This window comes from Streptomyces sp. NPDC002156 (assembly GCF_053593675.1).
The window spans coordinates 1-50,702 of sequence record NZ_JBSFDA010000070.1; the positions used below are offsets into that span (position 1 = coordinate 1).

The 50,702-nt window shown below is 71.3% G+C and carries 47 protein-coding genes and 1 rRNA gene; 34 read left to right on the plus strand and 14 right to left on the minus strand.

What is annotated here, in order from left to right; all coding sequences use genetic code 11:
* From rrf to ACWCRB_RS26210, 4 genes are all read left to right on the plus strand, one after another.
* Positions 1 to 105, plus strand: a 5S ribosomal RNA gene (gene rrf, locus ACWCRB_RS26195); the annotation flags it as partial.
* Between the two features lie 171 nt (positions 106 to 276).
* On the plus strand, positions 277 to 906 hold the full coding sequence (locus ACWCRB_RS26200) for a hypothetical protein (RefSeq protein WP_450998362.1): 630 nt from the start codon (positions 277 to 279) through the stop codon (positions 904 to 906).
* Positions 907 to 939: 33 nt separating this feature from the next.
* The gene (locus ACWCRB_RS26205) at positions 940 to 1,746 is read left to right on the plus strand and encodes a hypothetical protein (RefSeq protein WP_450998363.1); all 807 of its coding nucleotides are present in this window, start codon (positions 940 to 942) and stop codon (positions 1,744 to 1,746) included.
* Positions 1,746 to 2,576: a hypothetical protein gene (locus tag ACWCRB_RS26210; protein WP_450998364.1), complete on the plus strand. Its 831-nt coding sequence runs from the start codon at positions 1,746 to 1,748 to the stop codon at positions 2,574 to 2,576. The genes ACWCRB_RS26205 and ACWCRB_RS26210 overlap by 1 nt, the downstream gene beginning before the upstream one ends.
* 62 nt (positions 2,577 to 2,638) lie before the next feature.
* On the opposite strand, the gene ACWCRB_RS26215 is transcribed toward ACWCRB_RS26210, so the two are convergent.
* Positions 2,639 to 3,943: a DUF1015 domain-containing protein gene (locus ACWCRB_RS26215; RefSeq protein ID WP_450998365.1), complete on the minus strand. Its 1,305-nt coding sequence runs from the start codon at positions 3,941 to 3,943 to the stop codon at positions 2,639 to 2,641.
* A 73-nt stretch (positions 3,944 to 4,016) separates the two neighbouring features.
* Between ACWCRB_RS26215 and ACWCRB_RS26220 the strand changes: the two genes are divergently transcribed.
* The 4 genes from ACWCRB_RS26220 (at position 4,017) to ACWCRB_RS26235 (ending at position 8,260) form a co-directional block, all read left to right on the plus strand.
* Positions 4,017 to 5,045 carry an HAD hydrolase-like protein gene (locus tag ACWCRB_RS26220; protein WP_450998366.1) on the plus strand — a complete coding sequence of 343 codons (1,029 nt, stop codon included), beginning with the start codon at positions 4,017 to 4,019 and terminating at the stop codon, positions 5,043 to 5,045.
* A 244-nt stretch (positions 5,046 to 5,289) separates the two neighbouring features.
* Complete coding sequence (locus ACWCRB_RS26225; protein WP_450998367.1) at positions 5,290 to 6,333, plus strand: FecCD family ABC transporter permease; 1,044 nt, start codon at positions 5,290 to 5,292, stop codon at positions 6,331 to 6,333.
* Complete coding sequence (locus ACWCRB_RS26230) at positions 6,330 to 7,406, plus strand: FecCD family ABC transporter permease (protein ID WP_450998368.1); 1,077 nt, start codon at positions 6,330 to 6,332, stop codon at positions 7,404 to 7,406. Before ACWCRB_RS26225 ends, ACWCRB_RS26230 begins: the two co-directional genes overlap by 4 nt.
* Positions 7,403 to 8,260: an ABC transporter ATP-binding protein gene (locus tag ACWCRB_RS26235; RefSeq protein WP_450998369.1), complete on the plus strand. Its 858-nt coding sequence runs from the start codon at positions 7,403 to 7,405 to the stop codon at positions 8,258 to 8,260. The genes ACWCRB_RS26230 and ACWCRB_RS26235 overlap by 4 nt, the downstream gene beginning before the upstream one ends.
* Here the strand turns inward: ACWCRB_RS26235 and ACWCRB_RS26240 are convergent.
* Positions 8,244 to 8,591, minus strand: a complete 348-nt coding sequence (locus ACWCRB_RS26240) for an alkyl sulfatase C-terminal domain-containing protein (protein ID WP_369032950.1) — start codon at positions 8,589 to 8,591, stop codon at positions 8,244 to 8,246. The genes ACWCRB_RS26235 and ACWCRB_RS26240 overlap by 17 nt on opposite strands.
* A 42-nt stretch (positions 8,592 to 8,633) precedes the next feature.
* On the opposite strand from ACWCRB_RS26240, the gene ACWCRB_RS26245 reads away from it, so the two are divergent.
* The 5 genes from ACWCRB_RS26245 (at position 8,634) to ACWCRB_RS26265 (ending at position 13,987) form a co-directional block, all read left to right on the plus strand.
* A complete protein-coding gene (locus tag ACWCRB_RS26245; RefSeq protein ID WP_450998370.1) occupies positions 8,634 to 8,951 on the plus strand; it encodes a hypothetical protein in 318 nt (105 codons plus the stop codon).
* Between the two features lie 7 nt (positions 8,952 to 8,958).
* Positions 8,959 to 9,774 carry a TlyA family RNA methyltransferase gene (locus ACWCRB_RS26250; protein ID WP_450998371.1) on the plus strand — a complete coding sequence of 272 codons (816 nt, stop codon included), beginning with the start codon at positions 8,959 to 8,961 and terminating at the stop codon, positions 9,772 to 9,774.
* Complete coding sequence (locus ACWCRB_RS26255; RefSeq protein ID WP_450998372.1) at positions 9,771 to 10,676, plus strand: NAD kinase; 906 nt, start codon at positions 9,771 to 9,773, stop codon at positions 10,674 to 10,676. Before ACWCRB_RS26250 ends, ACWCRB_RS26255 begins: the two co-directional genes overlap by 4 nt.
* Before the next feature lie 188 nt (positions 10,677 to 10,864).
* Complete coding sequence (gene recN, locus ACWCRB_RS26260; protein ID WP_450998373.1) at positions 10,865 to 12,607, plus strand: DNA repair protein RecN; 1,743 nt, start codon at positions 10,865 to 10,867, stop codon at positions 12,605 to 12,607.
* Positions 12,608 to 12,856: 249 nt separating this feature from the next.
* A complete protein-coding gene (locus tag ACWCRB_RS26265) occupies positions 12,857 to 13,987 on the plus strand; it encodes a glycosyltransferase family 4 protein (protein WP_450998374.1) in 1,131 nt (376 codons plus the stop codon).
* Between the two features lie 13 nt (positions 13,988 to 14,000).
* On the opposite strand, the gene ACWCRB_RS26270 is transcribed toward ACWCRB_RS26265, so the two are convergent.
* From ACWCRB_RS26270 to ACWCRB_RS26280, 3 genes are all read right to left on the minus strand, one after another.
* The gene (locus tag ACWCRB_RS26270; RefSeq protein WP_450998375.1) at positions 14,001 to 15,644 is read right to left on the minus strand and encodes a PucR family transcriptional regulator; all 1,644 of its coding nucleotides are present in this window, start codon (positions 15,642 to 15,644) and stop codon (positions 14,001 to 14,003) included.
* 66 nt (positions 15,645 to 15,710) lie between these two features.
* Positions 15,711 to 17,093, minus strand: coding sequence for an FAD-binding oxidoreductase (locus ACWCRB_RS26275; protein ID WP_450998376.1), 1,383 nt, complete (start codon positions 17,091 to 17,093; stop codon positions 15,711 to 15,713).
* A gap of 146 nt (positions 17,094 to 17,239) precedes the next feature.
* A complete protein-coding gene (locus ACWCRB_RS26280; RefSeq protein ID WP_450998402.1) occupies positions 17,240 to 19,042 on the minus strand; it encodes a glycoside hydrolase family 15 protein in 1,803 nt (600 codons plus the stop codon).
* Positions 19,043 to 19,577: 535 nt separating this feature from the next.
* On the opposite strand from ACWCRB_RS26280, the gene ACWCRB_RS26285 reads away from it, so the two are divergent.
* From ACWCRB_RS26285 to ACWCRB_RS26335, 11 genes are all read left to right on the plus strand, one after another.
* Entirely contained in the window at positions 19,578 to 21,245 is a 1,668-nt protein-coding gene (locus tag ACWCRB_RS26285; protein WP_450998403.1) for a CTP synthase, read from the plus strand.
* A 92-nt stretch (positions 21,246 to 21,337) separates the two neighbouring features.
* Complete coding sequence (locus ACWCRB_RS26290; RefSeq protein WP_450998377.1) at positions 21,338 to 21,967, plus strand: NUDIX domain-containing protein; 630 nt, start codon at positions 21,338 to 21,340, stop codon at positions 21,965 to 21,967.
* A gap of 171 nt (positions 21,968 to 22,138) precedes the next feature.
* Positions 22,139 to 24,235 carry a tetratricopeptide repeat protein gene (locus ACWCRB_RS26295; RefSeq protein ID WP_450998378.1) on the plus strand — a complete coding sequence of 699 codons (2,097 nt, stop codon included), beginning with the start codon at positions 22,139 to 22,141 and terminating at the stop codon, positions 24,233 to 24,235.
* Positions 24,236 to 24,380: 145 nt separating this feature from the next.
* Positions 24,381 to 25,496, plus strand: a complete 1,116-nt coding sequence (gene ald, locus ACWCRB_RS26300; RefSeq protein ID WP_450998404.1) for an alanine dehydrogenase — start codon at positions 24,381 to 24,383, stop codon at positions 25,494 to 25,496.
* A 447-nt stretch (positions 25,497 to 25,943) separates the two neighbouring features.
* Entirely contained in the window at positions 25,944 to 27,080 is a 1,137-nt protein-coding gene (locus ACWCRB_RS26305; RefSeq protein WP_389357801.1) for a ParA family protein, read from the plus strand.
* A complete protein-coding gene (locus ACWCRB_RS26310; protein ID WP_450998379.1) occupies positions 27,065 to 27,661 on the plus strand; it encodes a hypothetical protein in 597 nt (198 codons plus the stop codon). Before ACWCRB_RS26305 ends, ACWCRB_RS26310 begins: the two co-directional genes overlap by 16 nt.
* A 17-nt stretch (positions 27,662 to 27,678) precedes the next feature.
* Complete coding sequence (locus ACWCRB_RS26315) at positions 27,679 to 28,746, plus strand: segregation and condensation protein A (RefSeq protein WP_450998380.1); 1,068 nt, start codon at positions 27,679 to 27,681, stop codon at positions 28,744 to 28,746.
* Positions 28,743 to 29,399, plus strand: a complete 657-nt coding sequence (scpB, locus tag ACWCRB_RS26320; RefSeq protein WP_450998381.1) for an SMC-Scp complex subunit ScpB — start codon at positions 28,743 to 28,745, stop codon at positions 29,397 to 29,399. The genes ACWCRB_RS26315 and scpB overlap by 4 nt, the downstream gene beginning before the upstream one ends.
* Positions 29,399 to 30,604, plus strand: coding sequence for a pseudouridine synthase (locus ACWCRB_RS26325; RefSeq protein ID WP_450998382.1), 1,206 nt, complete (start codon positions 29,399 to 29,401; stop codon positions 30,602 to 30,604). Before scpB ends, ACWCRB_RS26325 begins: the two co-directional genes overlap by 1 nt.
* A gap of 322 nt (positions 30,605 to 30,926) precedes the next feature.
* Positions 30,927 to 31,769: an NUDIX hydrolase gene (locus tag ACWCRB_RS26330; protein ID WP_450998383.1), complete on the plus strand. Its 843-nt coding sequence runs from the start codon at positions 30,927 to 30,929 to the stop codon at positions 31,767 to 31,769.
* On the plus strand, positions 31,766 to 32,788 hold the full coding sequence (locus ACWCRB_RS26335) for an ADP-ribosylglycohydrolase family protein (protein WP_450998384.1): 1,023 nt from the start codon (positions 31,766 to 31,768) through the stop codon (positions 32,786 to 32,788). The genes ACWCRB_RS26330 and ACWCRB_RS26335 overlap by 4 nt, the downstream gene beginning before the upstream one ends.
* A gap of 55 nt (positions 32,789 to 32,843) precedes the next feature.
* Here ACWCRB_RS26335 and ACWCRB_RS26340 read toward each other — a convergent pair whose 3' ends face one another.
* From ACWCRB_RS26340 to ACWCRB_RS26355, 4 genes are read right to left on the minus strand one after another with little or no spacing between them, the layout of a single operon-like run.
* Positions 32,844 to 33,569 carry a nucleotidyltransferase domain-containing protein gene (locus ACWCRB_RS26340; RefSeq protein WP_450998385.1) on the minus strand — a complete coding sequence of 242 codons (726 nt, stop codon included), beginning with the start codon at positions 33,567 to 33,569 and terminating at the stop codon, positions 32,844 to 32,846.
* Between the two features lie 22 nt (positions 33,570 to 33,591).
* Positions 33,592 to 34,002, minus strand: a complete 411-nt coding sequence (locus ACWCRB_RS26345; RefSeq protein ID WP_450998386.1) for a Rieske (2Fe-2S) protein — start codon at positions 34,000 to 34,002, stop codon at positions 33,592 to 33,594.
* Positions 33,999 to 34,583 carry a DUF6529 family protein gene (locus tag ACWCRB_RS26350; protein WP_450998387.1) on the minus strand — a complete coding sequence of 195 codons (585 nt, stop codon included), beginning with the start codon at positions 34,581 to 34,583 and terminating at the stop codon, positions 33,999 to 34,001. Before ACWCRB_RS26350 ends, ACWCRB_RS26345 begins: the two co-directional genes overlap by 4 nt.
* A gap of 49 nt (positions 34,584 to 34,632) precedes the next feature.
* Complete coding sequence (locus ACWCRB_RS26355) at positions 34,633 to 35,310, minus strand: hypothetical protein (RefSeq protein ID WP_450998388.1); 678 nt, start codon at positions 35,308 to 35,310, stop codon at positions 34,633 to 34,635.
* A gap of 236 nt (positions 35,311 to 35,546) precedes the next feature.
* Here ACWCRB_RS26355 and aroH point away from each other — a divergent pair, with 236 nt between their 5' ends.
* The 5 genes from aroH to der all read left to right on the plus strand — a co-directional run bounded on the left by aroH (position 35,547) and on the right by der (position 40,173).
* On the plus strand, positions 35,547 to 35,909 hold the full coding sequence (gene aroH / locus ACWCRB_RS26360) for a chorismate mutase (RefSeq protein WP_369032928.1): 363 nt from the start codon (positions 35,547 to 35,549) through the stop codon (positions 35,907 to 35,909).
* Positions 35,906 to 36,991, plus strand: a complete 1,086-nt coding sequence (locus tag ACWCRB_RS26365) for a prephenate dehydrogenase (protein ID WP_450998389.1) — start codon at positions 35,906 to 35,908, stop codon at positions 36,989 to 36,991. Before aroH ends, ACWCRB_RS26365 begins: the two co-directional genes overlap by 4 nt.
* A gap of 247 nt (positions 36,992 to 37,238) precedes the next feature.
* Positions 37,239 to 37,916 (plus strand): (d)CMP kinase, encoded by a 678-nt coding sequence (gene cmk, locus ACWCRB_RS26370; protein ID WP_450998390.1) that lies wholly within the window; start codon positions 37,239 to 37,241, stop codon positions 37,914 to 37,916.
* A gap of 65 nt (positions 37,917 to 37,981) precedes the next feature.
* Entirely contained in the window at positions 37,982 to 38,599 is a 618-nt protein-coding gene (locus ACWCRB_RS26375; RefSeq protein ID WP_450998405.1) for a lysophospholipid acyltransferase family protein, read from the plus strand.
* 101 nt (positions 38,600 to 38,700) lie between these two features.
* Positions 38,701 to 40,173, plus strand: coding sequence for a ribosome biogenesis GTPase Der (gene der, locus ACWCRB_RS26380; RefSeq protein WP_450998391.1), 1,473 nt, complete (start codon positions 38,701 to 38,703; stop codon positions 40,171 to 40,173).
* 69 nt (positions 40,174 to 40,242) lie between these two features.
* Here der and ACWCRB_RS26385 read toward each other — a convergent pair whose 3' ends face one another.
* Together ACWCRB_RS26385 and ACWCRB_RS26390 are read right to left on the minus strand one after the other, a co-directional pair.
* Positions 40,243 to 40,662: a hypothetical protein gene (locus tag ACWCRB_RS26385; protein WP_450998392.1), complete on the minus strand. Its 420-nt coding sequence runs from the start codon at positions 40,660 to 40,662 to the stop codon at positions 40,243 to 40,245.
* Between the two features lie 154 nt (positions 40,663 to 40,816).
* Positions 40,817 to 41,590: a hypothetical protein gene (locus ACWCRB_RS26390; protein ID WP_450998393.1), complete on the minus strand. Its 774-nt coding sequence runs from the start codon at positions 41,588 to 41,590 to the stop codon at positions 40,817 to 40,819.
* A gap of 540 nt (positions 41,591 to 42,130) precedes the next feature.
* On the opposite strand from ACWCRB_RS26390, the gene ACWCRB_RS26395 reads away from it, so the two are divergent.
* Complete coding sequence (locus ACWCRB_RS26395; RefSeq protein WP_450998394.1) at positions 42,131 to 42,817, plus strand: LysM peptidoglycan-binding domain-containing protein; 687 nt, start codon at positions 42,131 to 42,133, stop codon at positions 42,815 to 42,817.
* 61 nt (positions 42,818 to 42,878) lie between these two features.
* Here ACWCRB_RS26395 and ACWCRB_RS26400 read toward each other — a convergent pair whose 3' ends face one another.
* From ACWCRB_RS26400 to ACWCRB_RS26410, 3 genes are read right to left on the minus strand one after another with little or no spacing between them, the layout of a single operon-like run.
* Complete coding sequence (locus tag ACWCRB_RS26400) at positions 42,879 to 43,529, minus strand: ABC transporter ATP-binding protein (RefSeq protein WP_450998395.1); 651 nt, start codon at positions 43,527 to 43,529, stop codon at positions 42,879 to 42,881.
* Positions 43,526 to 46,579 (minus strand): ABC transporter permease subunit, encoded by a 3,054-nt coding sequence (locus tag ACWCRB_RS26405; protein ID WP_450998396.1) that lies wholly within the window; start codon positions 46,577 to 46,579, stop codon positions 43,526 to 43,528. The genes ACWCRB_RS26400 and ACWCRB_RS26405 overlap by 4 nt, the downstream gene beginning before the upstream one ends.
* Positions 46,580 to 46,582: 3 nt before the next feature.
* Positions 46,583 to 47,062, minus strand: coding sequence for a hypothetical protein (locus ACWCRB_RS26410; RefSeq protein ID WP_450998397.1), 480 nt, complete (start codon positions 47,060 to 47,062; stop codon positions 46,583 to 46,585).
* Positions 47,063 to 47,196: 134 nt separating this feature from the next.
* On the opposite strand from ACWCRB_RS26410, the gene ACWCRB_RS26415 reads away from it, so the two are divergent.
* From ACWCRB_RS26415 to ACWCRB_RS26430, 4 genes are all read left to right on the plus strand, one after another.
* Positions 47,197 to 47,766 (plus strand): hypothetical protein, encoded by a 570-nt coding sequence (locus tag ACWCRB_RS26415; protein WP_450998398.1) that lies wholly within the window; start codon positions 47,197 to 47,199, stop codon positions 47,764 to 47,766.
* On the plus strand, positions 47,741 to 49,030 hold the full coding sequence (locus ACWCRB_RS26420; protein WP_450998399.1) for an ABC transporter substrate-binding protein: 1,290 nt from the start codon (positions 47,741 to 47,743) through the stop codon (positions 49,028 to 49,030). Before ACWCRB_RS26415 ends, ACWCRB_RS26420 begins: the two co-directional genes overlap by 26 nt.
* A gap of 14 nt (positions 49,031 to 49,044) precedes the next feature.
* Positions 49,045 to 50,043 (plus strand): helix-turn-helix transcriptional regulator, encoded by a 999-nt coding sequence (locus tag ACWCRB_RS26425; protein ID WP_450998400.1) that lies wholly within the window; start codon positions 49,045 to 49,047, stop codon positions 50,041 to 50,043.
* Positions 50,044 to 50,407: 364 nt separating this feature from the next.
* The gene (locus ACWCRB_RS26430; RefSeq protein WP_450998401.1) at positions 50,408 to 50,620 is read left to right on the plus strand and encodes an I78 family peptidase inhibitor; all 213 of its coding nucleotides are present in this window, start codon (positions 50,408 to 50,410) and stop codon (positions 50,618 to 50,620) included.
* The last annotated feature ends 82 nt before the right edge of the window (positions 50,621 to 50,702 follow it).

A 50,702-nucleotide genomic window follows, 5' to 3' on the forward strand; every position in this document is an offset into this window, starting at 1 on the left:
AGCGTGAGGGAAACGCCCGGTTACATTCCGAACCCGGAAGCTAAGCCTTACAGCGCCGATGGTACTGCAGGGGGGACCCTGTGGGAGAGTAGGACGCCGCCGAACAATATTTGGAGGACCCCTGGTCCCAGCGTTCACGCTGGGACCAGGGGTCCTTTTTGTTTTAAAATAGCTTGCGGTACCGAAGACAGGAGTCACCCATCATGTCCACCAACTCTCCCGACGAGCGCCCGGAGCGCGACCAGCGCCGCCGGGACAGTGGTGACCGCGGCGACCGTGGCGGGTTCCGAAGTGGTCCGCGCCGCGACGGTGATCGCCGTGACAACGACCGTGGTGGTTCCGACCGTGGTGGCCGACCGACGGGTGGTGGTTACGGTCGCCGTGACGACCGGCCGGCAGCTCCCCGTCGTGACGACCGGGGCGACCGGCCCGCTGGCGGTGGCGGTGGTGGCGGTGGCGGATTCCGCCGGGATGACAACCGCGGTGGTGAGCGCGGTGGTTTCGTCCGCCGTGACGACCGACGTGATGACCGTCGCGACGGCGATCGTGGGGCTCGTCCCGCTTTCCGGCGTGACGAGCGTTCGGACCGGCCGGACCGCTCGGACCGTCCGGCGGGACCCCGTCATGACGACCGAGGCGACCGTGGTGGTTTCCGTCGCGATGACAACCGCGGTGGTGGCGGTGACCGCGGTGGCTTCGTTCGGCGGGATGACCGCCGTGACGACCGTCGTGATGACGATCGTGGTGGGTTCCGTGGTCGGAGTGATGACCGTGGGGATCGTGGCGGGTTTGTCCGTCGGGACGATCGTCGTGATGACCGTGGTGGTCGTCCCGCCGGTGGTGGCACTGGCGGTGGGTTCCGTGGGCGCGACGACAACCGCGGCGAGCGTAGTGGCCGTCCCGTAGGCGGCGGTTATCGCGGGCGGGACGACGACCGAGGTGGACGTCCTGCCGGTGGTGGCACTGGCGGTGGCTTCCGTGGGCGTGACGACCGCAGGGACGACCGGCGTGACGACCGCAGGGACGACCGGCGCGATGACCGTCGGGACGGTGACCGTCCCGCTTTCCGTCGTGATGACGATCGCGGTGGGTTCCGTGGCCGGAGCGATGACCGTGGGGATCGTGGCGGGTTCGTCCGTCGGGACGATCGTCGTGATGACCGTGGCGGACGTCCCGCCGCCGGCGGCGGTGGGTTCCGTCGCGACGACAACCGTGGTGACCGCGACAACCGTGGCGACCGTGGGGGCCGCCCCGCAGGTGGCGGTTTCCGTCGTGACGACGATCGCGGTGGGCGTCCTGCCGGTGGTGGCGGTGGGTTCCGTGGACGTGATGACAGCCGTGGTGACCGTCCCGCCTTCCGGCGTGATGAAGACCGCCGCGAAGGCGACCGTCCCGCCTTCCGGCGTGACGACAGCCGTGGTCGGGACGACAGCCGTGGTGACCGTCCTGCTTTCCGGCGTGACGACGATCGCGGTGGGTTCCGTGGCCGGAGCGACGACCGCGGTGGCCGTCCTGCCGGTGGTGGCGGTGGCTACCGCGGGCGTGACGACCGTGGCGGGCGGCCCAGCGGTGGCGGCGGCGGTTACCGGGGACGAGACGACCGGCGGGGCGACGACCGACGTGACGACCGGCGTGGTGGCGGGTTCCGTGACGAGCGTGACCGGGACCGGGAGCCGATCAAGCGGCTGCCGATCCCCGAGGACGTCACGGGCGACGAGATCGACAAGGACGTACGCCAGGAGCTGATGAGCCTGCCCAAGGGGCTCGCGGAGGAGGTCTCCAAGAACCTGGTCATGGTCGCCCGGCTCATCGACGAGGACCCCGAGGGTGCCTACGGGTACGCGCGGGTGGCTCTGCGGCTGGCTTCGCGTGTGGCGGCCGTACGTGAGGCGGCCGGATTCGCCGCGTACGCGAACCAGAAGTACAGCGAGGCGCTCGCCGAGTTCCGTGCGGCTCGCCGGATGACGGGGAACGTCGAACTGTGGCCCGTCATGGCCGACTGCGAGCGTGGGCTCGGGCGGCCCGAGAAGGCGCTCGACATGGCCGGGGCGCCCGAGGTGCACAAGCTGGACAAGGCCGGTCAGGTCGAGATGCGGCTCGTCGCGGCCGGTGCCCGGCGTGACATGGACCAGCTCGACGCGGCCATCGTGACCCTGCAGAGCCCCGAGCTGGCGTCCAACTCCGTACAGCCGTGGACCGCGCGACTGCGGTACGCGTACGCCGACGCGCTGCTGGCCGCCGGACGTGAGGACGAGGCGCGCGAGTGGTTCGCCAAGGCCGTCGAGTCCGACAAGGACGGCAGCACGAACGCGTCGGACCGGCTCGCCGAGCTGGACGGGGTGGAGTTCGTCGACGCCTTCGACGAGAACGAAGACGAAGACGAAGACGCAGATGAGGACACGGACGTGGACGTCGACGTGGACGGGGTCGACCTTGTCGACCTCGCCGACGATGACAAGGGCGTCGAGTCTGCGTCTGTCGAGGCCGAGTCTGTCAAGGACGGGGCCGTCGCATCGGTTGAGGCCGACGACGACAGCGCCGACAGTGACGACGGGCCGTCGGGCGACCTTCGGTAAGCAGTGACAGTGAAGGGCGGGACCCCGGCCAGGGGTCCCGCCCTTCTGCGTTTCGGCGTGCTTCAGTGCGCCAGGGTGCGCAGGACCAGGCCCGAGGCGGGCTTGGGGCCGAAGGACGTCGACTTGCGGGGCATGGTGACGCCCTGGCGCGCCAGGTCCCGTACGACCTCCTCGCGGACCGGGTGCATCAGGACGGCCGTACCGCCGTCCTGTTCCGCCTTCTCCACGGTTGCCGCCGTGTCGTGGATGTACGCGATGTGGGCCGGTGAGTCCTCGGGGATGTGCCAGATGTGGTCGAGGAGCGTGGCGTGCAGGACCGTCGCGTCCAGGGTGCGCCAGGCCTGCGGGTGGTCGGCCGGGACCGTACGGGCCAGGAGGGCCTCGTCCGGGTGGTCCACGAGGTGGAAGGCGCCGTCGCCGGCCAGGAGGAAGGCGTTGCCCGCGGTGGCCGCTTCCGCGAGGGCGGTGAGCGCTTCGCACAGGGGGACCTTGAGGTGACGTACGCGGAAGTGGCCCTTCAGGGACGCCAGGGCCTCGGCGACCGGGAGGCCGTGCAGGAGGCGGTGGATCGCGCGGACGCGCAGGGGGTAGCGGGCGGTGTCCACGAGGAGCACCAGACCGTGGTCCCAGGGGCTGGGGGACGGATGCTCCGCGCGTAGACGCAGATACGTCGCCCAGCGGTGGTGGCCGTCGGCGATCAGGGCCTGGTGATGTGTCAGGTCCGTCTGGATCCCGGCGAGTTCGGCGGGGTCGGTGATCGCCCAGAGGCGGTGGCCGAAGCCGTCCTCCGTGGTCGTCGACAGGAGTGGGGGGCGGGCTGCCGCGCGTTCGACCACGGCGCTTGTGCTGTGCGGCGACACGCCTGCTGAATCGTTGCTGCGGTAGGTCAACAGGAGGGGTTCCAGGTTCGCGGAGGTCGCGCGCATCAGGGCCGCGCGGTCCGCCACGACGTGCGGCATGACGTCCTCGTGCGGCAGGACGACGCCCTCCGACGGCTCCGACAGGCGCAGGGCCCCTATGACCCCGCGTTGCAGGTGGCCGGTCGTGTCGCGCTGCTCGTAGACGTACAGGGCGGGCTCGGGGTCGGCGGTCAGGATGCCCTCGGAGAGCCAGTCGTCGAGGGTGTCCGCTGCCTGTTCGTTGCGGATGGACGGGGTCGCCGCCTGGGGGAGGATCAGACGGACGATGTTGTGCGGGTCGGCCGATTCGAGGTGGATCAGGCCGTCCGGGCGCACGATGACGTCGTACGGCGGAGAAGTCACGGCTGCAAGGCTGCCGACCCGGTCGGGGTCGTAGCGCAGGCCCCGGAAGGGGGTCAGTTGAAGGCCCATGCGTGCCGGTACGTCCGCGGGACCTGCAGTGTTCATTGGTGCATCGTAGGGCTGTCAGTGGCATGGGGGATGATCGGGGGAAAGCCGGGCGAACGAGGAGCGATGCACAATGAGCCAGACCGTCAGGACGCGGCCCGAGGGCAGTGCGCGGGCGCTGAGCGAGGCGTACGACACGGCGCTGCTCGACCTGGACGGGGTGGTGTACGCGGGGGGCAGCGCGATCGTGCACGCCGTCGAGTCGCTCGGCGTCGCGCGGGACGGCGGGATGCGGCTCGCGTATGTCACCAACAACGCGCTGCGTACGCCGGACGCCGTGGCCGAGCACCTCACCGAGCTGGGCATAGCGACCGAGGGCCCGGACGTCATCACGTCGGCGCAGGCGGTGGCCCGGCTGATCGCCGACCAGGTGCCGGCGGGGGCGCGGGTGCTGGTGATCGGCGGCGAGGGGCTGCAGGTCGCACTGCGTGAGCGTGGGCTTGAGCCCGTCGACTCGGCCGAGGACGAGCCGGTGGCGGTCGTGCAGGGGTACGGCGGGCCCGAGTTGCCCTGGGGTCGGTTCGCGGAGGCGTGCTTCGCCATCGCGCGCGGGGTGCCCTGGTTCGCGTCGAACACCGACCTGACGATCCCCAGCGCGCGCGGGATCGCGCCGGGCAACGGTGCCGCAGTCGAGGTCGTGCGCATCGCGACCGGCGCCGAGCCCCAGGTGGCGGGCAAGCCGCTGCCGCCGATGCACCGGGAGACGGTGCTGCGGACCGGGGCCGAGCGGCCCCTGGTCGTCGGGGACCGGCTGGACACGGACATCGAGGGCGCGTTCAACGGGGACGTCGACTCGCTGCTCGTGCTGACCGGCGTCACGGACGGCGCGCAACTGCTGGCCGCGCCGCCGCAGCACCGGCCCACCTATGTCGACGCCGACCTCAGGGGGCTGCTGACCGGGCAACCCGAGGTGACGACCGCGGGCGAGGGTTTCCGGTGCGGGGGATGGACGGCGACCGCGGGGGAGGGGCGGCTGGAGCTGGAAGGCGACGGAGAGGCGCTCGACGGGCTTCGCGCGCTGTGTGCGGCGGCCTGGACGGCGGCGGGGGACGGCGTGTGCGCGCTGGACGGGGGGAAGGCGCTGGCGCGGCTGGGGTTGTGAGGAGCAGCTGAGCTGAGCTGAGGGGCTGGGCTGGGGAGGCCGGAGCCGAGGGACTGGAGTCGGGAGGCTGGGCCGTGGGGCCGGAGTTGAGGAAACCGGGCCGGGAGGCTGAAGCCGAGGGATCGGAGCCGAGGGATCGGAGCCGAGGGATCGGAGCCGAGGGATCGGAGCCGAGGGAACGTCCTCAGAGGCGCTCTCGTGGACGGGCAACGAGGCAATTGCGAGGGTAGGCTAACCTAACCTGGTGTTTGTCGACAGTCCTCCTGAGCAGCGCGCGGAGACCGCCCCCGCGCCCCCGAAGCGTCAGGCGATACGGGCCGTTGGACTCCTCGTCTCTCTGGGGATCCTGGTTCTTGTCGCCCTCGCGAGCATCGCGATCGGCGCGAAAGAGCTGTCCCTGGAGCAGGTCTGGCACGGGCTGTTCCAGGACTCGGGGACCTATGGGGACGTCGTCGTCGGCGAGCGGGTCTCGCGGACCCTCCTCGGGCTGCTCGCCGGTGCCGCACTCGGGCTGTCCGGCGCCGTCCTCCAGGCGCTGACCCGCAATCCGCTGGCCGATCCAGGGCTGCTCGGCATCAACGCCGGTGCCTCGGCCGCCGTCGTCACCGCCATCACCTTCTTCGGCGTCACCTCGCTGAGCGGCTATGTGTGGTTCGCCTTTCTCGGGGCCGCCGCCGTCGGAGCGCTGGTCTGGTTCCTCGGGGGCAGCCGGGGGGCCACGCCTGTGCGGCTCGCGCTCGCCGGCACCGCCATCAGCGCCGCGCTCTACGGCTATCTCCAGGCCGTGATGATCACGGACGACGCCGCGCTCAGCAGGATGCGCTTCTGGACGGTCGGTTCGCTGGCCTCGGCCACCGACGACACCATCACGCAGGTCCTGCCGTTCATCGTGGTCGGCACGGTCCTCGCGCTGCTGGTCGCCCGCCCCCTCAACGCCGTGGCGATGGGCGACGACACCGCCCGCGCCCTCGGCGCCAACCTGAACCGCACCCGCGCGCTGTCCATGGCCGCCGCGACCGTGCTGTGCGGGGCCGCGACCGCCGCCTGCGGTCCGATCGTCTTCGTCGGCCTGATGGTCCCGCACGTCGTGCGGTCCTTCACCGGGCCCGACCTGCGCTGGATCCTGCCGTACGCGACCGTCCTGTCGCCGGTCCTGCTGCTCGGCGCCGATGTCGTCGGGCGGATCGTCGCCCGGCCCGCCGAACTCCAGGTAGGCATCGTCACCGCGGTCATCGGCGGCCCGGTCTTCATCTTTCTCGTACGACGGCGGAGGACGGCGCAGCTGTGAAGAGCAACCTTCTTGTCCGGCCCGCCCGGGGCACCGGCCGCGCCAACCGTGTCGTACGGACCCCGGGTGGCGTGTCCCTCCGGCTGGACGTGCGCGCGCTGGTCGTCGTCGTGGCGCTGCTGCTGGCCGGGCTCACCGCGAGCGTCGTGCTGATCGGTACCGGCGACTTCCCGATCCCCGCCGGGGACGTCCTCAAGACGCTGTTCGGCGACGGGAACACGGGCCAGGAGTTCATCGTCAACGAGCTGCGGCTGCCGCGCGTCCTGGTCGGACTGCTGGTCGGGGCCTCGCTCGGGCTGGGCGGCGCGCTGTTCCAGTCCATCTCCCGCAATCCGCTGGGCAGTCCGGACGTACTCGGCCTCAGCCAGGGCTCGACCGCCGGTGCGCTGATCATGATCGTGCTGTTCTCCGGGAGCGCGGGCGCGGTCACCCTCGGGGCGCTCGTCGGGGGGCTGGTGACGGGGCTCGCCATCTATCTGCTGGCCTGGAAGCAGGGCGTGCACGGGTACCGGCTGGTGCTCGTCGGCATCGGGGTCTCCGCGGTCGTCACAGCCGTCAACGGCTACCTCATCACCAAGGCCGACCTCGTCGACGCGACCCGAGCGGTCGTCTGGATGACCGGATCCCTCAACGGGCGGGGCTGGGACCAGGTCTGGCCGCTGCTGTGGCTGTGCGCGGTCCTTGTACCCGTGGTGCTCGTGAACGGGCGGGCGCTGCGGATGACGGAGATGGGCGACGACGTGTCGTACGCCCTCGGGGTGCGCGTCGAGCGCGTACGGCTGGTGCTGATGCTGGCCGCCGTGCTGCTCACCGCCGCCGCCACGGCCGCCGCCGGACCCGTCGGCTTCGTCGCGCTGACCGCGCCGCAGCTCGCCCGGCGGCTGACCCGCTCGCCGGGGCCGAACCTGGTGCCGTCCATGTGCATGGGTGCCACCCTGCTGATCGTGGCCGACTGGGCCTCGCAGCGGCTCTTCGGCGCCGATCAGCTGCCCGTGGGGGTCGTGACCGGAGTGCTCGGCGGGGTGTATCTGCTGTGGCTGCTGGTCACCGAGCGGAAGGCGGGCCGGATATGAGCGACTCCACGAACGAGAACGTCAAGAAGGGCACCAACACCGTGAACCGCCTGTCCGCCGAGAGCGTGACCCTCGCCTACGACCAGCGCGTGATCGCCGAGCAGCTGTCGGTCGAGATACCCGACAACTCCTTCACGGTCATCGTCGGCCCGAACGCCTGCGGCAAGTCCACGCTGCTGCGCGCCCTGTCGCGGATGCTCAAGCCCAGCGAGGGCCGGGTGCTGCTCGACGGGCAGCTCATCCACTCGATGCCCCCGAAGAAGGTCGCGCGGACCCTGGGGCTGCTCCCGCAGTCGTCGATCGCGCCCGACGGGATCACCGTCGCCGACCTGGTGGGCCGGGGCCGGTACCCGCACCAGGGCATCCTGCGGCAGTGGTCCCAGGACGACGAGCGGATCGTGCGGGAGTCCATGGAGTCGACCGGCGTCGCCGAACTCGCCGACCGCTATGTCGACGAACTGTCCGGCGGCCAGCGGCAGCGCGTGTGGATCGCGATGGCCCTCGCCCAGCAGACCCCGCTGCTGCTCCTCGACGAGCCGACGACCTATCTCGACATCCAGCACCAGATCGATGTCCTCGACCTCTGTGCCGAGCTGCACGAGGAACAGGGGCGGACGCTCGTCGCCGTACTGCACGACCTCAATCACGCGGCCCGGTACGCCACGCATCTCATCGCACTGCGCGAGGGCGCGGTCATCGCCGAGGGCGCGCCGGGGGACATCGTCACGGCAGGGCTGGTCGAAGAGGTGTTCGGGCTGCGCTGTCAGGTCATCGACGATCCGGAGACCGGCACTCCGCTGGTGGTGCCGGCCGCGCGCAAGGCCCGTACGAAGCTGGCTACAGAAGTTTCCTGAGGCGGAACAGGTCCCGCAGGCCCGCCTCCAGTTTCACGCGGCCCGAGCCCCAGGCCTTCGCGAAGTTCAGCTCGCCGGCGACCAGCGCGACCAGGTCGTCGCCGGACATGGTGAGGCGGATCTCCGCCTTGTCCCGGGGCGGGCCCTGGAGGGTGTCCTGGACCTCGATACGGCCGCCTTGGAGGCGTCCGACGAAGGTGACGTCCAGGTCGGTGATACGGCAGCTCAGCGAGCGGTCCAGGGCCGCCGCCTCGCGTGCGTCCCCGGTCGCGCCCGCCATGTTGTCCGAGAGCTTGTCGAGTGCGCTGCGGCACTCCTCAATCGTGGCCATCGCGAACGACGGTACCTCAGCGGTTCGAGGTAGCGTCGGGGCATGAACGACTCAGTGCCCCCGGCCGAGGGCCCGGCGGAGCCGCAGGTTCCGGACGCGGCCGTCGAACCCGGGTACGACTCCGGGCCCGAGGACGACGACCCCGCCGCCCCGGCCCCGCTGAACGTCCCCCGCGTCCCCACGGGCGACGCCGAGGTCGACGCCCTGCTGGACCGGCTCGGTGACGCCGACCACCTCGCCACGGACGGCCATGTCGAGGTGTACGAGGATGTACACCGGGGGCTGCGAGACACGCTCACCGCGCTCGACGCCCGCCCGGGACCTCCGGCGCCCCCGATGACGTACGGCAATAGGAGCTGAACCGAACGTGGCAGGAGTGGCACGCCGCCGTCTTGACGCCGAGCTGGTGCGGCGGAAGCTCGCCCGCTCGCGCGAGCACGCGAGCCAGCTGATCGCCGCCGGGCGGGTCAGCGTCGGCAAGACCGTCGCGACCAAGCCCGCCACCCAGGTGGAGACCGCCGCCGCGATCGTCGTCATGGCCGACGACAGCGATCCCGAGTACGTCTCCCGGGGCGGCCACAAGCTCGCGGGCGCCCTGGAGGTCTTCGTACCGCAGGGGTTGAAGGTCGGCGGACGGCGGGCGCTGGACGCCGGCGCGTCCACCGGTGGATTCACCGACGTACTGCTGCGCGCGGGTGCCGCGCACGTCGTCGCCGTCGACGTGGGGTACGGACAACTCGCATGGTCTCTCCAAAGCGATGAACGCGTCACCGTCAAGGACCGTACGAACGTACGCGAGTTGACGCTCGAAGCGATCGATGGGGAACCAGTGGATCTTGTCGTGGGGGATCTGTCCTTCATCCCGCTCGGCCTCGTGCTGCCCGCCCTTGCGCGGTGTGCGGCGCCCGATGCCGATCTGGTGATGATGGTCAAGCCACAGTTCGAGGTGGGGAAGGAACGGCTGGGGAGTGGAGGAGTCGTACGCAGTCCCGAACTGCGTGCCGAGGCGGTACGCGGAGTTGCCGCCCGCGCCGGGCAGCTTGGGCTGGGCGTGCAGGGTGTGACCGCCAGCCCGCTGCCCGGGCCGTCGGGGAATGTCGAGTACTTTCTGTGGCTGCGGGCCGGCGCACCTGAACTCAACCCGGCCGATGTCGACCGTGCAGTGGCGGAGGGGCCTCGTTGACTCAGACCCGAGATCGTACTGTTTTCCTGCTCGCCCACACCGGGCGGCCGGCCGCGATCAGAAGCGCCGAACTCGTCGTCCAAGGGCTGTTGCGCTCCGGACTCGGGGTGCGGGTGCTCGCGGCGGAGGCGGCTGAAGTGCCGCTGCCGCCGACGGTGGAGCTGGTCGAGGAGGCCACGGCGCAGTGCCTCGACGGATGCGAGCTGCTCATCGTGCTGGGCGGCGACGGCACGCTGCTGCGCGGCGCCGAGTTCGCCCGGGCGTCCGGGGTGCCGATGCTCGGCGTCAACCTCGGTAGCGTCGGCTTCCTCGCCGAGGCCGAGCGCGACGACCTCGACAAGGTGGTCGACCGGGTGGTGACCAAGGCGTACGAGGTCGAGGAACGGATGACCATCGACGTCGTCGTGCACCAGAACGGGAACATCGTGCACACGGACTGGGCGCTGAACGAGGCGGCCGTGCAGAAGGTGTCCGCGGAGAAGTTGCTCGAGGTTGTCCTGGAGATCGATGGGCGGCCTGTTACCGGGTTCGGGTGTGACGGGATCTGTCTGTCCACGCCTACCGGGTCCACCGCGTACGCCTTCTCCGCGGGTGGGCCTGTGGTGTGGCCCGAGGTCGAGGCGCTGTTGATGGTGCCGATCAGTGCGCATGCGCTGTTCGCGAAGCCGTTGGTGACCTCGCCGGATTCTGTGCTTGCTGTGGAGGTTCTGCCTCACATTCCGCCGGGTGTTCTGTGGTGTGACGGGCGGCGGACTGTGGAGTTGCCCCCCGGGGCGCGGGTGGAGGTTCGGCGGGGGGCTGTGCCTGTGCGGTTGGCTCGGCTGCACCATGCTTCGTTCACTGACCGGCTTGTGGCTAAGTTCGCGCTGCCTGTTTCTGGGTGGCGGGGGGCTCCTCACTAGCGCGGTTTGTGGGGGGTGGCCTGGATTCGTTGGCGGGTGCGGGTGCGCTGTGGCTTGTCGCGCAGTTCCCCGCGCCCCTTGGGTCGGGCCACTCCCCTGGGTGATATGGGGAGGCCGATCTCCTTTCGTTACCTGCGGGTTCTCTCATTCGAGGTGGGGGGCGTCGCACTTGGGGTGGCTGACCTCGTATGGTCGTGTTCGTGTTGGAGGAGATGCGGATACGGTCGCTCGGCGTGATCGACGATGCGGTCGTCGAGTTGTCGCCCGGCTTCACCGCCGTCACCGGTGAGACCGGTGCGGGCAAGACCATGGTCGTGACCAGCCTCGGGCTGTTGCTCGGTGGGCGGGCCGATGCGGCTTTGGTGCGGATCGGGGCCAAGAACGCGGTCGTGGAGGGGCGGATCACCGTGCCTCCGGGCGGTTCCGCCGTCGTACGGGCCGAGGAGGCCGGTGCCGAGCTGGACGACGGGGCGCTGCTCATCAGCCGTACCGTTTCGGCGGAGGGGCGTTCCCGGGCGCATCTGGGCGGGCGTTCCGTGCCCGTGGGGGTGCTGGCCGAGCTGGCCGACGAACTGGTGGCCGTGCACGGGCAGACCGATCAGCAGGGGCTGCTCAAGCTGTCCCGGCAGCGGGCGGCGCTCGACCGGTACGCGGGGGACGCGGTCGCCGCGCCGCTCACCAAGTACGGGGAGGCGTACCGGCGACTGCGGGCGGTCTCCGCCGAGCTGGACGAGATCACCACGCGCGCGCGGGAGCGGGCCCAGGAAGCCGACATGCTGCGGTACGGGCTCGACGAGATCGCCGCTGTGGAGCCGCGCGCCGGTGAGGATGTCGAGCTGGCCGAGGAGGCCGAGCGGCTCGGGCACGCGGAGGCGCTGGCCTCGGCCGCGACCGTCGCTCATGCGGCGCTGGCCGGCAACCCCGAGGATCCCGAGGGCATCGACGCCGCCACGCTCGTCGCGGGCGCCCATCGGGCCCTGGAAGCCGTACGCTCGCACGACTCCGCCCTGGCCGCGCTCGCCGACCGGATCGGTGAGGTCGGCATTCTGCTCGGGGACGTCGCCGGGGAGCTGGCGGGGTACGCCGACGACCTGGACGCCGATCCGCTGCGCCTGGCGGCCGTCGAGGAACGGCGGGCCGCCCTCACCGCGCTGACCCGGAAGTACGGCTCCGATGTCGCCGGCGTGCTGGCGTGGGCCGAGACAAGCTCCGCGCGGCTGCTCGAACTCGACGGCGACGACGAGCGCATCGGTGAGCTGACCGCCGAGCGGGACGCGCTGCGCGGCGAACTGGGCGGGATGGCACAGGCGTTGACGGACGCGCGGACGGAGGCCGCCGAGCGGTTCGCCGCCGCTGTGACCGCCGAGCTGGCCTCGCTGGCCATGCCCCACGCGCGCGTGTCGTTCGAGATCCGGCAGACCGAGGACCCCGAGGGCGTCGAGGTCGGCGGGCGTACGGTCGCCTACGGGCCCTCCGGCGCCGACGAGGTCGAACTGCTGCTCGCCCCGCATCCGGGGGCGCCCGCCCGGCCCATTGCCAAGGGCGCGTCCGGGGGTGAGCTGTCCCGCGTGATGCTGGCCGTGGAGGTCGTGTTCGCGGGGACCGATCCGGTGCCCACCTATCTGTTCGACGAGGTCGACGCCGGTGTCGGCGGCAAGGCGGCCGTCGAGATCGGGCGGCGGCTGGCCAAGCTGGCGAAGAGCGCGCAGGTCGTCGTCGTCACGCATCTGCCGCAGGTCGCCGCGTTCGCCGACCGGCAGCTGCTGGTCGAGAAGACCAACGACGGGTCGGTGACCCGGTCCGGCGTGAAGGTCCTGGAGGGCGAGGAGCGGGTACGGGAGCTGTCGCGGATGCTGGCCGGGCAGGAGGACTCGGAGACGGCGCGGGCGCACGCGGAGGAGCTGCTGGCGGCGGCCCGGGCGGACGGCTGACGTTCGAGTTCGAACAGTTGACGTTTAGTGGGGTCTCTCTCACTCGTGTGGGTGACATCCCGCACCCCTCCGTGGTTCGGAACACCCGTACGTACTGGCATCCTTGAAGGAGCATGGAAAACCTCCCGTACAGGGAGGAAGCCGCGCGGTACACCCCTTCCGCCCGATCCTTCTGTACGTTTCTCCGTGTCCTTTCTCCAAGTCCTTTCTTCGTGACCGCCCGACGCCGAACCAGGAGCCCCCGGCCACGTGAGCCCCGTGACCAGCCACTCACCGCACGGCCAGTCGCCGCTGCGCACCGTCCAGGTGCTCGGCGGCGGCAACGCCGGCAGCAGCGCGCACGTGCGTTCGCTGGCCGCGGGGCTCGTCGCGAGAGGCGTGCGCGTCAGCGTGTGCGCTCCCTCCGACGCCGACAGCGCCTACGACTTCACCGGCGCCGGTGCCGAACACGTGCCCATCCCGCGCAGCAGCGACCCCGCCTCGGTCGCGGCGCTGCGCATGGCCTGTTCGAACGCCGACCTCGTGCACGCGCACGGGCTGCACGCCTCCTTCCGGGCCGCCCTCGCGCTCAGCGGGCGCCGCACCCCGCTCGTCGTCACCTGGCACAACCGCGCCTACGCCGAGGGGCCGCGCGCCCAGCTGCTGAAGGTGCTGGAGCGGCGGGTCGTGAAGGCCGCCGCAGTGGTCCTCGGGACCTCCTCCGACCTCGTCGACCGGGCCAGGCGGCGCGGCGCCAGGGACGCCCGGCTGTCCGCCGTGGCGCTGCCCGCGCCGCCCGGGAGCACGGGGTGGGACGAGGCCGACCGGCTCAAGACCCGGGCCGAACTCGGCGCCACCGACCGCCCGTTGCTCATGGCCGTCGGCTCACTCGACCGGCACCGGGGGTACGACGTCCTGCTGGACGCCGTACACGCGTGGCGCGGTCTCGATCCCGAGCCACTCCTCGTGATCGCCGGGGAGGGGCCCCTGCGGGCGGAGTTGCAGGGCCGGATCGAGAACGAGGGGCTGCCGGTCCGGCTCATCGGGCGCCGCGACGACGTGAGCGAACTGCTCGTCGCCGCCGATCTCGCACTCCTGCCCAGCCGTTGGGAGTCGCGTTCCGTTCTCGCCCAGGAGGCCCTCCACGCGCGCGTGCCGCTCATCGCGACCGCCGTGGGAGGCGTTCCCGAGCTGGTCGGGGACGCGGCCGAACTCGTCCCGTACGGCGACGCGGCGGCGCTCGGCAGGGCCGTCGTACGGCTCCTCGGGGATCCGGAGCGCCAGGAACTCCTCCGGGAGCGGGGCGTGCGGCAGATCGCCACCTGGCCCTCCGAGGACGAGACCGTCGCCCAAGTGCTCAGCGTCTACGACGAGTTCACCCAGCCCCGGCTGCTCTCCTAGAGGCTCGCCCGGCTCAGGTCACGTGTCTGCGGGCTCGCAGGGCCAGGCTCAACGCCAGTACCGTCTGTGGGTCGTCCAGGTCCGTGCCCAGCAACTCCCCGATCCGCGCGAGGCGGTTGTAGAGCGTCTGGCGGTTGAGGTGGAGTTCACGGGCCGTCTCCGCCTTGCGGCCCGCGTGCGCCAGGTAGGTCTCCAGGGTGGGCAGCAGCGGCGGCTTGGAGCGCTGGTCGTGGGTACGCAGTGGGCCGATCGCACGGTCCACGAAGGCCGCCAGGTCCGGCTGGTCGCGCAGCCGCCACAGCAGCAGGTCGATGTCCAGGCGCCGGGCGTCGTACCAGGGGCGGTCCGGCAGCCCCTGGGCCGCCGTCGCCGTCTCCGCCGCGTGCCGCAGACCCGCCGAGGCCGCCGCCCAGCCACCGGCCACCCCGACCACGACGACCGGCGGCGGTGCGCCCGGGCGCTGCATCCCGGCGCGTTCCACACCGGTCCGCAGCGCCGTCGCGACCCTGTCTGCGACCGCCGGGCGCTCCGCCTCCGTACGCAGGCCCACGAGCAGCGGTACGCGCCCCTCGACCGGCCGTACGCCCAGCAGCACCGGCACGCCCACCGACGCCAGCTCCTCCGTGACCGCCCGGGCCAGCACCGCCCAGCCGCCGCCCGGGGACAGCGCGTCGCCGAGCCGCATCACCATCGGCAGCAGTGGCCCGGTGCCGGGCTTGAAGCCGAGAACGCGGGCCTGCGCGGGCGCGGCCTCCGCGTCGATACGGCCCTCGGCGAGGTCGGTGAGGAAGTCGCCGCGGCCACGCGCCGCCAGCTCCTCCTCCTGCCGGGCCTGCATCAGGACGACGGCCAGGATGCCCGCGGCCCGCTCGGCGGCGATGCGGTGCACGGGGGCGAGCGGTTCGAGGACGGGCAGCAGGACCAGCCGCGCGCGGACCGACCCGGTGCCGTGGCCGCCCCCGGGCACGTCGACGAGCACGGAACCGGCGGACGGCGGCGCGTCCTTCTGCTGGGCGCGCAGCCCCTCCCACACCTGGAGCGGATCGGCGCCCTCGGGGCCGGCTCCGGCGGCGTACAGGAGCTGGCCGTCCGTCGTCTCCAGGAACACCGGGTTGCCGCTGAAGTCGGCCAGGATGCCGAGGACCTGCGGAATGCCGCCACCGCCCAGCAGGGCCTCCGTACAGCGCCGATGGACCTCCTCGGCCCGTTGGAGCAGCGCGTAGTGGCCGTTGACGATCTCGGTGTGGATCTCCTCGGTGACGGCCACGAACGCCACCTCGCGGTGCAGCTGCACCAGCGGCAGACCGGTCGAGCGGGCCGTCTCCACCAGGGCCGCGGGCAGCCGCGTGAAGCGCGGGCCCAGCTCCACGACGAGCGCCGCGATGCCCCGCTCGGCGAGCGTACGGACGAACGCGCGCTGCTCGGCCGGACGGGTGCCGAGCCCGTACCCGGTCGTCAGGAGCAGCTCGCCGCCCTTGAGCAGCGAGGCGATGTGCGGGACCTCGCCCGCGTGCACCCACCGCACGGTCCGCCCCAGCCGGTCGGCGCCCGCGAGGATCTCCGGCAGCCCGCTGCGCAGCCCGGGCAGCTCAAGCGCCCGCCGCACGGTGATCCCGGCGCCCTGGCTCTCCAAACGGCTGTCCGTACGGCTGTCCATGCAGCGGACGCTACCTGCACCTACGTACGGATGACGACCTGCCCGTCGGCGGCACCGGCGGCTTCCCTACGCCGGAACGATGTTGTGGTTGAAGCGGAACACGTTGTCCGGGTCGTACTGGCGCTTCACCGACGCCAGCCGGCGCGTGTTCTCGGCGCCCAGGCCCGCGATCACGCGCTCCGGGCCCTCGTCGCCGATGAAGTTGAGATAGACCGCGCCGCTGCTCCACGGCTGCACGTCGGTACGGACGTCACGGACCCACCGGACACAGCGCTCGTCGTCCGCCGGGTCCTCCCAGATGCCGAAGGGGTGCACGGCCCAGGGGGAGTCCCGGTAGGGGACGGGGTACTCGGCCGGGCCGTCGGCGACCGCGCCGCCCATGGGGAACAGCACGTGCGTGGTCGCTGTCGGGACCGGTACGGAGTTCCCGGCGGCGCAGAACACGGCCACGAAGTCGTCGGGGGCGCCCGTCAGGTACTCGGCCGACCAGTAGTTCCGCATCCCGGGCGGGTCGTCGAGCATGCACTGCAGGTCGGCGTACGGGATCGCGGTCACGACCGCCGACTCGTGCGGCAGCGCCAGCAGCGGTTCGGCGAGCTTGCGCATGTCCTCCTCGGGGCCCGCGTACGTCAGCAGGGCGGCGCACAGCAACTGTCCGACCAGGTGCGGCGGTACGAACTCCTCGGGCGGGCCGGTGAGATAGATGACCGCGCCGCTCGCCTCGACCGGGCCCGCCTCGATCACGTCGCGGTAGATGCGGGTCGCCTCCTGGCCGAACTCCGGGAGGTACAGCACCAGGGCCATGGAGACCACGGGCAGCTCGTGCAGCCTCAGGGTCAGTGAGGTGGCGACGCCGAAGTTTCCGCCGCCGCCGTGCAGGGCCCAGAACAGGTCCGGGTTCTGCCCGTCGCTCGCGTGCACCGCGGTGCCGTCGGCGGTCACCAGGTCGACGCCGATGAGGTTGTCGACGGCGAGGCCGCAGGAGCGCTCCAGCCAGCCGCTGCCGCCGCCCAGCACGAAGCCGCCGACCCCGGTGGTGGAGACCCGGCCGCCGGTGGTCGCCAGCCCGTACGGCTGGGTCGCCCGGTCCAGGTGGCTCATCAGGGCCCCGCCCTGGACCCGTACGGATTGCTCCGCGGGGTGGACGGTGACCTCGGTCAGTCGGCGCAGGTCGATCACCAGGCCGCCGTCGTTCAGCGCCATGCCTGCGACGCTGTGGCCGCCGCCGCGGACTGCGATCTTCAGGTCCAGGTCGCGGGCGAAGCGGATGGAGCGGGCTACGTCGGCGTCGTCCGCGACCTGTGCGATCACTGCTGGGCGGCGGTCGATCATGGCGTTGTAGACGGTTCGGTTGTCGTCGTACCCGGGATCCCCCGGGGCGAAGACCTCGCCGGTCAGGTCCTCGCGCAGGGCGGTGAGGGCTGCGCCCGCCTTTGAGGGGGAGGCCATGGCGGTCCCCTTCCAATAAGGGGCATTTGTGTGGTTCCAGCGTATGCGCTTTGCCACGAGGGCGCCGTTTTCAGGTGCGGCGCCGTCGTGGCTGGTCGCGCAGTTCCCCGCGCCCCTTTCGGGGCGCGATTCCCTGGGCGTCCGTTTTAGCCGCCGTAGGCCCCCGACGCCGTCAGCCTCAGGGCCGTGTCGATCAATGGGACGTGGCTGAAGGCCTGGGGGAAGTTGCCCACCTGGCGCTTGAGGCGGGGGTCCCATTCCTCGGCCAGGAGGCCCAGGTCGTTGCGGAGGGCCAGGAGCTTCTCGAAGAGTTTGCGGGCCTCGTCGACGCGGCCGATCATCGCGAGGTCGTCCGCCATCCAGAACGAGCAGGCGAGGAACGCGCCCTCGTCGCCCGGCAGACCGTCGAGGTTCTCCTCGCCGCCCGAGGTCGGGTAGCGCAGGATGAAGCCGTCCGAGGTGGACAGTTCGCGCTGGATGGCCTCGATGGTGCCGATGACCCGCTTGTCGTCGGGAGGCAGGAAGCCCATCTGCGGGATGAGGAGCAGCGAGGCGTCCAGCTCCTTCGAGCCGTACGACTGTGTGAAGGTGTTGCGCTCCTTGTCGTAACCCTTCTCACACACGTCCCGGTGGATGTCGTCGCGCAGTTCGCGCCACTTCTCCAGCGGGCCGTCCGCGTCGCCGGACTCGATGAGCTTGATCGTGCGGTCCACCGCGACCCACGCCATGACCTTCGAGTGCACGAAGTGGCGGCGCGGACCGCGCACCTCCCAGATGCCCTCGTCGGGCTCGTCCCAGTGCTGCTCCAGGTAGCGGATCAGCTTCAGCTGGAGCAGGGAGGCGTAGTCGTTGCGGGCCAGACCCGTCATGTGCGCCAGGTGCAGGGCCTCGGTGACCTCGCCGTACACATCCAGCTGGAGCTGGTGGGCGGCGCCGTTGCCGACGCGGACCGGGCCCGAGTTCTCGTAGCCGGGCAGCCAGTCCAGCTCGGCCTCGCCCAACTCCCGTTCGCCCGCGATGCCGTACATGATCTGCAGGTTCTCGGGGTCGCCGGCGACCGCGCGCAGCAGCCACTCGCGCCAGGCGCGGGCCTCGTCGCGGTAGCCGGTGCGCAGCAGGGAGGAGAGGGTGATGGCCGCGTCGCGCAGCCAGGTGTAGCGGTAGTCCCAGTTGCGCACGCCGCCGATGTCCTCCGGCAGGGAGGTGGTGGGGGCGGCGACGATCCCGCCGGTCGGCGCGTAGGTGAGTGCCTTGAGGGTGATGAGCGAGCGGACTACGGCCTCCCGGTACGGGCCGTGGTACGTGCACTGCTCGACCCACTCGCGCCAGAAGTCCTCGGTGGCCTCCAGCGACTGCTCCGGCTCCGGGAGCGCCGGCGGCTGCTTGTGCGAGGGCTCCCAGGAGATGGTGAACGCGATGCGGTCACCCGGTGCCACCGTGAAGTCGGCGTATGTCGTCAGGGACTTGCCGTAGGTCTCGGCGGTGGTGTCGAACCACACAGAGTCGGGGCCCGCGACGGCCACCGTCCGGCCCTCGTGCTTGTGCACCCACGGCACGACACGGCCGTAAGAGAACCGCATGCGCAGGGCCGAGCGCATCGGCACACGGCCGCTGACGCCCTCCACGATGCGGATCAGCTGGGGGGCGCCGTCGCGAGGGGGCATGAAATCGGTCACTCTGACCGTGCCGCGCGGGGTGTCCCACTCGGATTCGAGGATCAGCGAGTCGCCCCGGTAGCGGCGGCGTGCCGCTGTGGGCGGTTCGGCGTCCGTCGCGTGCGCGGGGCCGAGGCGCCAGAAGCCGTGCTCCTCGGTGCCGAGCAGTCCCGCGAAGACGGCATGGGAGTCGAAGCGGGGCAGGCACAGCCAGTCGACTGTGCCGTCCCGGCAGACCAGCGCGGCGGTCTGCATGTCTCCGATGAGTGCGTAGTCTTCGATGCGCCCGGCCACGTGCAACTCCAGTCGAACGGCCACGTCGCCCCCCGTAGAGAAGGAAAAGGGGGGTCTCGCTCTTGCGGTCAAGGGTTCGTTGTAAAGCGTCGTTGAGCGGTGGAGCAAACACCAATCGGTGCTCAACGGACTGACGAGCTCTCGTTGTTCCGGGGTTACGGGCGGGGGTGGTGCCGTGTTGCCGGTCGGGCTCGGCAGCGAGTGTCCGAGGAGCATACGACGCACGCAGATGATCCGCGTGCCGCTCTCGACAACCCGGGTCCGCTGAACGAGTGAAGCTCGGTTGAGCGGGCACGGTTTCGGGTGAGCGCTGGACGAGGTGATGGTGACTCGTGTACGGGATGCGTGTCCGGGTGTGCGCGGAGCGTGGCCGGAAGCCTTGTCCCCGGGTCGCTGATACCCTGGTAGCCCGTGGACCGGTGGGCACGAAACCCCCGAACCGCAGCGACGGCTCCTCCAGTGAAAACCCGGAAATCTCCGGGCCGGGTGGCCGTACCGCACCCCAGACCGCGACCACGGGAGCCCCGCCTTGGCCATGACACCCGCTGCTTTTCGAAACAGCAACGCCACGACGACCAAGCACATCTTCGTCACCGGGGGTGTCGCCTCCTCGCTCGGCAAGGGTCTGACGGCCTCCAGCCTCGGCATGCTCCTCAAGGCGCGCGGCCTGCGTGTGGTCATGCAGAAGCTCGACCCGTACCTGAACGTCGACCCGGGCACGATGAACCCCTTCCAGCACGGTGAGGTGTTCGTCACGCACGACGGCGCCGAGACCGACCTGGACATCGGCCATTACGAGCGCTTCCTCGACCGCGACCTCGACGGCTCGGCCAACGTCACCACCGGCCAGATCTACTCGACGGTGATCGCCAAGGAGCGGCGCGGCGAGTATCTCGGCGACACCGTCCAGGTCATCCCGCACATCACCAACGAGATCAAGCACCGCATCCGCCGCATGGCCACCGACGAGGTCGACGTCGTCATCACCGAGGTCGGCGGCACGGTCGGCGACATCGAGTCGCTGCCCTTCCTGGAGACCGTGCGCCAGGTCCGCCACGAGGTCGGCCGGGACAACGTGTTCGTGGTCCACATCTCGCTGCTGCCCTACATCGGCCCCTCCGGCGAGCTGAAGACCAAGCCGACCCAGCACTCGGTCGCCGCCCTGCGGAACATCGGTATCCAGCCGGACGCGATCGTGCTGCGCTGCGACCGCGAGGTCCCGACCGCGATCAAGCGCAAGATCTCCCTGATGTGCGACGTCGACGAGGCGGCCGTGGTGGCCTGCCCCGATGCCCGCTCGATCTACGACATCCCCAAGACCGTGCACCGCGAGGGCCTGGACGCCTATGTCGTCCGCAAGCTGGACCTGCCCTTCCGGGACGTGGACTGGACGACCTGGGACGACCTCCTGGACCGCGTCCACAACCCCGCCCACGAGATCAACCTCGCCCTGGTCGGCAAGTACATCGACCTGCCCGACGCGTATCTCTCGGTCACCGAGGCGCTGCGCGCGGGCGGATTCGCCAACCACGCGCGCGTGAAGATCAAGTGGGTCACCTCGGACGACTGCAAGACCCCCGCGGGCGCCCAGAAGCAGCTGGCGGACGTGGACGCGATCTGCATCCCGGGCGGCTTCGGCGACCGCGGTGTGTCCGGCAAGGTCGGCGCGATCCAGTACGCCCGCGAGCACAAGATCCCGCTGCTCGGACTCTGTCTCGGCCTCCAGTGCATCGTCATCGAGGCGGCCCGCAACCTGGCCGGCATCGAGGACGCCAACTCCACCGAGTTCGACGCCGCCACCGCCCACCCGGTCATCTCGACCATGGCCGAGCAGCTCGACATCGTCGCGGGCGACGGCGACATGGGCGGAACGATGCGCCTGGGCATGTACCCGGCCAAGCTCGCCGAGGGCTCCATCGTGCGCGAGGTGTACGACGGCAAGGAGTACGTCGAGGAGCGCCACCGCCACCGCTACGAGGTCAACAACTCCTACCGCGCCGAACTGGAGAAGAAGGCCGGCATCCAGTTCTCCGGCACCTCCCCGGACGGCAAGCTCGTGGAGTACGTCGAGTACCCGCGCGAGGTGCACCCCTACCTGGTGGCCACGCAGGCACACCCGGAGCTGCGCTCCCGCCCGACCCGCCCCCACCCGCTCTTCGCCGGCCTCGTCAAGGCTGCCGTCGAGCGCAAGACGGGCAAGTAGTCCAAGGGCTGTACGGTGACCGGGGTGCGCGCCTTTGGGGGTGCGTGCCCCGGTTTCTTTGGCACGTGCGGGATGCGGGAGGACAAGTCGACATGACCACCATCAAGGACACTCCGGAGGAGTGGGAGATCCGGGCGACGGAGACCCCCTTCGTGGGCAACAAGACCTCCGTGCGCACCGACGAGGTGGTCATGCCCGACGGCTCGGTGGTGGGCCGCGACTACCAGGTCCACCCCGGCTCCGTGGGCGTCCTCGCCCTCGACGACGAGGGGCGGGTCCTGCTGATCCGCCAGTACCGCCACCCCGTGCGTCAGCGGATGTGGGAGATCCCGGCCGGGCTGCTCGACGTACCTGGCGAGAATCCGCTGCACGCCGCCCAGCGCGAGCTGTACGAGGAGGCGCACGTCAAGGCCGAGGACTGGCGGGTGCTGACCGACGTCTACCCCACGGCGGGCGGCTGCGACGAGGCCGTACGGATCTTCCTGGCCCGGAATCTGTCCGAGGCCGAGGGGCAGCGCTTCGAGGTCGAGGACGAGGAGGCCGACATGGAGCACGCGCGCGTGCCCGTCGGTGAACTCGTCCGGGGCATCCTCGCCGGGGAGCTGCACAACAACTGCCTTGTCGTCGGCCTCCTTTCGCTGGTGGCGGCCGAGAAGGGCGACGGACTCGACGCGCTGCGCCCGGCCGAGGCGCCCTGGCTGGCCCGGCCCTTCGAGGCCTGAGGCACCGGTAGGGGCCAACTGCCGACTCCGGTGTGACCATCGCCTGATCCGATCGAGCGACCTGCCCGTCGTGCTCCGCACAGATCGTCGCAGAGCGTGAACTAGGCTCTGGAAACGCCCGAACCGGAGTCCCGGCGGGCTTGCGCGTGCAGGTGGACGGGAGTGTGGCCCGTGACGGATCAGGCGGTGGACACAGACGGCACGAAGCTGTCCGGAAATGATCGGCCGCCCGTTCCCACGGTCAGTCAGTTCCTCGGCCGGACAAGAGAGTTGAAGGAACTGCGCGCCGACATCGAGCGCGCCGGACTTGACACCCTCGCGGGCCGGAAGGCGCCCCGCGCGCGCGTGCTGCTCATCGCGGGCAAGCCCGGCTCGGGCCGCACCGCCCTCGCCGAGGAGCTGGCCCGGCAGGTCGCGGACAGTTACCCGGACGGCATCCTGTGCGCCCGGCTCGCCGAACCCGACGGCACCCCCGTACCGACCGAGCGCACCGCCCGCGAGCTGCTGACCACCCTGGAACTGCCCACCCCGCCCGGCGCCGACGAGGACGAGCTGTCCGAGGCGCTGCGCGACGCGCTGGCCGACCGGCGGATGCTGCTCCTGCTCGACGACGCGGCCGACCCCGAGCAGGTCGACGCGCTGCTGCCGGACAACCCCGACTGCCTCGCCGTCGCCGTCTCCGGCGGCCCGCTGACCGGGATCTCCGACGTCCGCCCGTGCACCCTGGGCGGCCTCGACACCAAGTCGGCCGTGGAACTGCTCGAACGCTTCACGGGCTCGGTACGCATCACCGTGGACCCGCGCTCCGCCGAAGGACTCGCCGAGGCGTGCCAGGGCCAGCCCGCCGCACTGATGCTGGCCGGAGGCTGGCTCGCGGCCCGGCCCAAGGCGGCCGTCTCCGACCTCGCCAAGCAACTGCACGCCGAGAGCGACGAGGGCACCGCCCTGAGCCGCGTCTTCCGCCTTGTGTACGCCTCGCTGCCGGCCCCGGCCGCCCGGATACTGCGACTGCTCGCTCTCGCCCCCGGCGGCCTGGTCGACCCGCAGACGGCCTCTGCGCTGGCCGGCTGCTCCGTCGGCGGCGCCCGTGCCACCCTGGACGACTTCGTCGCCCTGAGCCTCCTGACGGCCGTGGACTCGCCGCTGCCGCAGTACGAGGTCCCCGGCTGCCTGCTGCCCCTCCTGCGCCCCCTCGCGGAGTCCCAGGACCGCCCGGCCGAGCTGCAGCTGGCCCGCGCGCGGATGCTGGAGCGGACCGTACGGCTGCTGGTGTCCTGCCGGGCCATCACCGAGACCGACAGCCCGACGGCGCGCGAGAAACTCCTCGGCACGCCCAGCGCGCTGCGCTTCCCCAACCCGAGGGCGGCGGCGGACTGGCTGACCATCCGCAGGCCCGCCCTGCTCGCCGCGGCCCGCATGGCGGTGGCCGACGGCGAGCTGGACACACTGGCCCGCCGCCTGATGTCCGCCCTGGTCAAGGCCATGGTCGCGCATATCGGCACCCAGGCCGCCGCGCCCGACCTGTACGGCGTCCACCGCCTCGTCCTCGATGTCGCCGAACGCCGGAAACTGCCCCGCGAGCGGGCCGCCGCCCTGCTGAACCTCGCCGACCTGGACGCGCAGACCGGCCGTACGAACGACGCGCTGGCCCGCTACCGGGCCGCCCTGGACGCCGGACGCGAGGCGAACGACCCGTACGCCACCGGGCGCGCGATGGAATCCGTAGGGGGCGCACACCAGGAACTCGGGGACCACGACCGCGCCGCCGACTGGTACGGGCGCGCGCTCGCCCAGCGCCTGGCGCGCGACGAGCGCGAGGACGCCGCCCGGCTGTACGGCCGTATCGCCACCGCGCACACCTACGCGGGCCGCTACGGCGAGGCACTGCGCAACTGGCGTGCCGCGGTGGCCGGTTACCGCAAGAACGGCGATGTGGCCGCCCACGCGCGCGCGTTGAGCGAGCTGGCGCGGGTCCAGGAGTACGCGGGGCGGCCCGAGGAGTCGCTGCGCACCTGCCAGGAGGCCGTGGAGTGGGCGCGGCGCGCCGACGACGTGCGGCTGCAGGGAGCGCTCCAGCTGCGGCTGGCCGACACGCTGGAGCACCTCGGCGATCCGGCCGCGGCACGGCTGCACCGGAGCGCCGCGGAGCGGCTGCTGGGCGACGATCCGCAGGCCCAGGAGAGTGAGCCGGACCTCCCTGAGGATGATCCGGACCCGGAACACGGTGCTAACGCCTACGAAATCCGTAGTACATCAGTCGAAGATTGATGCATTGAAAGGCTAGACACCGAGAACGCCTTCATTAAACTGGCTCTACCGCGCCTTCTCCTGCGGTCTCCTGGTGTGCCCCCGCACGTCCGGGTATGTATTGCTATGCCCCCACACACCCTCTGAGCCAAGGACCGTGATCGACGTGAAGGTCGGCATCCCCCGCGAGGTCAAGAACAACGAGTTCCGCGTGGCCATCACGCCCGCCGGAGTGCACGAGCTGGTGCGTCACGGCCACCAGGTCGTCATCGAGCACGGCGCCGGCGTCGGCTCCTCGATCACGGACGACGAGTTCGTGGCCGCCGGCGCGCGGATCCTGCCCACGGCCGACGAGGTGTGGGCCACCGCCGACCTGCTGCTGAAGGTCAAGGAGCCCATCGCCGAGGAGTACCACCGCCTCCGCAAGGACCAGACGCTCTTCACCTACCTGCACCTGGCCGCGTCCAAGGAGTGCACGGACGCGCTCGTCGGGTCCGGCACCACAGCGATCGCCTACGAGACCGTCGAGCTGCCCGGTCGCGCCCTGCCGCTGCTCGCCCCGATGTCGGAGGTCGCCGGCCGGCTGGCCCCGCAGGTCGGCGCCTACCACCTGATGCGCTCGGTCGGCGGACGTGGCGTGCTCCCTGGCGGCGTCCCCGGTACGCAGCCCGCGCGGGCCGTCGTCATCGGCGGCGGCGTCTCCGGCTGGAACGCCACGCAGATCGCCGTCGGCATGGGTTTCCACGTCACGCTGCTCGACCGCGACATCAACAAGCTGCGCGAGGCCGACAAGGTCTTCGGCACCAAGGTCCGGGCGATCATGTCCAACTCCTTCGAGCTGGAGAAGGCCGTCCTGGACGCAGACCTCGTCATCGGCGCGGTGCTGATCCCCGGCGCCAAGGCCCCGAAGCTGGTCACCAACGAACTCGTGTCGCGGATGAAGCCGGGAAGCGTTCTCGTCGACATCGCGATCGACCAGGGCGGCTGCTTCGAGGACTCGCGCCCCACGACCCACGCCGAACCGACCTTCCAGGTCCACGGATCGGTCTTCTACTGCGTCGCCAACATGCCCGGCGCGGTGCCCAACACGTCGACCTACGCGCTCACCAACGCCACGCTGCCCTACATCGTGGAACTCGCCGACCGCGGCTGGGCGGCGGCGCTGCGTCGCGATCCCGCGCTCGCCCGGGGCCTCAACACGCATGACGGCAAGGTCGTCTACCGCGAGGTCGCGGAGGCGCACGGGCTGGAGCACGTCGAGTTGGACTCGCTGCTCGGCTGATGGTGTCACCTGAGGTTCCCGGCGGTCCCGCAGGGGCTCCCGGTCGACAAAAAGACCAAGTCATCAGCGGGTAAAAGGCGATACGTCAACAGGCATCGTCAACGCCCCGCGCCCCGCCGGACCTTGCCCGACAAGGTCCGGCCGGATGTGTGTATGGTCACTTTGCGACACTCGTTCAACTCGCCTCGAACGTAACGCTTCAACCGATTCGCGCACCGGTGAAACCTGCCGTGCGACGGCCGTACGCCCTTGACAGAGGGATGTTTCATTGCCGACACATCGGGCCCGGTACGGCGGATTGTGTTGCTGCGAACGGCCGACACGCCATAGAGTCGCCAACCGTCGGCATGGTGCCACGCTGACCTATCGAGAAGTTACCTGGTCACCAAGGAGGTAAGACGACTTGTGAATGAGTCGACATTTACTCCCGGGGGTGGTCAACCAGGAATGCCGGCGCGGGGCTCGGGCCCCACGGGGCTCGCGGCTGTCGGCTCCGTCGCGGTCCGCACCTTCGCAGCCCACCAGGGTCACCCGATGCCGGTGGTGACTCAGCCCGCACACATGAGCATGGATGGCCATCACGTGAACGCCATGGCCGGCGACGGTAGTGGCGGGGTCCACAACCACTTCGCCGACTACGACGAACTGCCCGACGGGCACTTCTACGACCCCGACGCCGAGTACGAGCCCGATCCGGAGTACGCGGCCACGCTCGCGCCCGACGCGGCCCGTCAGCGCCGTGAGCGCATCGGTCCCACCGGGCGCCCGCTGCCGTACTTCCCGATCCCGGGTCCGCTGACCAGTCACGGCCCCGCGACGATCGTCGCGATGTGCAACCAGAAGGGCGGCGTGGGCAAGACCACGTCGACCATCAACCTGGGTGCGGCGCTCGCGGAGTACGGACGCCGGGTCCTGCTGGTCGACTTCGACCCGCAGGGCGCCCTCTCCGTGGGCCTCGGTGTGAACCCGATGGAACTCGACCTGACGGTCTACAACCTGCTCATGGAGCGGGGGATGTCCGCGGACGAGGTCCTGCTGAAGACCGCGGTCCCGAACATGGACCTGCTGCCGAGCAACATCGACCTGTCGGCGGCCGAGGTGCAGCTGGTGTCGGAGGTCGCTCGCGAGTCGACGCTCCAGCGTGCCCTGAAGCCGCTCATGGCCGACTACGACTACATCGTGATCGACTGTCAGCCCTCGCTCGGTCTGCTCACCGTGAACGCCCTGACAGCGGCTCACAAGGTGATAGTGCCTCTGGAATGCGAGTTCTTCGCACTGCGCGGTGTCGCGCTGCTGACGGAGACCATCGAGAAGGTCCAGGAGCGGCTGAACCCGGAGCTGGAGCTGGACGGGATCCTCGCCACGATGTACGACTCGCGCACGGTGCACAGCCGTGAGGTGCTCGCACGTGTCGTCGAGGCCTTCGACGACCACGTCTACCACACGGTCATCGGACGCACGGTCCGCTTCCCGGAGACCACGGTCGCCGGCGAGCCGATCACCACGTACGCCTCCAACTCCGTCGGCGCCGCCGCTTATCGCCAGCTCGCCAGGGAGGTGCTCGCCCGGTGTCACGCCGAGTGAGTCTGCCGGGGGCCGACGAACTGTTCCGCACCACCGGGGGCATGGCGCTCCAGTCGTCCACGCCCAGGCGCCAGGCCAACGGCGAGCCCCGCGTGCCGGCGCCCGCCGGCGAGAGCGACGGGGCCGCCGCCTCGGAGGACGCGCCGCACTCGGTGCCCGTCCAGGGCGGTGACGGCGACGGTGACGAGCATGTCGCCGCCGGCGCGGACTCGTCCGATGCCGGGGAGTCGCGCAGCCGGGGGGCCACCGCGGAGCGTTCGGCGCGGCGGCAGGGCGAGCAGGAAGGTTCTGCCTCCGGGCAGGGGCCCTCGCCGCAGTCGGTCTCGGCGTCCCGCAAGCGAAGCGGACGGGCCCCCTCACGGCGGCCCAGCGGGCGCGAGCGGCACGACGAGAAGATCACGGTGTACGTCTCCGCCGAGGAGCTGATGGATCTGGAGCACGCGCGCCTGGTGCTCCGGGGCGAGCACGGGCTCGCGGTCGACCGCGGCCGGATCGTGCGCGAAGCGGTCGCGGTGGTGCTCGCGGATCTCGAGTCCCGTGGGGACGCGAGCATCCTCGTACGACGGTTGCGCGGGCGCTAGCGGTAGCCTGCGGGGCCATGACCTCGAACGACGCCCCCGCATCCGGCCCCGGCTCCGCCGGCCGTCGGCGTGTGCTGGGGCGGGGGCCGGGGGGCTCGCCGCCGGTTCCGGTCGAGGAGCCCGTAGAGGCTCCCGAGGAGCCGGTGCGCGAGGAGTCGGCCGCAGTCGTTCCGGTGGGCGAGGAAGTACCGGAGGCCCCGGTTCCGCCGGTGGAACCGGCGCCCGAGCCGGAGCCGCCCGCCGAGCCGGTCACGCCCGAACCCGATGACGGGGTTTTCCGGATTCGGCTGGCCAACTTCGAAGGGCCGTTCGATCTCCTCCTCCAGCTGATCTCCAAGCACAAGCTCGACGTCACCGAGGTCGCCCTCTCCAAGGTGACCGACGAGTTCATGGCGCACATCAGGGCGATGGGCCCGGACTGGGATCTCGACCAGACCACCGAGTTCCTGGTCGTCGCGGCCACCCTGCTGGACCTGAAGGCCGCGCGGCTGCTGCCCTCCGCCGAGGTCGAGGACGAGGCGGACCTGGCCCTCCTTGAGGCCCGGGACCTGCTGTTCGCGCGGCTGCTCCAGTACCGCGCGTACAAACAGATCGCCGACATCTTCAGCCGCCGCCTCGACGACGAGGCCCGGCGTTACCCCCGTACCGTCGGACTGGAACCGCATCACGCCGAACTGCTGCCCGAGGTCGTCATCAGCATCGGGGCGGAGGGGTTCGCGAAGCTCGCCGTGAAGGCGATGCAGCCGAAGCCCAGGCCCCAGGTGTACGTCGACCACATCCACGCGCCCCTGGTGAGCGTCCAGGAGCAGGCCGGGATCGTGGTCGCGCGGCTGCGGGAGCTGGGCGAGGCCACCTTCCAGGAGCTGGTCGAGGACACCGACGACACGCTGACCGTCGTCGCGCGCTTCCTGGCCCTGCTGGAGCTGTACCGGGAGAAGGCCGTCGCCCTGGACCAGGAGACCGCTCTGGGGGAGCTGGTGGTGCGCTGGACGGGCGGGGAGGGCGATCGGGAGCCGACGGTCACCGACGAGTTCGACCGGCCGCCAGAGGTGCCGGAGGAGAAGGCGAAGGAGGAGAAGGCGTGAGCGAGGAGACCACCGAGGTGCCGGCCGGGCTGAGGACCGTCGCCGATCTCGATCTCAGGCCCGCCCTGGAGGCCGTACTCATGGTCGTGGACGAACCCGCGACCGAGGAACACCTCGCGAAGATACTGCAGCGGCCCCGGCGGCAGATCGCGGACGCCCTGCGCGCGCTGGCCGACGACTACACCGTCCAGGGGCGCGGTTTCGAGCTGCGGATCGTCGCCGGGGGCTGGCGTTTCTACTCCCGGCCCGAGTACGCGGCGGCCGTCGAGGGCTTCGTCCTGGACGGCCAGCACGCGCGGCTCACGCAGGCGGCGCTGGAGACGCTCGCGGTCGTCGCGTACCGCCAGCCGGTCAGCCGCAGCCGGGTCTCGGCCGTCCGCGGAGTCAACTGCGACGGGGTCATGCGGACCCTGTTGCAGCGCGGTCTGGTCCAGGAGGCGGGAACAGAACCCGAAACAGGTGCGATCCTGTACACGACGACGAACTACTTTCTGGAGCGAATGGGCCTGCGAGGCCTGGACGAGCTCCCGGAGCTCGCGCCCTTCCTCCCGGAGGCGGACGCGATCGAGGCCGAGACGCTGGAAGGGGTCCCGTCGTTCGATCCGGATGCACCGGATGCAGATGCAGACGACACGACGACGACGGAACTTTGATGCGAAGCAGTGGCAGTGGCAGCGGCAGGAACAACGGACGCGGCAACCCCCGCGGGACCGGTGGTGGCGGTAACTCGCGTGGCTCCGGTGGTGGCGGCAACCCTCGCGGCTCCGGTGGTGGCGGTAACTCCCGCGGCTCCGGCGGAGGCGGCAACTCCCGGGGGACCGATGGGGGCGGTGCCCAGCCGAGGAGCGCGGGAGGGCGCGACGACAAGCCGAAGCGCGCCGCCAATCCCCGTCCCGAGGAGCGTCGCTACGACGTAGGCCCCGGCGCGTCCCACGAGGGCCCGAAGTCCGGACGCGGCGCCGCCGCGCGCGGAGGGGCCAAGGGCGGGCCCAAGCAGGGCCAGGGCAGCACCGGACGCGGCCGCTGGGCCCCGGCGACCTCCCGTGAGTACGACGCGCGGGCCGAGGAGCGCAACCGGGAGCGGTACGCCGGCAAGAAGGACGTCAAGCTCCCCAAGACGTTCCCGGGCGCCGAGCAGGAGGGCGAGCGGCTCCAGAAGATCCTCGCGCGCGCGGGCTACGGTTCCCGGCGGGCCTGCGAGGAGCTGATCGAGCAGTCCCGCGTCGAGGTCAACGGCGAGATCGTGGTGGAGCAGGGGCTGCGTGTCGACCCCGAGCACGACGAGATCAAGGTCGACGGGCTGACGGTGGCCACGCAGTCGTACCAGTTCTTCTCGCTGAACAAGCCCGCGGGCGTCGTCTCCACGATGGAGGACAACGAGGGCCGGCAGTGCCTCGGCGACTACGTGACGAACCGCGAGACGCGGCTCTTCCACGTCGGACGGCTCGACACCGAGACCGAGGGCGTCATCCTGCTCACCAACCACGGTGAGCTGGCGCACCGGCTGACCCACCCCAAGTACGGCGTGAAGAAGGTCTACCTCGCGCACATCGTGGGCCCGATCCCGCGCGACCTGGGCAAGCAGCTCAAGGACGGCATCCAGCTGGAGGACGGGTACGCGCGTGCGGACCACTTCCGGGTGGTCGAGCAGACCGGCAAGAACTACCTCGTCGAGGTCACCCTCCACGAGGGCCGCAAGCACATCGTGCGCCGCATGCTCGCGGAGGCCGGCTTCCCGGTCGACAAGCTGGTGCGGGTCTCCTTCGGCCCGATCACCCTGGGCGACCAGAAGTCGGGCTGGCTGCGCCGGCTGTCCAACACCGAGGTCGGCATGCTGATGAAGGAAGTCGATCTCTAGCAGTACCGATCTGTAAGCAGTACCGGGCGCCTCCTGAGCGCCTCTTGCACTCGTCGGCCGGTTCCGGAGTTCTCCGGGGCCGGCCGCCTGTGTTGCCGGGAGGGCCGTCGGTGGGCTCCTGGGCGCGCTGGAGAGGATTTGGCGCCCGCCCGGGTCTCTCCGGGTCTCGCGGCCCCTCCTGGGCGCCTGAGAGGCCGCTGAGGGGCTTTTGGCGTATGGGAGTCGTCAAGAAGGCTTGTGCGGGGTGCCCGCGCTCTTTATAGTCGGTATGACTATTGGTCATGGTGACCATAAAGGGTGACTGTAAGGGAGGTGGGCGGGCATGACCGCACCTTTGAACGGAACGGCGTGGGGCCGGGCTCCCGAGGGGTACGACAAGTACGCCTTCGAACCCTTCGCCGTCACCGTCGATCTGGCCGTACTCACCCTCCGCGCGGGCGCGCTGCACGTGCTGCTCGTCGAGCGCGGTCACGAGCCGTACGCCGGACGCTGGGCACTGCCCGGAGGCTTCGTCCTGCCCGACGAGTCCGCGGAGACGGCGGCCCGGCGTGAACTCGCCGAGGAGACCGGCCTGTCGGACGTGTCCGGGCTGCACCTGGAGCAGCTGCGCACCTACAGCGAACCCGACCGCGACCCGAGAATGCGGGTCGTGTCCGTGGCCTTCGCCGCGCTGCTGCCGCACGCGCCCGAACCGCACGGCGGCGGGGACGCGGCGCAGGCCCAATGGCTGCGGTACAACGCGCTCGGGCCGCTCGCCTTCGACCACGACCGCATCCTGGCCGACGCCCACGACCGGGTCGGCGCCAAGCTGGAGTACTCCTGCATCGCGACCGCCTTCTGCCCGCCCGAGTTCACCCTGGGCGAGCTGCGGCAGGTCTACGAGACCGTGTGGGGCACCGCGCTCGACCCGCCCAACTTCCGCCGCAAGGTGCTCGCCACGCCGGGCTTCGTCGAACCGGTACCGGGCGCCGCACGTCTCACCGGCGGCCGGGGCAAACCCGCCGCGCTGTACCGCGCGGGCACCGCGGCCACCCTGCACCCACCGCTGCTGCGCCCGACCACGTCGGTGTCGCCCGCCTCGCCTCCGTCGGCCCCTTCGCCCTCTCCCTCAGAACCGTCTCCCTCGTCACCGTCACCGACGTCACCGGAAGGACGCCCCGAATGACCACCACGACCGTCAGGAAGCGTGCCGCGAGCGGGGCGTTGATCGGGCTCGCGCTCGGCGACGCGCTGGGCTTCCCGACCGAGTTCAGCGACATCCCGTCCATCCTCGCCAAGTGCGGTCCGTGGCGGCAGATGGAGCTGCCCACGCCCGCGATCGTCACCGACGACACGCAGATGACGCTGGCGCTCGCGCACGGTCTGCGCGCGGCGACGGACCGGGGGCTGCTCACCCCGGCGGGGATGGAACGGCCGGTGCGCGAGGAGTTCGTGAAGTGGTTCCGGTCGCCGGACAACAACCGGGCGCCGGGCCACACCTGCCTGGTCGCCTGCAACCTGCTGGAGAAGGAGCGGCTGCCCTGGCAGGAGGCCAGCCAGATCGGCTCGAAGGGCTGCGGCGCCAACATGCGCGTGGCGCCTCTGGGTCTGCTCCCGGGCCTGAGCGACGAACAGCGCGCGGGCGCCGCCCAGTTGCAGGCGGCCCTCACCCACGGCCACCCGACGGCCCTGGCCGCCTCCGACCTCACCGCGCACGCCGTACGGCTGCTCGCGCAGGGCGCCGACCCGGGCGTGCTGGTGACCCTGCTGCGTACGTACGCGCACGAGAGCCGCAGTCACTACTACCACCGCTGGCTGGGCGACCTGTGGACGCACAGCCACGATCCGAGCCCCGAACACTTCATCGCCCGCGGCTGGGACGAGTGCCTGGCGATCCTGGACCGGCTCCAGCGCGCCGTCCGCACCGCCTCGCCCGAGGACGACCCCTGCCTCGCCACCGGCGCCGGCTGGACCGCCGAGGAGGCCCTGGCCACCGGCCTGCTGTGCTTCCTGCTCTTCCCGGGCGAGCCCCTCACGGCCCTGCGCCGCGCCGCCTGTACGTCGGGTGACTCGGACTCGATCGCCTGCCTGACCGGAGCGTTCGCCGGTGCCTGGCACGGCACCGACGCATGGCCCACGCGGTGGGCGGACCGGATCGAGTACGGGGGTGACCTGCAGACGTTGGGGGCCCTTTGGGACAGCTGACGGGATGCTGGGGGCTGTGCCCCCAGACCCCCCTTCGCGCTGAACGCGCTCGTCCTCAAACGCCGGACGGGCTGGAAGTGCCGGCCGGCGCTTCAGCAGATGCGCGGCGCGTGCGGACCAGGAAGTCCTCCACGCGTCGCCGGTCCGGTTCCTCCGGGAGCGGGCTGCGGTGGGACGCCTGTTCCGCCTCCGCCGCCAGGCGGGTCATCCGGGACTCGATCTCCGGCCACGGCACCTCGCCCCGCTTCACCTCCAGCAGCCGTTCGCGCTCGTCGCCGACGTCGATCGTCAGCGTGCCCGTGCGCAGCAGGTCGCGGCAGCTCATGAGGAGGCGCAGCAGGTGCATCGCGTGCTTCCAGCGCGGGGCGCCGTGGACACGGACGTCGGCCTCCAGCTTCTTGTGCTGGCCGAGCGCGTAGCGCGCGAACGTCTCGTGCGCCTGGCGGGAGAGGAACGCCCCGCGCAGGGCCAGGAGTTCGCGGCCGGTGTCGTCGGCGTACTCCACGAGCGGGGAGTGGAGGCACTCCAGGATGTTCGGGTTGGCGCGCAGAGCCAGTGTGCAGAAGCGTTCCAGCTCCCAGCTGAACTGCTCCTCCGCGGGGCCCTCCACATGCGTGGGCGGCTTCTCGAAGAGCCAGAACAGGGGAGTGGGCGCGAGGAACACCCCGCGCCGGTCCGTGTCGCTGCCGTCCGTCGCCAGGCCGAAGGCGCGCGAGCCCATCACGCAGGCGTAGATCGTGTGATCGCGTACGAGGGCTTCGGGGGTGGAATGCGGGCGCATTCCGGGAGCGTACGCGTGGTGCTCACGCCAGGCGGATCGAATTTCCCGTGACCGTGATCTGCTTCTCGGCCAGCGGCTGCGTCGCCGGGGGGTTGGTCACCGAACCGTCAGTGATGCTGAACTTGCTGCCGTGGCAGGTGCAGTTGATCGTGCCGTCCGAGACGTTCGCCACCGGGCACTTCTGGTGCGTACAGATCGAGGTGAACGCCTTGAACTCGCCGTCCTTCGGCTGCGTCACCACGACCTGCTCGTCCTTGAAGATCTTGCCGCCGCCGACAGGGATCTCGGCCGTCGTGGTCAGCTCCTGGCCAGGGGTCCCGGCGGAGGTCTCGTCGGAGGACGACGATTCGTCGCCGTACTCGCTGCATCCCGCCGTGAGCGCCGCCGCGCCTGTCGCGAGGAGGACCGTGCGTCGCGTCGGGCCTTGCGTCATGTCGTCACTCCGAAAGTGCGGAAGAACCAGAGGGCGGAAGTCAGCCAGACGATCGTCAGGACCGTGAAGACCAGTCCGCCGATGACCGGCAGCAGCCAGCCGGGCAGTCGATCCCAGCGAAGCAGCAGCATCTTTGCACTGAAAGCGCCGAAGAAGAAGCAACCCAGGAGGGAGTGCCACATCACTCGTGAATCGTATGTTTGATATCCGAAAGCGTACAGACAGTGCACCGCCACCGGGACCGCTGTCAGGAACGCGATCCGGCCCGACCAGCGGTGCAGCGTTCCCGACCAGCTCGGGCCCGGCAGCTTCCCGTACACCATGGCCGCCGACACGACCTGGACGAGCGCGAAGCCGAAGGCCGCTGTCGCGAGCCAGGACTTCACCGCGCCCGTGCTGCTGAACCCGGCCAGGTTGAAGGCGGTGCCCTCCGGGTCGTGGACCTTGCCGTACACGCCCAGGGCCAGTGCCACGGCGGCGGCGACGAGCGCCGGGACGAGGTAGCGGGCCGCGCTCGGGCCGCCGGGGGCCGGCGGGCGCGGCGGGAAGCTCTGGGTGGCGGCGTTCGGGTCCACGGTCATGTTCGGCTCCCTGTCCCTGTACCTGTCCCTGGTGGCTTGAGGCGGTGCTTCACGGGGTGACCGGGCGGGCCGTCAGCTGCTCGCCGTCGATCGTCACCGCGCCGGTCTCCGGGTCGATCCGGGGCGCGGGGGAGGGCTTGCCGTTGCGGTTGAGGATGCCGACCTGGTCCCCGGTGGACAGCACGATCCAGCCGCCGTCGATCTCGGCGTTCCGCACGGTCGCGGTCGCCCGGTAGAGCCCGGACGGTTTGACCGCCTTGTCCGCGGTGAAGGCGTAGTGCCCGCCCTCGATGTCGACCGTGCCGCGGATGCTCTTGCCCTTGAGGGTGCCGTTCAGTACGGAGCCGCCCTTGCCGGTGAGCTTCATGGAACCGTCGGCTTCGACATCGCCCTTCAGCCACGACTCCTTGTCACGGCCGTCGCAGAAGTACGCGATCGCCCTCCCGTCGCGCAGCGAGACCGACACCGCGGAGGTGTCGTCGTCCGTACGGCCCGCGTAGTCGGCGTTCGGTGCGGGGTTCTTGGTGGGTGACGGGGACGGGGACGGGGTCGGCGATGGGGACGCCTTCGTCCTCGTCGGTGCCGGGGACGGTGACACCTTGTCTGCGGGTGTGTCCGCCTGGGACGTGGACGCGGGCTTCGTCCCTGTCGTCGCGTTGAGCGACAGCATGAACAGGGCCAACAGCAGTCCCGCGAGCAGTGTGAAAAGTGGTCCGGTGCGCTTCATCGGGCCTCCCCCGAGGCGAGCTTCCTGCCATGAGAGCGGACCCGCGCCGCCGCGTCCAGAGCGCGTGGGCGTGTTCGCACGCCGACTCGCGGATTGGGGCGAATCGGGTGACATTGGCAAGGCCTGGTGCGAGCCGTGCGGCGCGTCTCAGGGGGCGGGCGCCACGGAGCCGTCGCACACGCGCTGACTAGGCTGTGGACCAAGACCTTTACATCAGCTCAGCAAGGAGCATCACCGTGGCGGTACGAGCGGTCCGGGGCGCCGTCCAACTGGATCGGGACGAGGCCGGGCACATGGACGAGCGGGTCAGCGAGCTGCTCACCGCGGTCCTGGAGCGCAACAGCCTCACCGCGGACGACCTGATCAGCGTCTGGTTCACGGCCACGCCCGACCTGCACAGCGACTTCCCGGCCGCCGCGGCCCGCAAGCTCGGCATCGTCGACGTACCGCTGATCTGCGCCCAGGAACTGGACATCGAGGGCGCGATGCCGCGAGTCGTCCGGATCCTCGCCCACATCGAGTCCGACCTGCCCCGCGCCGACATCGCGCACGTCTACCTCGGTGCCGCGGCGGCCCTGCGCAAGGACATCGCCCAGTGAGAACCGCACTCGTCATCGGCACGGGCCTCATCGGTACGTCCGCCGCGCTCGCTCTCGTCTCGCGTGGCGTCGTCGTCCACCTCGCCGACCACGACCCCGAGCAGGCCCGTACGGCAGCCGCCCTGGGCGCGGGCACGGACGAGCCGCCGGAGGGCCCGGTCGACCTCGCGATCGTCGCCGCGCCGCCCGCGCACGTCGCCGGTGCCCTCGCCGACGCGATGCGCCGGGGCGTCGCGCGCGGCTACCTCGACGTGGCCAGCGTCAAGGGCGGCCCGCGCCGCGAGCTGGAGGCACTGGGCCTCGACCTGTCGTCGTACATCGGCTCGCACCCCATGTCGGGCCGCGAGAAGTCGGGCCCGCTGGCCGCGACCGGCGATCTCTTCGAGGGCCGCCCCTGGGTGCTGACGCCGACCCGGGACACCGACACCGAGGTTCTCAATCTCGCTCTGGAGCTGGTCTCGCACTGCCGTGCGGTCCCCGTGGTGATGGACGCGGACGCCCACGACCGTGCCGTGGCCCTCGTCTCCCACATGCCCCACCTGGTCTCCAGCATGGTCGCCGCGCGGCTGGAGAACGCCGAGGAGGCCGCCGTACGGCTGTGCGGGCAGGGCATCCGGGACGTGACCCGGATCGCCGCGTCCGACCCCGGCATGTGGATCGACATCCTCTCCGCCAACCCCGGGCCGGTCGCCGACCTCCTCACGGACGTCGCCGGCGACCTGGAGGAGACGGTGCGGGCGCTGCGGTCCCTGCAGTCCTCCGACGAGGAGAAGCGGCGCGAGGGTGTCTCCGGGGTCGAGGACGTGCTGCGGCGCGGGAACGCGGGGCAGGTGCGGGTGCCCGGCAAGCACGGGTCCGCTCCGCGGGTCTACGAGGTGGTTGCGGTGCTGATCGACGACCAGCCTGGGCAGCTGGCCCGGATCTTCGCCGATGCGGGGCGGGCGGGGGTCAATATCGAGGATGTGCGGATCGAGCATGCGACGGGGCAGCAGGCGGGGCTTGTCCAGTTGATGGTGGAGCCGAAGGCTGCACCTGTTCTTTCGGCTGCGTTGAGGGAACGGGGCTGGGCGATTCGGCAGTAGTGAGCGGTGTTGGTGTGGGCGTTACTGGGGGCTGCCGCCCCCAGACCCCCGCTTCGGCCTGAACGGCCTCGTCCTCAATCGCCGGACGGGCTGGAGATGCGGGCCGGCGCTGAAGAGGCACCGCACGAGCCTGAGGGTCCCGGCATGGAAACGCGTGCGGCCGGACGAGTGACCCGCACCCAGTAACCTTGTCCGGGGCACCAACCGCCCCCACCCCACCACCCCGGACCAGGAAGGTGCCTCCACAGTGGATCGCGCCGCAGTGATTGTCGCCATTGACGGGCCCTCCGGCACAGGCAAGTCGAGCACGTCCAAGGCCGTTGCCGCGCAGCTCGGGCTCAGCTACCTGGACACCGGGGCCCAGTACCGGGCGATCACCTGGTGGATGGTGACCAACGGGATCGACATCACGGACCCCTCCGCGATCGCCGCTGTGGCGGGCAAGCCCGAGATCGTCTCCGGCACGGATCCGGAGAACCCGACGATCACTGTGGACGGCACCGACGTCGGCGGTCCGATCCGTACCCAGGAGGTCACCGCCAAGGTCAGCGCGGTGAGCGCCGTGCCCGAGGTGCGGGCCCTGATCACCGAGCTGCAGCGGTCCATCGCCGCGTCCGCCGTGACGGGGATCGTCGTCGAGGGGCGGGACATCGGGACGACCGTGCTGCCCGACGCCGACCTGAAGATCTTCCTCACCGCGTCCCCGGAGGCGCGTGCCGCCCGCCGCAGCGGTGAGCTGAAGGGCGCCGACGTCAACAGCACCCGCGAGGCGCTGCTGAAGCGGGACGCGGCCGACTCCAGCCGCAAGACCTCACCGCTCGCCAAGGCGGACGACGCCGTGGAGGTCGACACCTCCGAGCTGACCCTCCAGCAGGTCATCGAGTGTGTCGTCACCCTTGTCGAGGAGAAGCGGGACGCGAAGTGAGCGACCCGTCGAACATTCCGTCGGAGCGCGGCGCCGAGGTCGGGCGCCGGATCGGCGTCGGCCTGATGTACGGGCTGTGGCGGCCGCGTGTGCTCGGTGCCTGGAAGGTGCCCGCGACCGGGCCGGTGATCTTCGCCGTCAATCACTCCCACAACATCGACGGGCCGATGGTCATCGGTGTGGCACCCCGGGCCTCGCACTTCCTGGTCAAGAAGGAGGCGTTCATCGGCCCGATCGCCACCTTCATGCGCGCCACCGGCCAGCTGGAGGTCGACCGCTCGACGGCCGACCGTACGGCGATCAGCCGGGCCCTGGGCGTGCTGGCGAACGGCGGGGTGCTCGGGATCTTTCCCGAGGGCAGCCGCGGCGACGGCGACTTCGCCTCGCTGCGCTCCGGGCTCGCCTACTTCGCCGTGCGCAGCGGCGCGCCCATCGTTCCGGTGGCCGTGCTGGGAAGCACTGACCGGCGCGGACGGTTGATAAAGGCGCTGCCTCCGCTGCGTAGCCGCGTCGACGTGGTCTTCGGTGACCCGTTCGAGGCGGGCGACGGCAGCGGGCGGCGTACGCGCGCGGCGCTGGACGAGGCGACCATACGTATCCAGAAGCACCTCACCGCGCACCTGGACAACGCCAGACGCCTCACCGGCCGAGGGGAAAACGCCGAGCGGCCCGCTGAGCGCTGAGCGACACTTGAGTACTTGTGCAGTTTGAGCAGTTTGAGTAGTGGATCACCCGACAATCGGGGGGTTCCACCGATCACCACGATGAACGAGGTACGGACTTCATGAACGACCACATTCCCTCCGAGAGCTCGGGAGAGTACGAGCACGGAGAGCTTGGCGATGCCGAGTACGCGGAGTTCATGGAGCTCGCCGCGGTGGAGGGCTTCGACATCGAGGATGTCGAGGGCGCGATCGACGAGGCGGGACACGGGCCACTGCCCGTCCTCGCCGTCGTCGGACGGCCGAACGTCGGCAAGTCGACGCTCGTCAACCGCATCATCGGGCGCCGCGAGGCCGTCGTCGAGGACAAGCCCGGTGTCACCCGCGACCGCGTCACCTACGAGGCCGAGTGGGCCGGGCGGCGCTTCAAGATCGTCGACACCGGCGGCTGGGAGCAGGACGTCCTCGGTATCGACGCCTCCGTGGCCGCGCAGGCCGAGTACGCGATCGAGGCGTCCGACGCGGTCGTCTTCGTCGTCGACGCCAAGGTCGGCGCCACCGACACCGACGAGGCCGTCGTCCGGCTGCTGCGCAAGGCCGGCAAGCCCGTCGTCCTGTGCGCCAACAAGGTCGACGGACCGAGCGGCGAGGCCGACGCCACGTCCCTCTGGGCCCTCGGGCTCGGCGAGCCGCACCCCGTCTCCTCCCTGCACGGCCGCGGCACCGGCGACATGCTGGACGCCGTCCTGGAGGCGCTGCCCGAGGCGCCCGCGCAGACCTTCGGCGCCGGGGTCGGCGGCCCGCGCCGGATCGCCCTCATCGGCCGCCCGAACGTCGGCAAGTCCTCGCTGCTGAACAAGGTGGCGGGCCAGGAGCGGGTCGTCGTCAACGAGATCGCGGGCACCACCCGTGACCCGGTCGACGAGCTGATCGAACTCGGCGGCGTCACCTGGAAGTTCGTCGACACGGCGGGCATCCGCAAGCGCGTCCACCTCCAGCAGGGCGCCGACTACTACGCCTCGCTGCGTACGGCCGCCGCCGTGGAGAAGGCCGAGGTCGCGGTCATCCTGATCGACGGCTCCGAGAACATCTCCATCCAGGACCAGCGGATCGTCACCATGGCCGTCGAGGCGGGCCGCGCGATCGTCCTCGCGTACAACAAGTGGGACACGCTCGACGAGGAGCGCCGCTACTACCTGGAGCGGGAGATCGAGACCGAGCTGGCCCAGGTCGCGTGGGCGCCCCGCGTCAACGTCTCGGCCCGCACCGGCCGTCACATGGAGAAGCTGGTCCCCGCGATCGAGGCGGCCCTCGCGGGCTGGGAGACCCGGGTCCCGACGGGCCGCCTGAACGCCTTCCTCGGCGAACTGGTCGCCGCCCACCCGCACCCGGTCCGGGGCGGCAAGCAGCCGCGCATCCTGTTCGGCACCCAGGCGGGCACCAAGCCCCCGCGGTTCGTGCTCTTCGCCTCCGGCTTCATCGAGGCCGGCTACCGCCGCTTCATCGAGCGGCGTCTGCGCGAGGAGTTCAGCTTCGAGGGGACGCCGATCCACATCTCGGTGCGGGTACGCGAGAAGCGCGGCAAGAAGAAGTAAGCAGCACGTCTCACGTGACTGAGGGCGGCTCCCGATCGGGAGCCGCCCTCAGTCACGTGCAGGTGGTGGTCACAGGCCCCGGCGCGGGCCCGGTGGCAGTGCGGCCGGGATGTGGGTCATCCCGGTGTAGTGCTGCTGCCGCGTGCCCGTCTGCCACACGGCGGTTGCGGTCGCCGTCTGCGTCTGCCCCTGCTGCGCGTCGAGTTGACCGACCCGCTGCCACACGGACGGCTGGCTCCCGCCGGTGCGCGCACTGAACGCCCCCGCGCTGTAGGCGCTGTACGAACCCGACCCGAGCGAGCCGCCGTACGAGGCATGGCCGCTCGGACTGCTCCCGAAGGCCGTGAAGTTCAGCTCCTCCTCGCCACTGCGGTCACCCGGCCGCGACCGGAAGGACTTGCCGTACTCGGCGTAGAGCGCGTCGTAGATCGGCGTCGCCGATGGGCCGCTGGAGTAGGACTGGCGGCGGGGAGCGTCGTAGGTGTGCACACCCCTCCAAACGACCCCAAAGCCCAACAGATGCGGCCACTATCCCGATTTTGCAGGGCGCGAAGCGCCCGCAAAAGGGGCGCGGGGAACTGCGCGACAAGCCACACGCGACCGAGAGCCGCCATCTAACCGAAGCCCCCAACCCCTATGGCGCTCACGTCCCCGCGAGCGGCAACGCACTGGCAACCAACTTGCCGACCCCCGCCGCCTTGTCCAACGCGTCCCGCAACAGATCCTCCCGGGGCTGGCGCCCGATGGACCCCACCGGCGCCGCGAACATCAGCACCTGCTGATGCTTGTTCGCGGCGGCCCGCCAGCTCTCCGTGACCTGGAGCGGCTGGTGCGCCTGCCACCAGGCCACCGCGGACCCGCCGTTCGGCCCCGGCTGCAGTACGGCGTGCAGCTGGCCCGCCGCGAGCAGCACCGACCAGCCGTGCAGCACGGGCGGCACCTCCGTCAGCTCGGTCAGCGGCATGAAGCCCTGCTCGATGAGGAGCGGCAGGAAGTCGTCGCCGACGTCGGTCGTGCCGGGGCGGACGATCGGGGCGGTCGGTTCGACGACCAGGGCGGGGTGCAACTCGCCCTCGATCAGGACGAGTCCGCTGGTGACCCCCAGTACGGCCTGCTCGGGTGGGGCCGTCGGGGCCTCCTCGTCGGCGTTGATGGAGCGGACCGCGCCCTGGAGCTGCTCCTCGGTGACCTGGACGACCTGCGAGGGCAGGCAGCCCGCGTGGGCGAAGGCGAGGACGGCGGTCTCGTCCCCGATGAAGAGGACGGTGCTGGTGCGCTCCTGGGCGGAGTCGCCCGGCGTGCGGCAGGACGTGCAGTCGTAACTGCCCGGGGCGTTGTCGCCGGCGAGCAGCCGGTCGGCTTCTTCGTCGCCGATCTCGGCGCGGACCTCGTCGCTGACATCGAGCATGCGCGGCACGGGTGGCTCCCTCGGGATGCGGTACGTGGCGGGGCCGGGTCGCCCCCGGCCGGTGGGCCCGGACAGTCCGGGCTCATGAAGATGACAACGGGCGATCTGTGGCGGGGGTCACGCTGCACGGCGAACGGAATCGAACCATCACATGCACACGGTCACGTTGGGTACGGAATCGAGCACTCCATGTCAAGTAACGGACAGGTTACGGAAGTTGGTTTGGTGAACTGACTCACAGTTTGTCCGAGTAGCTGGTCGACAAATCAGGAAATGCGCGAATGAAGTGGGTGGCCGAGATTCGCTGCTACCCACGGTAACTATCAACTGGCCTGGGGCAACAGGGAATTGGTTGTTAACGGGTCGTCAGGGTCCATAGATTCCTCCGCTGTGTGCAGAGAGCACCGCTTGGGTACGTCCGCCGGCCGCGCAGAACCAGACATCGCGCAGCACCACCGCCGACGGACGGGGCGGAGTGTGCCGACCGCGTCACCGCGCGGCCGACACGTTCCGGTCAGGGGGAGCCCGGGTCCGTAGAGAGGGATCTACATGTCCGAATGTGCCGATAGTTACACCCGCAAGTCGCGCAAGACGGCGGTCCTCGCCGGGGCGGCACTGCTCGCCCCTCTTGGTCTGCTGGCCGCGACCGGCAACGCCGCGGCAGCGGACAGCGGGGTGTGGGACCGCATCGCCCAGTGCGAGAGTGGCGGCAACTGGCACATCAACACCGGCAACGGCTACTACGGAGGACTCCAGTTCTCCGCGAGCACCTGGCGCGCCTACGGCGGTACGGCCTACGCGGCCACCGCCGACGGGGCCACCAAGTCCCAGCAGATCTCCGTCGCCACCAAGGTCCAGAACGCCCAGGGCTGGGGCGCGTGGCCGACCTGTTCGTCGCGCGCCGGAGCCTCTGGGAGCGCTCCCGCCGCATCGGGCTCCGACTCGGGCTCCGGTTCGGCCGGCACCAAGTCGACGAAGAAGTCGACCAAGAAGGCGACCGGTTCCGGCGAGTCCGCCGCGTCCAAGGTCCCGTCGCAGGCGCCCGAGCGCGCGCCTGCCCACACCAACCGCAGCTCGTCCCGCGGTGACGGCGACTACACCGTCCGCGCGGGCGACACCCTGAGCGGCATCGCCGCCCGGTACACGACCACCTGGCAGCACCTGTACGCCGCCAACAAGGCCGTCATCGGCGACAGCCCCGACCTGATCGTGCCCGGACAGAGGCTCGACATCTGAGCCGCTCCCCCTGAGTCGGGCACGGTGCCCCATCCGGTCCGGACCGGATGGGGCACCGGTGTCATCTGGGCGGGTCGGCGAGTTCGGAGGCCTCCCCGCCGAACACGACCGCGCCCCGGCGGAGTTCGTACACGAGGGCCCGGCGGCCGTGCAGGGCGGGCGGCAAGCGCTGCTCGGCGACGATCACACAGGCGTCCAGCGTGCTCAGGAGCCCGTACGTGTGGGCCGCGACCACCGGTGACATGCCCTGCGCGGGCTCGTCGACGAGCACCACGCGCGCGCGTGCCAGCAGGGCGCGGGAGAGCGCGAGCATGCGCTGCTCGCCGCCGGAGAGCGTGCCCGCGCGGCGCGACAGCAGGGGCTTCAACTGCGGATAGGCGTCGAGTGCGGGCGTGGGGTCGGCGGCCGTCAGCTCCAGGTTCTCCCGGACCGTCAGCGACCCGAACACCGCCTGGCGTTCCGGCACCAGGCACAGTCCGCGCCGGGCCCGCTCGTACGGCGGCATCCGGGTCACGTCGACGCCGTCCCACACCACCGCGCCCCCGGACAGCGGCACCGCTCCGGCGAGGGCGCGCAGGACGGTCGTACGGCCGGAGCCGTTGCGGCCGAGCAGGACGGTGAGCCCAGGCCCCGGGGCGGTGAGGGAGACGCCGTGCAGGGCCTCCAGCGGGCCGTAGCGCACGCGCGCGTGCCGCAGGGCGAGGGTGGTCATCGGCCCACCGTCGCTTCCAGGGCGGCGAGGACCTGGTCGGGCGGCCCGGACGCGACGATCCGGCCCGCCGTCAGGACGTGGACCTCGTCGGCCAGGTCGGCGACCAGGTCGAGGTCGTGCTCGACGACCAGCAGGGCGGTGCCGTCGGCGGCGAGGGCGCGCAGCACGCGGGTCAGCGCGGCGACCTCGGCGGTGTCGAGACCGGCGGCGGGTTCGTCGAGGAGCAGGACGCGCGGGCTCCCGGCGAGCGCCCGGGCCAGTTCGACGCGGCGCAGGGTGCCCGTCGGCAGGTCGGCGGCGGGCAGCGAACGTACCGGTCCGTGGAGCCCGAGCAGCCGCAACGCCCGTTCCACCGCCGCCGGGTCGGTGACGCGGCCCTGTTCGGCGCCCACGCGGACGTTCTCCGCCACCGTCAACGACGGGAAGACCGCCAGTTGCTGGAAGGTCCGGGCGACACCGAGCCGGGTCCGGGCATGGGCGGCGAGCCTGGTGATGTCCCGCGTCCCGTAAAGCACCCTCCCGCGCGTGGGACGCACGGTTCCGGCGAGACAGTGGAAAAGGGTGCTCTTCCCGGCCCCATTGGGCCCGACGACCGCGGTGACCCGTCCCGGCCGGACGTCGAGATCCACCCCGTCGAGCGCCGTGAAGCCGTCGTAGCGGACATGGAGGCCACGCGCGCGGAGGAGCGGTGCGGGGGAGGAGACCCTGGGACCGGCGGCGGCCCCGGGAAGCCACCGAGGAGGCGGGGCGGTCGGGGGAACCGGCAGAGCCGCGTGAGCTGGAGCGGGCGGGCCGACGGTCTGCCGTGCGCCCTTGCCCAGCAGCCGTCCGCGCGGAGCGGCCTCCGGCTGTCTGTGCGGGTCGGCCTCTGACGGTCCGTGCCGCGCTGTCTCCGGCTGTTCGTGCAGGGCTGTGTCCGGCGGTTCGTGCGGTGCGCCTTCCGGCCGTCTGTGTGGTGCGGCTTTCGGCGGTTCGTGCGGTGCGCCTTCCGGCCGTCTGTGTGGTGCGGCTTTCGGCGGTTCGTGCGGTGCGCCTTCCGGCCGTCCGTGCGGTGCGCCTTCCGGCTGTTCGTGAGGGGCGCCCTCCAGCCGTCCGTGTGGTGCGGCTTCCGGCGGTCCGGGCCGCGGCGCCTCCGGCCGTCCGTGCGCTGCCGTCTCCGGCCGCCCGTGCCGTGTGTCTCCCGATCTCCCACGCCCTGCGGCCTTCAGCCGCCCCCGCGCGGCAACCCCCAGCGGCGTCAGCCGCGTCGTCCGTCTCGGCCGCAGCCGTTCCATCAGCGTGCGCAGGGCCTCGTACGGGCCGCCCGGGAAGCGGCCCACCAGGGCTGCCAGGACGCCGATCAGGGCGGCCGCCACGCCACCCCGCGCGCCCGCGTCCAGGCCCACCAGCAGGGCCGCGGCCGTCAGCGCGCCCAGGGTGCTGTCGGCGCCCAGGACCACCACCGCGGCGAACCACAGCAGGCCGCGTACGGGGTCGAACGCGCCGGGGTCGAAGGCGCGCAGGCCCATCGTGAGGAGGGCGCCGCCCAGAGCGGCCAGGGCGGCGCCCGTGACGAAGGCCAGCAGCTTCAGGGATGGGACCTGGACCCCTGACGCCGACGCGCCCTGTTCGTGGTCCCGCATCGCGGCCAGGGCCCGGCCCGTACGGCCCGTGCGCAGGAACCGCGTCGCCAGCAACGCGACCGCCAGTAGTGCCAGTTCCAGGACGTAGTACGCGCGGTCGCCCTCGAAGCCCGCCGGGCGGTGGACCGTCAGGCCCGCCGTGGCGTACGGCTGGGCGAAGACGAAGCGGCTCACCCCGACGCCCACCGCGAACGTGGCCAGCGCAAGGGCCAGGCCGTGGCGGCCGATCGCCGGCCAGCCCGTCAGCAGGCCCAGGGGAGCCACCAGGAGCACCGCCAGCGCCAGCGCGGCCAGTTCGGGGAGCCGGGGCAGGCCGGGGAAGCGGCCGGCCGCCAGCAGGGCCGTGAAGAGGGCGCCCAGGCCCGCGTACGCCGCCTGGCCCAGCGAGATCTGGCCGCCGCGGCCGGTCACCACCACCAGGGACAGCAGCACCACGCCCAGCGCCGGCACCTGGACCGACGTATGCAGGTCGGAGCCCGCGAAGCCCAGGGGGAGGAGAAACAGCACCCCCGCCACGATCCACGCGCCCGGCGGGGTCGGTACGCGGGCCGTCGCCGCGCGCGGGAGCGCGTCGCGCGTGCCGATGCCGGGCAGGACCAGGGCCGCGACCAACAGCGCGACCACGAACAGGTTGGTGGCGACGGCCTGGAGCAACGGCTGGGCCCAGCCCGACGGGTGAAGGCGCGTCAGCTGACTCTGGGCGACCCCGATGCCCAGAGCGACCAGCACCGCCACCGGGAGCGAGCGCATCCGGGCCGCCACCGCGACGGCCACCACCTCCATCACCAGCAGCGGCATGCCGTACGGGTCCAGGCGGACGTACGGGGCCAGCAGTACGCCCGTCAGGCCCGCGGTGAACGAGCCGAACGCCCAGCCCGCCGCGGCCACCCGGTCCGCGTCGACGCCGTTCAGCACCGCCAGCGGCCGGTCGTCGACCACCGCGCGCAGCTCCCGCCCGAACCGCGTCCACCGCGTGACCGCGCCCACGGCGACAGCCAGCACCAGGGCCACCGCCAACTGCCCCCACGGATCCGCCGACACCAGCTCGGGCGCGTCCGCCCGCGCCCCAGGACCCCACACCAGGACGGCCCCGCCCACCAGCAGGACGAACACGCCGATCGACGCGACCAGGGTCTGCGCCGGATCGCCGCCCAGGACCGCGAGCGGCCGGAACACGAACCGCTCCAGGGCCATGCCGATCGCCGGGGCCAGTACGAACAGCGTCACCAGGGCGCCGAGCCACAGCGGCCAGCCCCACTCGACCGTGCACTGCCGCAGCGCGTACGCGCACACCATCGCGATCGCGCCGTGCGCGAAGTTCAGCACGCCGGTCGCGCGGTACGTGACGATCAGACCGATGCCGGTGAGCGCCGCCGCGCCGCCGATCGAGAGACCCGCGAGGGTGAGGTCGTACGTCAGGGACGCCATCGGTCAGTCGTCCGCCGAGTCCGGCTCGCAGATCGGACAGGGGGCCAGCTCGCCGGTCGCCAGGAGCTTGCCGTCCACCGGTACCGCCTCCGGCTTCCCGGCGACCAGCGGACAGTCCGCGCGGTGCCACAGGGTGCCGCCCGGCACCATCAGCAGCCGGCCGCTGACGGCCACAGGAGCGGTGACCGGCTCTCCGGTGGCCTCGGCGGGCTCCGCGGCCACCAGGAGGCCGTACAGCTCCTCCACGCGGGCCGCGGCGAGCGTGTCCCGGCTGTGGGCGAGGAGGACGGCACCCGCGACGATCAGGGCGGCCCCGGGGACCGTGCAGGACGCGAGGTACGGCAGCTGCCGCTCGGCGAAGCGCTCGCCCGAGACGCCGTACCAGCCGAGCACGCACAGCACCGCGCCCGCCGCCAGTGCGGCCCAGCCCGTCCAGAGGACGGGACGCACGGTCCGCGGTCGAGCCGATCGAGCTGTCTGCATCCTTGGCTCCCACACGTCGTGTGTCCTGGCTGTGTCTGTCCAAGCCGGCCAATGGCTTGCACTATGCCCGCTGTCAGCTGACCCTGAAAGCACCGGGCATGCCTGGCCCGGACCGACACCCGGTGGTGAGCCAGATGGTTCTCGGGAGCGACCTCAGGCGGGGGAACGCACGGCGGGGCACGGCCATCACGGCCGCCCTGGTGCTCTTCCTCGGCCCGGCCCTCGCGGCGTGCAGCGACGACGACGGCGGAGGAGGCGGTGACGCGACCACGTCCACACCGTCCGTGTCCACGGAACCGACGGGCGCGACCGAGACGTCCGCGGCGCCGACCGGCGACGGTCCGGCCGATCCCGTCGCCGCCGAGAAGGAGATCCGGCAGAACTGGGTGAAGTTCTTCGACCCGGCCGTCTCCCTGAAGGACAAGCAGGCCGTCCTGGAGAACGGCGACAAACTGGGCCTGCTGCTCCAGGCCTTCAGCGGCGACCAGCGGGGCGGACAGGTCGAGGCGAAGGTCGAAGACGTCGAGTTCACCTCGCCGACCACGGCCAGTGTGAACTACGCGCTTCTCCTGGAGGGCGCCACGGCCCTGCCCAACGCCTCCGGCACCGCCGTCGAACAGGACGGCACCTGGAAGGTCACCGTCAACACGCTCTGCGCGCTGGTCGGGCTGAGCGGCAATGCGTCGACGGCTCCGGGGTGTTGAGTCGGCCGCCCTGGGGCTGCTGCTCCTCCTGAGCGCGGCCTGCGGCAGCCGCCTCCCGGAGAGCGACTTCGAGCACCGCGGTACCCGGACGACACCGTCGGCCGGTACGGCGCCCATCCGCGTCGGCATCATCGCCAGCGCCACCAGCCCGGTCGGCGCCACCGCCTTCACCGGCCCCCGGGACGGCGCGAAGGCCTGGTTCGAGCGGCTCAACGCGCGCGGGGGCATCGAAGGCCGCCCGGTCGAGGTCCGGCTGTGCGACGACGGCGGCAGCGGAGTCGGCAACAACGAGTGCGTGCACGAACTGATCGACGAGGACAAGGTCGTCGCCCTGGTCGCCACCACCGCCCTCGACTACGCGGGCGCCGACCTCGTCGCACGCGCACGCGTGCCCGACATCGGCGGCCAGCCGATCGGCGCGGCCTACGACACCTACCCGCACCTGTACGGCATCTACGGCAGCCTCGCGCCCAGAAACGGCACCCCGGGCTGGGGCGGGCGGTTGTACGGGGGCACGGAGGTCTACCGGTACTTCGTGCGCGAGCACGGGGCCCGTACGGCCGCCGTCGTCTCGTACAACCAGGCCGCCTCGGCCGCGTACGCCCGGCTGGTCGCCCGGGGTCTCAAGGCCGAGGGCTACGACGTGGTCACCGAGGCGGTCGACTTCGCGCTGCCCAACTTCCGCGCGGCGGCGGCCGACCTGAAGGAACAGGGCGCCGACCTCGTCTTCGACGCCCTCGACACCCACGGCAACGCCCAACTGTGCGAGGCGATGGACGAGGTGGACGCGAAGGTCACCGCCAAGGTGACGAACGTACAGAACTGGACCTCCACCGTCCCCGAGGACTACAAGGACTCCCCGCGGTGCCGCAACGCCCTCTGGGCGACCGGATCGAGCCGCAACCACGAGGACACGGAACAGGCCGCCGTACGGGAGTTCCGGGACGCGACCAAGGGGCTGAAGACGCGTTCCCAGTGGCAGTTGGAGGGCTGGGCAGCGGCGAGGTGGTTCACGGACGCGGCGAAGTCGTGCGCGGGAACGGGCATCACGCGCGCGTGCGTCGACGGTTTCATGAACCGGAGCGAGAACTACACCGCCGGAGGCCTGCTGCTCCCGGTCTCCTTCGAGCGGCTGGCAGAACCGCCGACGACGCGCAGGACGTGTCTGTCGGTCGCCCGGTGGCGGGACGGCAAGGGATGGGTCTCGCAAGGGGACATGAACAGCGACTGTTTCGACGTGCCGCAGCTGCCGTACAGCCCTTGATACAGACTTCGACCATGTTGGAGACCTCGGCACGACTCCTGCGCCTGCTCTCGCTGCTCCAGGCCCATCGAGAATGGTCCGGCGCCGCCCTGGCCGACCGGCTCGGGGTCACCCCGCGGACCGTGCGCCGGGACGTCGACCGGCTGCGCGAGCTGGGGTATCCGGTCAACGCGAGCCCCGGTACGGGCGGGGGCTACCAGTTGGGCGCGGGCGCCGAGCTGCCGCCGCTGCTGCTGGACGACGACGAGGCCGTCGCCGTGGCCGTGGGGCTGCGGACCGCCGCCGGGCAGGGCATCGAGGGCATCGGCGAGACCTCCGTACGGGCACTGGCCAAACTCGAACAGGTGCTGCCCGACCGGCTCCGCCGGCGTGTCGGGGCGCTGAACGCCTTCACGGTGCCGATGCTGCGCGGGCCGCAGCCCTCCGCCGTCGACCCGGCCGTCCTCACCGAACTCGCCCACCTCTGCCGGGACACGGAACGGCTGCGCTTCGAGTACCGGGGACACGAAGGAGCCGTGTCCCGGCGTACCGTCGAGCCGCACCGCCTGGTGTGCACCGAGCGGCGCTGGTATCTCGTCGCCTGGGACGTCGACCGCGCCGACTGGCGGACCTTCCGCGTGGACCGTATTACGCCGAAGCCGCCGCACGGACCGCGCTTCGCCCCGCGCAAGCCCCCTGCCGACGATCTCGCCGCCTATGTCTCCCAAGGGGTCTCCACGCGCGCGTACGCCTCGCACGCCGTCGTCCGGCTGCTGGTGCCCCTCGCGGAGGCCGCCGAGCGGATCTCGCCCTCCGCCGGGACGCTGGAGCCCGACGGGGAAGAGGCCTGTGTGCTGCGCACCGGGGCCGCGAGTCTCGATGTGATGGTCGTCCACATCATGCTGACGGGCTTCGACTTCGAGGTGCTGGAGCCCAGGGAACTCGTCGACGTGATCAGGACCGCCCGGGACCGACTGTCCCGCGCGGTGGCCCGGCCGGCTGTTACCGAGAGGGGATCCGGGGCGGCGTCCTGAAGCTTCGGTGCGGGGGTTCTGTGTGGAAGTCGTGGGTGTTTCATGCGCTCTGCCGTCCGGGTGACGACCGAGACGCGTGGCATCACCATGTATGGCGTGTGTAAGCGGCGCGTAAGGCGCCGGGGTGGAGATGAGCGGCGCAATTCGCCGTCCCCGAGTCGTCCTTCCGGCGTTCTTGGACGGGGTTTAACGGGGTTTATCGGGGGCTCTCGGAGGGGTGGTGAATTAGCCATGCATGATGATTATCGCTCGAAACAAGTGTCGTGATCCTGTGACAGAAGCGTGACCGGAGTCGTACCGGGAGATGCGAGGTGTCGGCGGCCGGGCTTTCCCCGGCCGCCGCCGGGCGCCTACGGTGACGGGCATGGCATCCATTCCCAGGCCCGAAGAACCTCAGGACAATCCGGACTCGTATGTCGGCCTCGACTCGACGCGGGCCGAGCGGCTCGCCCGGGAGCGCGGCTGGTCCGCGGTGCGGTCGCTGCCGCCCGGGGCGATCATCACCATGGAGTACCGGTCGGGACGGCTCAACTTCGAGGTCGCCGACGGCAGGGTGAAGCGCTGCTGGAAGGGCTGAGGCGACGCTGGTGCCCCCCCTGCGGCTCAGCCGTTGCCGGGCAGCGGGCGGGCCGAGGGGGCGCCGGTGCCGCGCGGGGCGC

Coding starts and splice junctions, on each gene's coding strand:
- ACWCRB_RS26340 (WP_450998385.1), bottom strand. CDS start 33,569: ATGCGCCCGCATTCCACCCCCGAAGCCCTCGTACGCGATCACACGATC.
- ACWCRB_RS26240 (WP_369032950.1), bottom strand. CDS start 8,591: ATGGCCACGATTGAGGAGTGCCGCAGCGCACTCGACAAGCTCTCGGAC.
- ACWCRB_RS26410 (WP_450998397.1), bottom strand. CDS start 47,062: ATGCAGACAGCTCGATCGGCTCGACCGCGGACCGTGCGTCCCGTCCTC.
- ACWCRB_RS26330 (WP_450998383.1), top strand. CDS start 30,927: ATGACCGCACCTTTGAACGGAACGGCGTGGGGCCGGGCTCCCGAGGGG.
- ACWCRB_RS26220 (WP_450998366.1), top strand. CDS start 4,017: ATGAGCCAGACCGTCAGGACGCGGCCCGAGGGCAGTGCGCGGGCGCTG.
- ACWCRB_RS26335 (WP_450998384.1), top strand. CDS start 31,766: ATGACCACCACGACCGTCAGGAAGCGTGCCGCGAGCGGGGCGTTGATC.
- ACWCRB_RS26345 (WP_450998386.1), bottom strand. CDS start 34,002: ATGACGCAAGGCCCGACGCGACGCACGGTCCTCCTCGCGACAGGCGCG.
- ACWCRB_RS26375 (WP_450998405.1), top strand. CDS start 37,982: ATGTACGGGCTGTGGCGGCCGCGTGTGCTCGGTGCCTGGAAGGTGCCC.
- ACWCRB_RS26210 (WP_450998364.1), top strand. CDS start 1,746: ATGAGCCTGCCCAAGGGGCTCGCGGAGGAGGTCTCCAAGAACCTGGTC.
- recN (WP_450998373.1), top strand. CDS start 10,865: ATGGTCGTGTTCGTGTTGGAGGAGATGCGGATACGGTCGCTCGGCGTG.
- ACWCRB_RS26315 (WP_450998380.1), top strand. CDS start 27,679: ATGACCTCGAACGACGCCCCCGCATCCGGCCCCGGCTCCGCCGGCCGT.
- ACWCRB_RS26290 (WP_450998377.1), top strand. CDS start 21,338: ATGACCACCATCAAGGACACTCCGGAGGAGTGGGAGATCCGGGCGACG.
- ACWCRB_RS26400 (WP_450998395.1), bottom strand. CDS start 43,529: ATGACCACCCTCGCCCTGCGGCACGCGCGCGTGCGCTACGGCCCGCTG.
- ACWCRB_RS26305 (WP_389357801.1), top strand. CDS start 25,944: ATGCCGGCGCGGGGCTCGGGCCCCACGGGGCTCGCGGCTGTCGGCTCC.
- ACWCRB_RS26215 (WP_450998365.1), bottom strand. CDS start 3,943: ATGAACACTGCAGGTCCCGCGGACGTACCGGCACGCATGGGCCTTCAA.
- ACWCRB_RS26395 (WP_450998394.1), top strand. CDS start 42,131: ATGTCCGAATGTGCCGATAGTTACACCCGCAAGTCGCGCAAGACGGCG.
- ACWCRB_RS26415 (WP_450998398.1), top strand. CDS start 47,197: ATGGTTCTCGGGAGCGACCTCAGGCGGGGGAACGCACGGCGGGGCACG.
- ACWCRB_RS26235 (WP_450998369.1), top strand. CDS start 7,403: ATGAGCGACTCCACGAACGAGAACGTCAAGAAGGGCACCAACACCGTG.
- ACWCRB_RS26355 (WP_450998388.1), bottom strand. CDS start 35,310: ATGAAGCGCACCGGACCACTTTTCACACTGCTCGCGGGACTGCTGTTG.
- ACWCRB_RS26285 (WP_450998403.1), top strand. CDS start 19,578: ATGACACCCGCTGCTTTTCGAAACAGCAACGCCACGACGACCAAGCAC.
- ACWCRB_RS26245 (WP_450998370.1), top strand. CDS start 8,634: ATGAACGACTCAGTGCCCCCGGCCGAGGGCCCGGCGGAGCCGCAGGTT.
- ACWCRB_RS26430 (WP_450998401.1), top strand. CDS start 50,408: ATGGCATCCATTCCCAGGCCCGAAGAACCTCAGGACAATCCGGACTCG.
- ACWCRB_RS26425 (WP_450998400.1), top strand. CDS start 49,045: ATGTTGGAGACCTCGGCACGACTCCTGCGCCTGCTCTCGCTGCTCCAG.
- ACWCRB_RS26270 (WP_450998375.1), bottom strand. CDS start 15,644: ATGGACAGCCGTACGGACAGCCGTTTGGAGAGCCAGGGCGCCGGGATC.
- ACWCRB_RS26405 (WP_450998396.1), bottom strand. CDS start 46,579: ATGGCGTCCCTGACGTACGACCTCACCCTCGCGGGTCTCTCGATCGGC.
- ACWCRB_RS26275 (WP_450998376.1), bottom strand. CDS start 17,093: ATGGCCTCCCCCTCAAAGGCGGGCGCAGCCCTCACCGCCCTGCGCGAG.
- ACWCRB_RS26325 (WP_450998382.1), top strand. CDS start 29,399: ATGCGAAGCAGTGGCAGTGGCAGCGGCAGGAACAACGGACGCGGCAAC.
- ACWCRB_RS26420 (WP_450998399.1), top strand. CDS start 47,741: ATGCGTCGACGGCTCCGGGGTGTTGAGTCGGCCGCCCTGGGGCTGCTG.
- der (WP_450998391.1), top strand. CDS start 38,701: ATGAACGACCACATTCCCTCCGAGAGCTCGGGAGAGTACGAGCACGGA.
- ACWCRB_RS26350 (WP_450998387.1), bottom strand. CDS start 34,583: ATGACCGTGGACCCGAACGCCGCCACCCAGAGCTTCCCGCCGCGCCCG.